This window comes from Janthinobacterium sp. HH106 (assembly GCF_001758725.1).
Classification (GTDB): Bacteria; Pseudomonadota; Gammaproteobacteria; order Burkholderiales; family Burkholderiaceae_D; genus Janthinobacterium.
On record NZ_LRIC01000030.1, the window covers coordinates 224,781 to 281,766 of the forward strand.

General features: G+C 62.0%; 54 protein-coding genes and 1 other RNA gene (2 of these 55 only partly in view). 37 read left to right on the plus strand and 18 right to left on the minus strand.

Going from position 1 to position 56,986, the window contains the following annotated elements:
• The 3 genes from JAB8_RS14045 to JAB8_RS14055 all read right to left on the minus strand — a co-directional run.
• Positions 1–141: the start of an ATP-binding cassette domain-containing protein gene (locus JAB8_RS14045; RefSeq protein WP_070222516.1), read on the minus strand. It extends 603 nt beyond the left edge of the window; the window shows 141 of its 744 coding nt (coding positions 1–141); its start codon is at positions 139–141; the stop codon falls past the left edge of the window.
• Positions 142–149: 8 nt separating this feature from the next.
• Positions 150–1,205, minus strand: a complete 1,056-nt coding sequence (gene ftsY, locus JAB8_RS14050) for a signal recognition particle-docking protein FtsY (RefSeq protein WP_070290136.1) — start codon at positions 1,203–1,205, stop codon at positions 150–152.
• 164 nt (positions 1,206–1,369) lie between these two features.
• The gene (locus JAB8_RS14055) at positions 1,370–2,311 is read right to left on the minus strand and encodes a MerR family transcriptional regulator (RefSeq protein WP_070290137.1); all 942 of its coding nucleotides are present in this window, start codon (positions 2,309–2,311) and stop codon (positions 1,370–1,372) included.
• A gap of 204 nt (positions 2,312–2,515) precedes the next feature.
• On the opposite strand from JAB8_RS14055, the gene JAB8_RS14060 reads away from it, so the two are divergent.
• From JAB8_RS14060 to JAB8_RS14105, 10 genes are all read left to right on the plus strand, one after another.
• Positions 2,516–3,829 carry an FAD-dependent oxidoreductase gene (locus tag JAB8_RS14060; protein ID WP_070290139.1) on the plus strand — a complete coding sequence of 438 codons (1,314 nt, stop codon included), beginning with the start codon at positions 2,516–2,518 and terminating at the stop codon, positions 3,827–3,829.
• A complete protein-coding gene (locus JAB8_RS14065) occupies positions 3,819–4,616 on the plus strand; it encodes a DUF1365 domain-containing protein (RefSeq protein ID WP_070290141.1) in 798 nt (265 codons plus the stop codon). Before JAB8_RS14060 ends, JAB8_RS14065 begins: the two co-directional genes overlap by 11 nt.
• 80 nt (positions 4,617–4,696) lie before the next feature.
• Positions 4,697–5,860 carry a cyclopropane-fatty-acyl-phospholipid synthase family protein gene (locus JAB8_RS14070; RefSeq protein ID WP_083287727.1) on the plus strand — a complete coding sequence of 388 codons (1,164 nt, stop codon included), beginning with the start codon at positions 4,697–4,699 and terminating at the stop codon, positions 5,858–5,860.
• A gap of 2 nt (positions 5,861–5,862) precedes the next feature.
• Positions 5,863–6,411 carry a chalcone isomerase family protein gene (locus JAB8_RS14075; protein WP_070290145.1) on the plus strand — a complete coding sequence of 183 codons (549 nt, stop codon included), beginning with the start codon at positions 5,863–5,865 and terminating at the stop codon, positions 6,409–6,411.
• Complete coding sequence (locus JAB8_RS14080) at positions 6,408–7,688, plus strand: MFS transporter (RefSeq protein ID WP_070290146.1); 1,281 nt, start codon at positions 6,408–6,410, stop codon at positions 7,686–7,688. The genes JAB8_RS14075 and JAB8_RS14080 overlap by 4 nt, the downstream gene beginning before the upstream one ends.
• Positions 7,679–8,239 carry a DUF3833 domain-containing protein gene (locus tag JAB8_RS14085; protein ID WP_175445198.1) on the plus strand — a complete coding sequence of 187 codons (561 nt, stop codon included), beginning with the start codon at positions 7,679–7,681 and terminating at the stop codon, positions 8,237–8,239. The genes JAB8_RS14080 and JAB8_RS14085 overlap by 10 nt, the downstream gene beginning before the upstream one ends.
• Entirely contained in the window at positions 8,236–9,003 is a 768-nt protein-coding gene (locus JAB8_RS14090; RefSeq protein ID WP_070290148.1) for an SDR family NAD(P)-dependent oxidoreductase, read from the plus strand. Before JAB8_RS14085 ends, JAB8_RS14090 begins: the two co-directional genes overlap by 4 nt.
• Positions 9,000–9,455, plus strand: coding sequence for a nuclear transport factor 2 family protein (locus JAB8_RS14095; protein ID WP_070222503.1), 456 nt, complete (start codon positions 9,000–9,002; stop codon positions 9,453–9,455). Before JAB8_RS14090 ends, JAB8_RS14095 begins: the two co-directional genes overlap by 4 nt.
• Positions 9,456–10,429: 974 nt before the next feature.
• Entirely contained in the window at positions 10,430–11,494 is a 1,065-nt protein-coding gene (locus JAB8_RS14100; RefSeq protein ID WP_070222502.1) for a porin, read from the plus strand.
• Between the two features lie 152 nt (positions 11,495–11,646).
• A complete protein-coding gene (locus JAB8_RS14105; RefSeq protein WP_070290150.1) occupies positions 11,647–12,189 on the plus strand; it encodes a hypothetical protein in 543 nt (180 codons plus the stop codon).
• A gap of 72 nt (positions 12,190–12,261) precedes the next feature.
• On the opposite strand, the gene JAB8_RS14110 is transcribed toward JAB8_RS14105, so the two are convergent.
• Positions 12,262–13,965, minus strand: coding sequence for a thiamine pyrophosphate-binding protein (locus tag JAB8_RS14110; RefSeq protein ID WP_070290261.1), 1,704 nt, complete (start codon positions 13,963–13,965; stop codon positions 12,262–12,264).
• Between the two features lie 240 nt (positions 13,966–14,205).
• On the opposite strand from JAB8_RS14110, the gene rnpB reads away from it, so the two are divergent.
• The 17 genes from rnpB (at position 14,206) to JAB8_RS14195 (ending at position 33,223) form a co-directional block, all read left to right on the plus strand.
• Positions 14,206–14,545, plus strand: an RNA gene (gene rnpB, locus JAB8_RS14115) — RNase P RNA component class A.
• Positions 14,546–15,207: 662 nt separating this feature from the next.
• Complete coding sequence (mraZ, locus tag JAB8_RS14120) at positions 15,208–15,636, plus strand: division/cell wall cluster transcriptional repressor MraZ (protein WP_034748899.1); 429 nt, start codon at positions 15,208–15,210, stop codon at positions 15,634–15,636.
• Positions 15,637–15,645: 9 nt separating this feature from the next.
• Positions 15,646–16,617, plus strand: a complete 972-nt coding sequence (gene rsmH / locus JAB8_RS14125; protein WP_070222499.1) for a 16S rRNA (cytosine(1402)-N(4))-methyltransferase RsmH — start codon at positions 15,646–15,648, stop codon at positions 16,615–16,617.
• Complete coding sequence (ftsL, locus tag JAB8_RS14130) at positions 16,614–16,883, plus strand: cell division protein FtsL (protein WP_034748894.1); 270 nt, start codon at positions 16,614–16,616, stop codon at positions 16,881–16,883. The genes rsmH and ftsL overlap by 4 nt, the downstream gene beginning before the upstream one ends.
• Positions 16,883–18,661 (plus strand): penicillin-binding protein 2, encoded by a 1,779-nt coding sequence (locus JAB8_RS14135; RefSeq protein ID WP_034748891.1) that lies wholly within the window; start codon positions 16,883–16,885, stop codon positions 18,659–18,661. Before ftsL ends, JAB8_RS14135 begins: the two co-directional genes overlap by 1 nt.
• 8 nt (positions 18,662–18,669) lie before the next feature.
• Positions 18,670–20,178 (plus strand): UDP-N-acetylmuramoyl-L-alanyl-D-glutamate--2,6-diaminopimelate ligase, encoded by a 1,509-nt coding sequence (locus tag JAB8_RS14140; protein ID WP_070290152.1) that lies wholly within the window; start codon positions 18,670–18,672, stop codon positions 20,176–20,178.
• Complete coding sequence (gene murF / locus JAB8_RS14145; protein WP_070290154.1) at positions 20,178–21,608, plus strand: UDP-N-acetylmuramoyl-tripeptide--D-alanyl-D-alanine ligase; 1,431 nt, start codon at positions 20,178–20,180, stop codon at positions 21,606–21,608. The genes JAB8_RS14140 and murF overlap by 1 nt, the downstream gene beginning before the upstream one ends.
• Before the next feature lie 2 nt (positions 21,609–21,610).
• Positions 21,611–22,786, plus strand: coding sequence for a phospho-N-acetylmuramoyl-pentapeptide-transferase (gene mraY, locus JAB8_RS14150; RefSeq protein WP_070222491.1), 1,176 nt, complete (start codon positions 21,611–21,613; stop codon positions 22,784–22,786).
• The gene (gene murD / locus JAB8_RS14155; RefSeq protein WP_070290156.1) at positions 22,786–24,342 is read left to right on the plus strand and encodes a UDP-N-acetylmuramoyl-L-alanine--D-glutamate ligase; all 1,557 of its coding nucleotides are present in this window, start codon (positions 22,786–22,788) and stop codon (positions 24,340–24,342) included. Before mraY ends, murD begins: the two co-directional genes overlap by 1 nt.
• Positions 24,342–25,553, plus strand: coding sequence for a putative lipid II flippase FtsW (gene ftsW / locus JAB8_RS14160; RefSeq protein WP_070290157.1), 1,212 nt, complete (start codon positions 24,342–24,344; stop codon positions 25,551–25,553). The genes murD and ftsW overlap by 1 nt, the downstream gene beginning before the upstream one ends.
• Positions 25,550–26,644, plus strand: coding sequence for an undecaprenyldiphospho-muramoylpentapeptide beta-N-acetylglucosaminyltransferase (gene murG / locus JAB8_RS14165; RefSeq protein ID WP_071654415.1), 1,095 nt, complete (start codon positions 25,550–25,552; stop codon positions 26,642–26,644). Before ftsW ends, murG begins: the two co-directional genes overlap by 4 nt.
• Positions 26,645–26,654: 10 nt before the next feature.
• A complete protein-coding gene (gene murC / locus JAB8_RS14170) occupies positions 26,655–28,058 on the plus strand; it encodes a UDP-N-acetylmuramate--L-alanine ligase (RefSeq protein ID WP_070290159.1) in 1,404 nt (467 codons plus the stop codon).
• Position 28,059: 1 nt separating this feature from the next.
• On the plus strand, positions 28,060–29,028 hold the full coding sequence (locus JAB8_RS14175; RefSeq protein ID WP_070290161.1) for a D-alanine--D-alanine ligase: 969 nt from the start codon (positions 28,060–28,062) through the stop codon (positions 29,026–29,028).
• A gap of 1 nt (position 29,029) precedes the next feature.
• Entirely contained in the window at positions 29,030–29,848 is an 819-nt protein-coding gene (locus JAB8_RS14180) for a cell division protein FtsQ/DivIB (protein WP_070290163.1), read from the plus strand.
• Positions 29,849–29,897: 49 nt separating this feature from the next.
• Positions 29,898–31,130 carry a cell division protein FtsA gene (ftsA, locus tag JAB8_RS14185; RefSeq protein WP_010394955.1) on the plus strand — a complete coding sequence of 411 codons (1,233 nt, stop codon included), beginning with the start codon at positions 29,898–29,900 and terminating at the stop codon, positions 31,128–31,130.
• 154 nt (positions 31,131–31,284) lie between these two features.
• Positions 31,285–32,493, plus strand: coding sequence for a cell division protein FtsZ (gene ftsZ, locus JAB8_RS14190; RefSeq protein ID WP_034784974.1), 1,209 nt, complete (start codon positions 31,285–31,287; stop codon positions 32,491–32,493).
• 223 nt (positions 32,494–32,716) lie between these two features.
• Positions 32,717–33,223, plus strand: a complete 507-nt coding sequence (locus JAB8_RS14195) for a peroxiredoxin (protein ID WP_070290164.1) — start codon at positions 32,717–32,719, stop codon at positions 33,221–33,223.
• 421 nt (positions 33,224–33,644) lie between these two features.
• Here JAB8_RS14195 and JAB8_RS14200 read toward each other — a convergent pair whose 3' ends face one another.
• Positions 33,645–34,412 carry a class I SAM-dependent methyltransferase gene (locus JAB8_RS14200; RefSeq protein ID WP_070290166.1) on the minus strand — a complete coding sequence of 256 codons (768 nt, stop codon included), beginning with the start codon at positions 34,410–34,412 and terminating at the stop codon, positions 33,645–33,647.
• 104 nt (positions 34,413–34,516) lie between these two features.
• Here JAB8_RS14200 and JAB8_RS14205 point away from each other — a divergent pair, with 104 nt between their 5' ends.
• The 3 genes from JAB8_RS14205 (at position 34,517) to lpxC (ending at position 37,294) form a co-directional block, all read left to right on the plus strand.
• The gene (locus tag JAB8_RS14205; RefSeq protein WP_070290168.1) at positions 34,517–35,290 is read left to right on the plus strand and encodes a helix-turn-helix transcriptional regulator; all 774 of its coding nucleotides are present in this window, start codon (positions 34,517–34,519) and stop codon (positions 35,288–35,290) included.
• A gap of 150 nt (positions 35,291–35,440) precedes the next feature.
• On the plus strand, positions 35,441–36,283 hold the full coding sequence (locus tag JAB8_RS14210) for a DMT family transporter (RefSeq protein ID WP_070290265.1): 843 nt from the start codon (positions 35,441–35,443) through the stop codon (positions 36,281–36,283).
• A gap of 75 nt (positions 36,284–36,358) precedes the next feature.
• Positions 36,359–37,294: a UDP-3-O-acyl-N-acetylglucosamine deacetylase gene (gene lpxC / locus JAB8_RS14215; RefSeq protein WP_070222474.1), complete on the plus strand. Its 936-nt coding sequence runs from the start codon at positions 36,359–36,361 to the stop codon at positions 37,292–37,294.
• 109 nt (positions 37,295–37,403) lie between these two features.
• Here the strand turns inward: lpxC and JAB8_RS14220 are convergent, their stop codons facing one another.
• Complete coding sequence (locus tag JAB8_RS14220) at positions 37,404–37,913, minus strand: DciA family protein (RefSeq protein WP_070222473.1); 510 nt, start codon at positions 37,911–37,913, stop codon at positions 37,404–37,406.
• A 279-nt stretch (positions 37,914–38,192) separates the two neighbouring features.
• Between JAB8_RS14220 and secA the strand changes: the two genes are divergently transcribed.
• Positions 38,193–40,964 carry a preprotein translocase subunit SecA gene (secA, locus tag JAB8_RS14225; protein WP_070290170.1) on the plus strand — a complete coding sequence of 924 codons (2,772 nt, stop codon included), beginning with the start codon at positions 38,193–38,195 and terminating at the stop codon, positions 40,962–40,964.
• Between the two features lie 84 nt (positions 40,965–41,048).
• On the opposite strand, the gene JAB8_RS29095 is transcribed toward secA, so the two are convergent.
• Positions 41,049–42,305: an alpha/beta hydrolase gene (locus tag JAB8_RS29095; protein WP_139143047.1), complete on the minus strand. Its 1,257-nt coding sequence runs from the start codon at positions 42,303–42,305 to the stop codon at positions 41,049–41,051.
• Between the two features lie 217 nt (positions 42,306–42,522).
• On the opposite strand from JAB8_RS29095, the gene argJ reads away from it, so the two are divergent.
• From argJ to JAB8_RS14255, 5 genes are all read left to right on the plus strand, one after another.
• Positions 42,523–43,761 carry a bifunctional glutamate N-acetyltransferase/amino-acid acetyltransferase ArgJ gene (gene argJ, locus JAB8_RS14235; protein ID WP_070290173.1) on the plus strand — a complete coding sequence of 413 codons (1,239 nt, stop codon included), beginning with the start codon at positions 42,523–42,525 and terminating at the stop codon, positions 43,759–43,761.
• Positions 43,758–44,648, plus strand: coding sequence for an ATP-binding protein (locus JAB8_RS14240; protein ID WP_070290175.1), 891 nt, complete (start codon positions 43,758–43,760; stop codon positions 44,646–44,648). The genes argJ and JAB8_RS14240 overlap by 4 nt, the downstream gene beginning before the upstream one ends.
• Complete coding sequence (locus tag JAB8_RS14245) at positions 44,645–45,058, plus strand: NUDIX domain-containing protein (protein WP_070290178.1); 414 nt, start codon at positions 44,645–44,647, stop codon at positions 45,056–45,058. The genes JAB8_RS14240 and JAB8_RS14245 overlap by 4 nt, the downstream gene beginning before the upstream one ends.
• A 121-nt stretch (positions 45,059–45,179) precedes the next feature.
• A complete protein-coding gene (locus JAB8_RS14250) occupies positions 45,180–45,389 on the plus strand; it encodes a hypothetical protein (RefSeq protein ID WP_070219361.1) in 210 nt (69 codons plus the stop codon).
• 6 nt (positions 45,390–45,395) lie between these two features.
• Positions 45,396–45,818 (plus strand): type II toxin-antitoxin system VapC family toxin, encoded by a 423-nt coding sequence (locus JAB8_RS14255; RefSeq protein WP_139143048.1) that lies wholly within the window; start codon positions 45,396–45,398, stop codon positions 45,816–45,818.
• Between the two features lie 3 nt (positions 45,819–45,821).
• On the opposite strand, the gene yacG is transcribed toward JAB8_RS14255, so the two are convergent.
• The 11 genes from yacG to JAB8_RS14310 form a co-directional block, all read right to left on the minus strand.
• A complete protein-coding gene (gene yacG / locus JAB8_RS14260; protein ID WP_034785391.1) occupies positions 45,822–46,013 on the minus strand; it encodes a DNA gyrase inhibitor YacG in 192 nt (63 codons plus the stop codon).
• Positions 46,014–46,031: 18 nt separating this feature from the next.
• Complete coding sequence (zapD, locus tag JAB8_RS14265; protein WP_070219363.1) at positions 46,032–46,787, minus strand: cell division protein ZapD; 756 nt, start codon at positions 46,785–46,787, stop codon at positions 46,032–46,034.
• Between the two features lie 62 nt (positions 46,788–46,849).
• Complete coding sequence (gene coaE / locus JAB8_RS14270) at positions 46,850–47,497, minus strand: dephospho-CoA kinase (RefSeq protein ID WP_070290181.1); 648 nt, start codon at positions 47,495–47,497, stop codon at positions 46,850–46,852.
• Positions 47,498–47,519: 22 nt separating this feature from the next.
• A complete protein-coding gene (locus JAB8_RS14275) occupies positions 47,520–48,389 on the minus strand; it encodes an A24 family peptidase (protein WP_070290267.1) in 870 nt (289 codons plus the stop codon).
• A gap of 285 nt (positions 48,390–48,674) precedes the next feature.
• Complete coding sequence (locus JAB8_RS14280; protein ID WP_070290185.1) at positions 48,675–49,265, minus strand: DUF2867 domain-containing protein; 591 nt, start codon at positions 49,263–49,265, stop codon at positions 48,675–48,677.
• 216 nt (positions 49,266–49,481) lie between these two features.
• Positions 49,482–50,123 (minus strand): DJ-1/PfpI family protein, encoded by a 642-nt coding sequence (locus JAB8_RS14285; RefSeq protein WP_070290188.1) that lies wholly within the window; start codon positions 50,121–50,123, stop codon positions 49,482–49,484.
• Positions 50,124–50,255: 132 nt separating this feature from the next.
• On the minus strand, positions 50,256–50,645 hold the full coding sequence (locus JAB8_RS14290; RefSeq protein ID WP_070290191.1) for a hypothetical protein: 390 nt from the start codon (positions 50,643–50,645) through the stop codon (positions 50,256–50,258).
• A gap of 148 nt (positions 50,646–50,793) precedes the next feature.
• Entirely contained in the window at positions 50,794–52,137 is a 1,344-nt protein-coding gene (locus JAB8_RS14295; protein ID WP_070290193.1) for an AarF/ABC1/UbiB kinase family protein, read from the minus strand.
• Positions 52,134–52,868 (minus strand): TetR family transcriptional regulator, encoded by a 735-nt coding sequence (locus JAB8_RS14300; protein ID WP_070290196.1) that lies wholly within the window; start codon positions 52,866–52,868, stop codon positions 52,134–52,136. The genes JAB8_RS14295 and JAB8_RS14300 overlap by 4 nt, the downstream gene beginning before the upstream one ends.
• Positions 52,869–53,652: 784 nt before the next feature.
• Entirely contained in the window at positions 53,653–54,849 is a 1,197-nt protein-coding gene (locus JAB8_RS14305) for a type II secretion system F family protein (protein WP_070290199.1), read from the minus strand.
• A gap of 73 nt (positions 54,850–54,922) precedes the next feature.
• The gene (locus JAB8_RS14310) at positions 54,923–56,395 is read right to left on the minus strand and encodes a DHA2 family efflux MFS transporter permease subunit (RefSeq protein WP_240453532.1); all 1,473 of its coding nucleotides are present in this window, start codon (positions 56,393–56,395) and stop codon (positions 54,923–54,925) included.
• A 206-nt stretch (positions 56,396–56,601) separates the two neighbouring features.
• On the opposite strand from JAB8_RS14310, the gene JAB8_RS14315 reads away from it, so the two are divergent.
• Positions 56,602–56,986, plus strand: the start of a protein-coding gene (locus JAB8_RS14315; protein WP_070290205.1) for a hypothetical protein. Its footprint extends 761 nt past the window's final position; the window shows 385 of its 1,146 coding nt (coding positions 1–385); the start codon lies at positions 56,602–56,604; the stop codon falls past the right edge of the window.

Sequence of the window (56,986 nt, forward strand, 5' to 3'; positions counted from 1 at the left end):
CATTTTCAGCAAGGTGGACTTGCCGGCGCCGGACGGGCCGGCCAGGAAGACCAGCTCGCCCTTGGCAATACTGAGCGAAATGTCGCTGAGCGCCACGGCGTCGGGGGAGTATTGCTTGGAGACGTGCTGAAATTCAATCATGTATAGGCTTATCCGAGCAGCGCTTCGACAAATTCGGCAGCCACGAAAGGCTGCAAGTCTTCAATTTTCTCACCGATGCCGATGAAATACACGGGCACGGGGCGCACGCGGGCAATCGCCGCCAGCACGCCGCCCTTGGCGGTACCGTCCAGCTTGGTGATCACCAGGCCGCTCAGCTGCAGGGCATCGTCGAAGGCCTTCACTTGCGTGAGGGCGTTCTGGCCCGTGTTGCCGTCGATGACGAGCAGGGTTTCATGCGGTGCGCCCTCCATGCCCTTGCCGATCACGCGCTTGATTTTCTTCAATTCTTCCATCAAGTGCAACTGCGTCGGCAGGCGGCCGGCCGTGTCGACCATGACCACGTCGATGCCGCGCGCCTTCGCCGATTGCACGGAGTCGTAGGCCACGGCGGCCGGGTCGCCCGATTCCTGCGAAATCACGGTAACGTTGTTGCGCTCGCCCCAGACCATCAGCTGCTCGCGCGCGGCGGCGCGGAAGGTGTCGCCCGCGGCCAGCAGCACGGACTGGTTGTTCGACTGCATGTGCTTGGCCAGCTTGCCGATGGTGGTGGTCTTGCCCGCGCCATTGACGCCGGAAATCATCATCACCAGCGGCTTGTGGCGGCCCAGCTCGAAGCGCTTTTCCAGCGGCGAGAGCAGCTCGATCAGCAGCACTTTCAGCGCGGCCTTGACGGCGGCTGCGTCGAGCAGCTTGTCTTCCTTGACCTTTTTCTTCAATTCCGTGAGCAGGAATTCGGTGGCGTCGATGCCGGCGTCGGACATCAGCAGCGCCGCTTCCAGCTCTTCGTACAGGGCGTCGTCGATCTTCGCGCCGACGAACAGCACGGACAAGGTGTTCGAGGTTTTCGACAGGCCCGCCTTCAGGCGCGTCATCCACGATTTTTTCTCGGGTTCGGCGGCCACGATCACTGGCACGAGCTCGGCCGGCGCGCCGCTCAGGGGCGTAGCGGCAGGCTGCGGTGCGGGCGGCGTGGCGGGAAGGACGAGGGGCTCGGCTGGTGCGGCCTCGGGAGCGATGGTTTTTTTCTTGAAGAAACTAAACATGGATGTGTGGTGGCGGGTGCTGACCTAAGGCCCGGCGGCGCCGGACACTGTGTTACGGGCTATTCTACCAGAGCGCGCCCGGCCCTTCATGCTTTACTGTTCGATTGGCAACATTGCGTGCCTATCCACGGAGATCGCCGCAGTTGTCGCGCTTTTCAACGGGTTCAATGCGTTTGCAGGGCCAGCGCCTGGTGGCGGCGGCGCCAGTCGGCGATGCTTTCGTCGACTTGCCGCAAGTCCAGCACATGCAGGAAAGAAGGGGGCTGCTTGTACAGCACGGGACTGCGTCCCCCTGCCCACAATTCCATGCTTGGCGGCAAGTTCGCATGCAGTTGCTGCAGGCTGTCGCGCGTCTGCCGCTGCTTGCTGGCGCTGGAAAACGACAGCGCCACGATATCGGCCCGCTGCGCGCGGGCGGCCGCGACGATGTCCGTCAGCGGCGTTTCCACTCCCATCGACATGCAATGGGCGCCCGCCGCCGCGCACAGCGCCTCGGCCATCAGCAGCCCCAGGCCATGACGCTCCTGCGGCAAGGTACTGAGCACGATGCGCGGCGTGCGCGTCGATGGGCTGCTTGCCTGCGGCAGGGAAAAGATGGCGTGGCGCATCACCGTTTGCAAGGTTTCGCTATACAAATGCTCTTCATACACGGCCAGGTCGCCGCAAGCCCATGCCTCGCCCACCATGCCCGTCAGGGGGGCGATCACGTCGATGGTGAACGCTTTCAAGCCCAGCACGGCCAGCGCCTGACGCAGGGCCTCACCCAGTTCCGCCATCTGGTGGCCGCGGCACAGCGACAGGTAGTGTTCGAGCTGCGGAGGCGGCGTCGACGGCGCCGCACTGCCGGCGCTGGCCAGCTGCTGCAGTTGCACGGTGCTGTGCTGCATGATTTTTCCCGGACGAAAGCCGAGGTCCAGCAGGCGCTTGACCATGCGCAACTTCTGCACTTGCTCGGCCGGGTAGCTGCGCTCGCCAAAGGCGTCGCGCTGAGGCTGGGGAAAAGCGTAGCGGCGCTCCCAGACACGCAAGGTTTCCTTGGCCAGCCCGGTATCGCGCTCGACATCGCTGATGCTGAAGGCGGAAGTAGGTTGCAGGTCAGTATCCATACCAGGGGCTTGCTCGCATGCCAAAAAGAACGTGGAGTGCATTTTACGCCTTCCGCCGCCCCGGACCAAATAGCTGAATCCGATTGGAAATTGCCGACGTATAAGTTGTGGAACGGCCGAGGGCGCTCATTGACATAAATCAATATTTCATCGATTATCCATGAGGCTCGTTTTGTCCAGGACAAACTTAACACAGGTGTATTCATGAAAATTGCCGTCGTCGGAGCAGGAATTGCAGGATTGTCATGTGCCTATCGCCTGGCGCAAGCGGGCCAGGACGTCACCTTGTACGAGGCGGGCGATTACTTTGGCGGCCACAGCCACACGGTCGATGTCACGCTCGATGGCGTCACGCATGGCGTCGACACGGGTTTTCTCGTGTTTAACCACGCCACCTACCCGAACCTGGTGCAGCTGTTTGAGGAACTCGGTGTCGAGGCGGCCGACAGCGACATGTCGTTTTCCGTGAAGATGCCGCTGGGCACCTCGTCCGATGCCCGCGTGCTGGAATGGGCGGGCGCCAATTTCGATACCGTGTTCACCCAGCGCAGCAATCTGCTGCGCCCCGCCTTCCTGCGCATGCTGCGCGACATCCTGCGCTTCAACCGCCAGGCCAGCGCCCTGGCCATGGCCAGCGTGCCGGCGCCGGCCATGTCGCTCGGCGAGTTCCTTGATCTGCACAATTATGGCGAGGAGTTCCGCCACTGGTATCTGTTGCCCATGGCTGCCTGTATCTGGTCGTGTCCGGCACGCCAGATGCTGGCCTTTCCGCTGGCCACCTTCATTCGTTTTTGCCACAACCATGGCTTGCTGCAAGTGAGCGACCGGCCGCAATGGCGCACGGTGCGGGGCGGCTCGCGCGTGTACGTGGAAAAATTGCTGGCAGGCATTGCGCAGCAGCGCCTCGCGTGCCCCGTGCTGGCCGTGCGCCGCCAGGCTCACGGGGGCGCGCGCATGGTCGAGCTGCATACGGCGGCCGGCGTCGAGCATGCCGATCACGTGGTACTCGCTTGCCACAGCGACCAGTCGCTGGCCCTGCTGGCGGACATCCGCGACGACGAGCGCTCCGTGCTTGAAGCCGTGCGCTACCAGCCGAACCGGGCCGTGCTGCATACGGATGCGTCTTGCCTGCCGCAGCGCCGCCGCGCCTGGTCGGCCTGGAATTACCAGGGCCGGCCGGCCGCGCAGGAGGGCGAATCGCCGCAGGTATGCGTGCACTATTTGCTGAACCAGCTGCAGCCGCTGCCGTTTACGACGCCCGTCATCGTCTCGCTCAATCCGCTCGACGAGCCGGACCCGGCCAAGGTCATCGACGCGTTTTCGTATGCCCACCCCGTGTTCGATGGCGCGGCCATTGCGGCTCAGGCGCGCCTGGCCGGTTTCCAGGGCGCGCAGCACACGTGGTTCGCGGGCGCCTGGACGGGCTATGGTTTCCATGAAGACGGCTTGAAGTCGGGCCTGGCCGTGGCGCAAATACTCAATGGCATGGCGGCGGCGGAGCTCGGCCATGCCGCGTAATTCATCGCCGTCCGTGCCGCCGCAGCCCCAGCTGTGTCTGGGGCGGGTGCGGCATGCGCGGCTGCGTCCGCGCGCGCATGCTTTCAGTTATGGCATGTTTTATCTGCGCCTGCCCTTGCGCAGCCTGGGCGCGCACGATTTTCCTGCCCGCTTGATCTCGCGCAACGGCGCCAATGTGCTGTCCTTCCGCGACAGCGACCATGGCGATGGCACGACGCCGCTGCTGGAGTGGATCGATGGCTTGCTGCGCCAGCAAGGCGTGCTCGACGCGGGCGGCGAAATCTGGCTGCAAACCATGCCGCGCATGTTCGGCTATGTGTTCAATCCCGTCAGCTTCTGGTTTTGCCACCGTACGGATGGCGCCTTGCGCGCCGTGGTCTGCGACGTGCGCAATACCTTCGGCGAGCGCCACCTGTACCTGCTCGAACAGGGCGGGCCCATCGCGTATGGCAGCGAATTGCAGGCCAGAAAAATTTTCCACGTGTCGCCATTTTGCAAGGTGGAAGGGCATTACCGCTTCCGTTTCCTGCGCAACAGTGAAGAGGATGGCGAGCGCCACCTGGCCCGGGTCGATTACGACGACCTTGACGGTCCTGTTTTGCAGACGAGCTTGTCCGGTACGGCGCAGCCGCTGCGCGATGGCGCCATCGCCTGGGCTCTGCTGCGCTACCCGCTGATGACGTTTGGCGTGATGGCGCGCATCCATTGGCAAGCCTTGCGCCTGTGGCTGCGCCGCGTGCCGTTTTTCAGCAAACCCCACCCTCCACAAGAAAAGGTGTCCCGATGAGCTCCGACTCCCTGCCGACCGGCCTGCATGCGCGCAGCAACGCGTGTCCCGCGCACTTGCCCGACCACACGCACCTGGATATGCCCGCTTCCGGGCGCATGATCGTGCGCCTGCTGCAAAAATTACAATATGGCGCCCTGCGTCTGCGCACGCCGGATGGCAGCATCTTGCTGTACGGCGACGGCAGCCACCCCGTCACCCTGGACTTGCACAACTGGCGCCTGTGCGCGGCCGTGCTGCGCTCGGGCGATATCGGCTTTGCGGAAACGTTTATCGCCGGCGACTGGCGCACGGACAATTTGCCGGGCTTGATCGAGCTGATGATACGCAACCGCGCGCAGATCGAGTCCTTGATCTATGGCAACTGGTGGGGCAACCTGGTCTACAAGCTGCGGCATTTGCTCAACCGCAATTCGCGCGCCGGCAGCAAGAAGAATATCCACGCCCATTACGACATCGGCAACGCCTTTTATCAGTTGTGGCTGGATCCGTCGATGACGTATTCGAGTGCGCTGTTTGCCGAAGGCGCCAGCCTGGAGCAGGCGCAAGGGGCGAAATACCGGCGCATTGCCGATCAGCTTCAACTGCGGCCAGGCGCCAAGGTGCTGGAAATCGGCTGCGGCTGGGGCGGTTTTGCGGAAACGGCGGCGCGCAGCTACGGCGCCCACGTGACGGGCCTGACCTTGTCGACCGAGCAGCTGGCGTATGCGCGCCAGCGCCTGCAGGACGCGGGGCTGGCGGCGCAGGCCGACCTGCAGCTGTGTGATTACCGCGACAGCGCCGGCCAGTACGACGCCATCGCCTCGATCGAAATGTTTGAAGCCGTGGGGCAAAGCTACTGGCCCGGCTATTTCGCCTGCGTGGCGCGCAACCTGAAGCCGGGCGGCCGCGCCTGCATCCAGACCATCGTCATCGCCGACGACTTGTTCGAGCGCTACAGCAAGAGCACGGATTTCATTCAACAGTATATTTTTCCGGGCGGCATGCTGCCGTCGCCGGCCGAGTTCCGCCGCGCCGCCGAGGCGCAGGGCTTGCGCGTGGAGGACGCCTTCCGCTTTGGCCTCGATTATGCGGAAACCTTGCGCCAGTGGCGCGCCAGCTTCCTGGCCCAGCGCACGGCGCTGGAAAAGCAGGGTTTCGATGGCCGTTTCCTGCTGACCTGGGAGTTTTACCTCGCGTATTGCGAGGCCGCCTTCCAGGCGCACAACACGGATGTAATGCAATTTACTCTGGTGAAGGACTGACCATGCGCCGCTTGCTTGCCACTGTTGTGCTGTCATTGGCCATGTTGGGCGCCGCGGCCGCGCCGCCTGTCTTTGTCGCTGCCGACGTGCCCGAGGCCCGGCTGGCGGGGGAGGGCGAATACACGTGGTTCGGCATGCGTATTTATCGGGCACAACTGTGGGTAGGACCGCAGGGCTACCAGGGCGCGGCGTCCGAAACGGCGCCGTTTGCGCTGGAATTGCGCTACGCACGTTCGCTCGATGGCAAGAAGATCGCCGAAGCCAGTTATGAACAGATGCAGAAAATCGGCGCCGGCACGCCGGAGCAGCGCCTGGCCTGGCTGTCCACCATGCAGCGCATCTTTCCTGACGTCAAAGAGGAGCAGCGTATCGCGGGCGTCTACCGAGCCGGCATCGCGCCCGGCGTGCGCTTTTATCTCGATGGCAAGGTGCTGGCCGACGTGAGCGATGGCGATTTCGCGCGCGCGTTTTTTGCCATCTGGCTCTCGCCGTCGACCACGGCGCCCAAGCTGCGCGCGGCCTTGCTGCAGAATGCGGCGGCGCTGCCATGAACGCCGGGGCCAGCGCGTTGAGCTTGCCGGCCCTGTTCAGCTACGGCCTGTTCGGCTTGCCGCTTGCCATGCTGGCGCTGCCCATCTATATCTATGTGGCGCCGTTTTATGCGCAGCGCAGCAACCTTGACCTGGCGCAGATCGGCGCCGTGCTGCTGGCGGCGCGCATCGCCGCCGCCTTCATCGATCCCGCCCTGGGCGCCTGGATGGCGCGTGGCGGGCGCAGTTATGCCATGCTTGTCGGCGCCGCGCTGCCCTTGCTGCTGCTGGGCTTTGGCGCGCTGTTCCATCCACCGCCGATGCCGCAAGCGGCTACCCTGGCCTGGTTCCTGGCCGCCTTGCTGCTCGTCTACACGGCCTATGGCCTGGCCGGCATCGCGCACCAGAGCTGGGGCGCGGCACTGAGCCAGCTGCGCGCGCAGCGGGCGCGGATCACGGCCGTGCGCGAAGGCTGCGGCTTGCTGGGCGTGATCCTGGCGGCCGGGCTGACTTCCGTGCTCGGTTATGACGGCTTGTCGCTGGCCTTTGCCTTCTGCCTGCTGGCGGCGGGTGCGCTGCTGCTGGCGCGCGCGCCGCGTCCCGTTGTGCGCAGTGCCGGGGAAGCGGTTTCCGGCAATGGCTGGAAGCTGCCGTTTCGCCAGCGCGCGTTCCGCTGGCTGTTCTCTGTTTTGCTCGTCAATGGCGTGGCGGCCTCCATTCCCGCCACCCTGTTCCTGTTCTTTGCCGGCGACTACTTGCGCCTGGGCCATTACGCGGGGCCGTTCCTGATCGTCTATTTTTGCGCGGCGGCCGCCTCGATGCCCGTGTGGGTGGCCCTGGCGCGCCGCTTTGGCGAGGCGCGCGCCTGGGGCGGCGCCATGCTGCTGGCCGCGACCGTGTTTGTCTGGGCATATGGCCTGGGCGCGGGCGCCGCCTGGGGCTTTGCCGCGATTTGCCTGCTCTCGGGCCTGGCGCTGGGCGCCGACCTGGCCTTGCCGCCGGCCCTGCTGGCAGGGCTGATCGGCGCGGCCGGCCATGCCGGGCGGCACGAAGCGGCATATTTCGGCTGGTGGAACTGGGGCGTGCAAATGAGCCTGGCGCTGGCGGCCGGCATCGCCTTGCCCCTGCTGGCCTGGCTCGGCTATGTGCCTGGCAACAGCAGCGGCGGTTTGCCGGCCCTGGCTGCCGCCTACGCCTTGCTGCCCTGCGCCTTGAAACTGCTGGCGGCGCTGCTGCTGTGGCGCGCGCCGCTACAACATATATATAGTGAACCCGGGGAGTACCGACCATGTACCTGATGAAATGCTGCCGGCGCGGCATGACGGCCGCCGCCTTGCTGCTGGCGCTGGCCGCCTGTTCCACGCCGCCCACGCCCGCCACTTACGCGCATGAAACACCCAAGCTGGACCTGCAACATTACTTCAACGGCACGCTCGACGCCCACGGCATCTTCCAGGACCGCTCCGGCAAGGTCGTGAAACGCTTCACCGTCGTGATGCGGGCCAGCTGGGCGGGCGAGACGGGTACCCTGGACGAGGATTTCACGTATTCGGACGGCAGCCGCCAACGGCGCATATGGACCTTGCGCAAGACGGCGCCCGGGCGCTTCATCGGCACGGCGCCCGACGTGATCGGCGAGGCCGTCGGCGAAGTGGCCGGCAATGCCTTGCGCTGGCAATACGTGCTGGCGCTGCCCGTCGATGGCACGGTCTACCACGTCGACTTCGAGGATTGGATGTTCCTGATGGATGACAAGGTCATGCTGAACCGCGCCGCCATGAGCAAGTTCGGCTTCAGCCTGGGCGCCGTCACTTTATCGTTCAGCAAACGTCCGCAGGCGGCCCCATGAATCGCAAGATCACCAGCTGGGCCGGCAAGCACGTATGGATCATCGGCGCTTCCAGCGGCATCGGCGCCGCCTGCGCCACCCTGCTGCTGGAGCAGGGCGCCAGCGTGGCCTTGTCGGCGCGTCACCGCGCCAGCCTCGAGCAGTTGTGCGAGGGGCAGCCGCTGGCGCAGGCATTGCCGCTCGATATCACCCAGCACGCGCAGCTGCGGGCCGTCTGCGTAGAGTTGCAGCGGCAGTGGACGCATATCGACCTGATACTGGTGGTCGCTGGTGGTTATCAGGCCATGCGCGCCGATAGCTTCGACCTTGAGGCGGCGCAGGGCTTGCTGGCCCTGAATGTGGGCGGCATCTTCAATTGCCTGGAGCAGGCCTTGCCGTGGCTGTTGCGCCAGGGCAGCGGCGGCATCGGCATCGTCGCCTCGGTGGCCGGCTATGGCGGCTTGCCCAAGGCGCTCGCATATGGCGCCAGCAAGGCTGCGCTGATCAATCTGACGGAGTCGCTGTATCTGGACCTGCATCCACGCGGGATTGATGTATATCAAATCAACCCCGGTTTTGTCGCCACGCCTTTGACTGCGGACAACGATTTCACCATGCCGGCCCTGATGACGGCGCAGGACGCGGCCGCCGCCATGCTCGATGGCATCGAGCGGGGGCAGTTTCACATCCACTTTCCCAAACGCTTTACCAATACCCTGCGCCTGGCGCGGCTGTTGCCGTACCGCGCCTATTTCTGGCTGATCCGCAAGGTGACGGGCGTATGAGCACAAGCATGCTGGACACGGAAGGCGTGGAACAGGCGCTGGCGCGTCTGGTGGCATTTTACGAGCACCTGAGCCTGGAAAGCCTGGCCCAGCTGGGGGCCGTGTACGCGCCGGACGCCCATTTCAAGGACCCGTTCAACGAGGTGAAGGGGCATGCCGCCATTCTGGCCATCTTCGAGCACATGTTCGTGCAGGTTGATGCGCCCCGGTTTGTCGTGCTGGAAAGCCTGGGGCAGGGGCAACAAGCCTTTCTGACCTGGGAGTTTCGCTTCCGCATGAAACGACTGGTATCTGGCGAACAATGCATACGCGGCGCCACACATGTGCGCTTCGATGCGCAGGGACGGGTGCTCGTGCACCGCGATTATTGGGATGCGGCGGAAGAGTTGTATGAAAAACTGCCGTTGCTGGGCTCTTTCATGCGCCTGCTCCGGCGCGCAAGCCAGCGTTAAAGCTTGTTTCTCTATGCTTTTAAGAAAAAAATGCAAAAAAGAAAAAGTAAAGATGTGAAATGGGGCCGCTGAAAACTTGATTTCGGTCAAAGTGTCGTTTTTTAGACACAAAAATATCAAAATATTGAGAAGGCAACATTGTAAGAAATTGTTTCAAGTGATGCGCAATTTGCAAGCAAGAGTCGTACTCATCCGTTCCAATCGGATGGTGGAAGCGTAGTCTGAAAAACATGGAAAACATTTCTATGTGAGCAATTTAAATTACCGGAAAGTCAGTAATTGTGTTGATACTCTGCCTATTTTTTTGACGCGTGCGCCGACGTCGAAAATAGCGCCTACGCCCCTGAATAATGCGGCAACGCACCAAAAATGGGCGCATGCATTCCCGTTTTTGGGCATTCGGCAGCAAACATTGCCGATGCCGTGTATGCTTCGTCCCGTTTATCCATTATCGCCTGACAAATTGTGCGCTTTGTCGCGTAAATCTTGGAGGGCAAATGAGGGGTAAAGCATGTTGACGTTTTAATCACTCGCCTGATACTGTTGCACTAATACAACGGGTGTGGACTAGGCATGCGCTATGATGGAATGGTCAATCAGGCCAATGCATTGGTTGGCAAGGGGCACTGGCTCTGTCGCGTAGTACGGTTGGCGATGGTCGGGATGCCTGAAAAAGCCCCCGGCCTGGTACCGGAAGTAACATGTTGGAACTTGATGGAATGTGAAACGGTCGTTATAGTGCCGCTTCCGGTGCCGTTTGAGCACCGAACCGGCGCACGAATAACGGTCGTTATGCAGCCTTCAAGCTTATCGGTGCAATAGCGTGCCGATACCGATATGAATGTTCCTCTGATCGGAACAGCAATGTGGCAGGTGGAGACCTTGCCCTCACTCATAAAAAGCGCTCTGCTAGAGCGCAGCTCGAGATGCATAGGCTGTATTACTTTTTGCTTCAAAAATTAAAGGAAATCGCAATGAAAAAAACTCTGATCACCCTGGCAGTTCTGGCAGCAGCCACTGGCGTAGCCCAAGCTCAATCGAGCGTTGTTATCTACGGTACCGTTGACGCTGGTTTCGTCAGCGAGCGCGGCGGTGTTAACGGCAACGTTAACAAACTGGACAGCGGCATTGCTTCGGCTTCCCGTATCGGCTTCAAAGGCACCGAAGATCTGGGCAGCGGCCTGTCGGCACTGTTCGTTCTGGAATCGGGCTTCGGCGTTGACAACGGTCAACAAGACGTTGCAGGCAGCTTGTTCAACCGTCAAGCTTACGTTGGTCTGAGCAGCAAAACGACCGGTACCCTGACCCTGGGTCGTCAATACACCCCTTGGTACAACACCCTGTCGAAAGTTGCTGATCCATTCGCAGCTGGCTACGCTGGTTCCGCTAAGAACCTGTTCCCATCGAACACCCGCACCAGCAACACCGTGCTGTACACCTCGCCAAACTTCAACGGCTTTGACGCTGACGTGGCTTACACCTTCGGCGAGCAAGCTGAGTCGAACAAAATCGGCCGCAAAATCGGCGCGTCGGCTGGCTACTCGAACGGTCCTTTGAACGCTCGTATCGCTTACAACAACACCAGCAACGACACCGCAACGACCGAAACCGGTAGCGGCCGTAACTGGTTGGCTGCAGCTAACTACGACTTCGCAGTTGCTAAAGCTTACATCGCATACGGCGCAAACAAAGGCCAAAACAGCGCCATCCGCAACAACGGCAATGTTAACGCGTTTAACTACACTTCGGCTGGCTACAGCACCGACAGCAACAACATCCTGGTCGGCGCAACCGTACCTGTTGGCCCAGCTGGCACCGTAATGGCTTCGTTCATCCGCACGAACGACAAAACCGCTGCTAACGCTGATGCTGATCAATGGGCACTAGGCTACTCGTACGCTCTGTCGAAGCGCACCAGCACCTACGCTTCGTACGCTAAAATCAAGAACAAAAACAACGCTGGCTACACCGTTGGTAACAACAGCAATGTTGGTACGGGCGACAAAGCCTTCAACGTTGGCGTTCGTCACTCGTTCTAATATTCGCGCAAGCGAAGCTTAGTACCGCTGCCAGCATCCCTTCGGGGATGCTGATAAGCAAGGAAACGCGCTGTCTGGCTTCGGCCTGGCGGCGCGTTTTTGCATTGGCGGCGCCAGTTATAATGGCGCCGTTACCCAAGTAAAGGAATGCCATGTATTCATACACCTCGCCGCGCCTGGCCGCCATGCTGGCCGCGCTGCTGCTCGCCGGCGCCACGGGCGCCGCTGTTGCCGCCGTCAAGGGCAAGAAGCCGGCCGGACTGGAGCGCTATGGCGTGGCCGTCTACTCCGACCTGTGCCTGCAAAAGGATAGCGGCGAAATCGGCGGCCAGCGCGTCACCCTTCACCGCTTTGCCGAGGCCGATTCCGTCATCTATGAATTCACGGCAGGCGCCCTGAGCTGGCCTATCGTGGCCAACGACGTCAACCTGGACGCCGCCACGGGCGCTTTCGACTTCACCATCGCCGGCGCCGACAGCGAGGAACGCACCATCGTCGGCAAGTTTTCCAAAGACGGGCAGACCCTGACCCTGGAAGGTGATTATTGCGGCGGCAACGTGCGCATGCCGATGAAACTGAGCCGCGTGCGCGATTTCGGCCGTCCCCTGAAAAACTGCACGCCATGCCCGCCGGTGCCGGAAGCGCCGGCCGAGGCGGCGCCGGCCCAGGAAAGCGCGCCAGCGCCTGCCGCCTGAGTTATTGTGACTTGCGCATGAAAAAGGCCCGGTATCGACCGGGCCTTTGTTATTTCTCGCCTTGCAAGGGGCTTATTTGGCCGCCTGCGCCTTTTCCGCATTCGCGCGGATGGTGGCCAGTGTCGCGTTTGGCGTGATCAGGTTGCCGTCGTAGCGCAGCTCGATCAGGGCCGGCAAGTCGTGCGCCCTGGCATGCGCCAGCGCCCGCTGCAGGGCAGGGGCAAACTCTTCCGTCGTATTCACCACTTCGCCATGCGCGCCGTATGCCTGCGCCAGCGCCGCAAAATCGGGGTTGTGCAGGGTCGTGCCCGACACGCGGCCCGGGTAGTCGCGTTCCTGGTGCATGCGGATGGTGCCGAACATCTGGTTGTTGAAGACGATGATGACCACGCCCGCCTGGTATTGGACGGCCGTGGCCAGTTCCTGGCCATTCATCATGTATTCGCCGTCGCCGGCGAACGTGATCACGGTGCGTTCCGGATGCACGATCTTCGCCGCCACGCCGGACGGCACGCCGTAGCCCATGGCGCCGTTCGTCGGCGCCAGTTGCGTGCGCATGCCGCCGTAGCGATAAAAACGGTGCGCCCACGAGGCGTAGTTGCCGGCGCCGTTCGTCACGATGGTGTCGGTCGGCACCTGCGCCATGATTTCCTGCGTCACCTGCCACAGGTCCAGCGGCGCCTGGCCATCGCGGAAGATGGGCGGCTGCTCCTGGTAGGCGGCCAGCTCGGCCTTCGCTTCCGCGGGCGTATGTTTCCACGCGGAAGCATCGACGGGGGCCATGGCGGCCAGCATGGCGCACACTTGCGGCATGCCGCTGTTGATCATCAGCTCGGCCTGGTAAACGCTGCCCAGCTCCTCGGCGTCCGTATGGATGTGCACCAGGCGCTGGCGCGGCACGGGCGAGTCGAACAGGGTGTAGCCGCCCGTCGTCATTTCGCCCAGGCGCGGGCCGATGGCGATGACCAGGTCGGCATTTTTTACGCGCGCGGCCAGTTTCGGGTTGATGCCGATGCCGACGTCGCCGATGTAGTTCGGGTGGGCATTGTCGAGCAAGTCCTGGAAGCGGAAGGCGCAGGCGACGGGCAGGTGGTTGCTTTCCGCGAACTGCTGCAGGTCGGCGCACGCTTGCGGCGTCCAGGTGGTGCCGCCGAGCAAGACCAGCGGCTGCTTCGCCGTCGCCAGCATGGCGCGCAACTGCTGGAGCTGGGCGTCGGACGGCGCCGCCTGCACGCTCCGGTAGGCGCGCGTGTCGGCGACAGTCGCCATGGAAATGAGCATGTCTTCCGGCAGGGCCAGCACGACGGGGCCGGGACGCCCGCTGGTGGCGACCTGGAAGGCGCGCGCCAGGTATTCGGGGATGCGCTCGGCGCGGTCGATCTGCGCCACCCACTTGGCCATCTGGCCGTACATGCGGCGGTAGTCGATTTCCTGGAACGCTTCGCGGTCGACGAAATCGTTGCCCACCTGGCCGATGAACAGGATCATCGGGGTGGAGTCCTGGTAAGCCGTGTGCACGCCGATCGAGGCGTTGGTGGCGCCCGGACCGCGCGTGACGAAACAGATGCCCGGCTTGCCCGTCAGCTTGCCGTAGGCTTCGGCCATGAAGGCGGCGCCGCCTTCCTGGCGGTTGATGATGAAGCGGATGCCCGAGTCGTGCAGGGCGTCGAGCACATCCAGGTAGCTTTCGCCAGGCACGCCAAAAGCGGTGTCGACACCGTGGATCTGCAGGGCATCGACCAGGATCTGGCCGCCGGTACGGGGTTGTTGCGTCATGTTCGGCTCTTTATATTCTAGTTGGGTGGCAAAGAAATGGGGCAAGCGGTGCGCATGCGCCTGCATGCAGGCGGCTTGCCCCATTCATTCTATGTGAGCCGATTTGGCCCGGCTTTTGAAATGGCGACACCGAATTACACAATCCCCCGGGCCGGAGGCCGACGAGGGGCCCGGCGAACGGTGTCGTTCCCGCACAGGCCTTTTTGCAGAAACTTGCTGCGGCGCGGTACAATGGCGGGTGAAGCAGGCCAGACAGTCGCTGGCCGGCGCAGCAATGCGCTGGCGGGAGGAAGGTCCGGACTCCATAGAGCGGGGTGACGGTTAACGGCCGTCCGTCGAAAGCCGCAAGGTATAAGGCGAGGAATAGGGCCACAGAGACGAGCGTATTAAGTTACGGTGAAACGCGGTAACCTCCACCTGGTGCAATTTCAAATAGGCACGCGATGATGCTGCTCGCGGAGCGTGCGGGTAGAAAGCTTGAGCGCCCGAGTAATCTGGCGCCTAGAGGAATGACTGTCATAGCGCCAACCTGCAAGGGAAGGCGCCGTAACAAAATCCGGCCTATCGGCCTGCTTCACTTGAATTCCTGCTCCCTGGCTTGCCGGGGAGTATCTTGGTCACAGCAGTTTGCATGCTGCGCACCAAGCAAAAGCCCCCGCAACGGGGCTTTTTTTGTTTCTAAAAATATAGCAACGAAGATAAAGTTGTATATACAACTAAAGATGAACAATTGGTTAAAGTTTCTTGGTTCCAATTAATTGCTGCAGTGCAAAAATAATTTTCCCGTGTCAGGCCAGGCCCGGAAAACAGGGCAGGTATGCGCCATGGGCGATTGTTTTTTGCTTTAAACCAAGTCTTTCTCTGCCGCTGCTGACCGTTGTGTCTGGATGACGAAAGTATTGTCATGTGTCAACTAACTGTAAAAAATTCAATTTTTTGATTTCGTTTTTTTCGATGTTTACGGTAGGAAAACACATGTGTGCAGATGAGGTAGCACATTCACTATCTTTCATAAGTATCTAATTTATCGATATATTTTTATTTGAGACTCCTTCAACGATCTGCGCTAAGTCCTTAATTTCATTAATAAAATTCCTGTTTTGCCAATCGGAAACCGCTTGACCACTATCTTTGCTTCCTCTAAAGTGGGCAACTGTGTGAAAAAGTGTGTTTTTGTGGGAAATTTTCCCTTTCCATCGCGATGCGCAAGCGTTGCAAGCCAAGCTCAAAAAAAGGTCTTCCGTGTTTCAAGGCGCGTCCGCAATCAATCTCGATGCCAAAGGCAGGATGTCTATCCCTGCCAAGCACCGTGACGCGCTGGCGATTCAATGCGAAGGCCGTTTGACGCTGACCAAACACCCCGATGGCTGCCTGCTGTTTTTCCCCCGTCCCGTGTGGGAAAGCCACCGCCAGCAAATCGCCGCCTGGCCCATGTCGGCGCGCGCCTGGCAGCGCATCTTCCTCGGCAACGCCGTCGACGTAGAGCTGGACTCGGCGGGCCGCGTGCTGATCTCGCCTGAATTGCGCAATGCCGTCGGGCTGGCGCGCGAAGTCATGATGATCGGCATGGGCAGTCACTTTGAAATATGGGATGCCGCCAAATTGGCCGACAAAGAACAGCAGGCGATCGATGCCGGCACCCCCGATGTACTTTCCAATTTTTCTTTCTAAGGCTCCGTAATGACACAACTCACGGTGCCGGAATTTCAGCATCGCACGGTGCTGCTCGATGAAGCGGTCGATGCGCTCGACCTGTCGGGCGACCGCGCGCACGGCATTTACGTCGATGGCACGTTTGGCCGCGGCGGCCATAGCCGCCTGATCCTGTCGCGCCTGGCCGATGACGCGCGCCTGATCGGCTTCGACAAGGATTTGCAAGCCATCGCCACGGCCGAACAGATTGCCGACCCCCGTTTTCAGATCGTCCATGACAGCTTTGCCACCATGACGGCCAGCCTGGCCGAACGCGGCGTGCAGCAGGTGGACGGCATTTTGCTCGACCTGGGCATCTCGTCGCCGCAGGTCGACGACGCGGCGCGCGGTTTCAGCTTCCGCAACGACGGACCGCTGGACATGCGCATGGATACCACGCGCGGCGTCTCCGCGGCCGAGTGGCTGGCGGTGGAAACCGAGCAGAATTTAGAGAAAGTGATACGCGATTATGGGGAAGAACGGTTTGCTTTTCAGATTGCAAAGGCGATTGTTGCTGGCCGGGCAGTCCAGCCAATTTCAAGCACACGACAGCTTGCCGGCATCGTGGCAGGCGCCGTCAAGACCCGCGAGAAGGGTAAGGACCCCGCTACCCGCACCTTTCAGGCAATCCGCATTTTCATTAACAAAGAGCTCGAGGATCTCGAGATCGGTCTGAACCAGGCGTATGCCTGCCTGGCGCCCGGCGCGCGCATGGCCGTGATCAGTTTTCATTCGCTCGAAGACCGCATGGTCAAGCGCTTCTTCGCCTCGAAGGCGAACGTGGAGCAGCCTGACCGCCGTCTGCCGATCCGCGCGGTCGACTTGCCGCAGCCGGAAATGAAGCTGATTTCGAAAATGAAGCCGTCCGACGCCGAGATCGAGGGCAATCCCCGTTCGCGTTCGGCCGTGATGCGCGTGGCGCAGCGTTTGCCCATTCCAGTTAGTGGCGGCGCCCGATGACTGGCAAGCTGTGTGTCGTGCTGTCGGCCCTGCTGGTGTGCTGCGGCCTGTCGCTGGTGAACGCGCAGTACCAGTCGCGCCACCTGCTGATCGACCTGGAACGCGCGCAAGCGCTGTCGCGCCAGCTCGACATCGACTGGGCGCAACTGCAGCTGGACCAGTCCACTTTGGGCAAGCATGAACGCATCGAATCGATCGCACGGCGCGACCTGAGCATGACGCCGCTGACGGCGGCGCGTACGCAATACCTGACGGAGGGCGAATAATGAAGTTGGGCGGTAATAGCAACGGCCGGGTGGCGGCATCGAAAGGCGTGCCATTCTCGAAGAACCCCGTACTGGCGGTGCGTCTGCCCGTCTGGCGTTCGCGCGTCGTGCTGTTCCTGCTGTTCTTCGCTTTCGCCGGCCTGGGCGCGCGCGCCCTGTGGCTGCAGGGCGTGTCGACGCAGTTCCTGCAAAAGCAGGGCAAGGCGCGCTATGAGCGCACGCTGGAACTGCCTGCCACGCGCGGCAAGATTACCGACCGCAACGGCCAGGTGCTGGCGTCGTCCGTCCCCGTGAAAGCCATCTGGGCCATTCCCGACGACGTGCTGCAGGCGTCGCCCGAAAAAATCAATGCGCTGGCCGGTCTGCTGGAAATGAACGTCAACGAATTGCGCAAGAAGCTCGATTCGGACCGCAGCTTCGTATACCTGAAACGCCAGGTCGAGATGGACGTGGCCGACAAGATTTCCAAGCTCGGCATCGACGGCATCGACGAGCGCAAGGAATACAAGCGCTTCTATCCACAGGGCGAAGTGATGACGCACGTGGTGGGCTTTACCAACGTGGAAGACGTGGGCCAGGAAAGCATGGAACTGGCGCAGCAGAAAACCCTCGTCGGCACCACCGGCAGCCGCCGCGTGATCAAGGACCGTCTGGGCCACATCGTCGAAGACATCGGCTTCATCCACGAACCGCATGACGGCAAGGACCTGACCCTGTCCGTCGACAGCAAGATCCAGTACATCGCCTTCACGCAGTTGAAGGAAGCGGTGGAGAAATTCAACGCCAAGGCCGGCGGCGCCGTGGTGCTCGACGTGCACACGGGCGAAGTGCTGGCCCTGGCCAATTACCCGAGCTACGACCCGAACGACCGCCGCAAGCTTACGGGCCAGCAGCTGCGCAACCGCGTCATGACCGATACCTTCGAACCCGGTTCGACCCTGAAACCGATCACGGTCTCGCTGGCGCTCGACACGGGCCGCGTCAAGCCGGGTACGCTGATCGACACGGGCCCGGGCCGCTACACGATCGCCGACCGCACGATCACCGACACCAAGCCGCACGGCGTGATCAATGTCTCCGAAATCATCGAGATGTCGTCGAACATCGGCACCTCGAAGATCGCGCTGGGCATGCCGTCGCAGGAAATGTGGGAAATGTTTACCAAGGTGGGCTTCGGCCAGCAGCCGAAATGGGGCTTCCCCGGCGCCGTGGCCGGCCGCGTGCGTCCATATAAATCGTGGCGCCCGGTGGAGCAGGCGACCATGAGCTACGGTAACGGCATTTCCGTGTCGCTGATCCAGCTGGCGCGCTCTTATATGATGTTCGCGCGCGACGGCGACACGATTCCCCTGTCGTTCCAGAAGGTCAATGAACTGCCCGTGGGCCAGCAGGTGATCAAGCCGAAGACGGCCGCCGAAATGCGCGCCATGCTCGAACTGGTGGTCTCCGGGGCGCACGGCTCGGCCAAGCGTGCCCAGGTCGCCGGCTACCGCGTGGGCGGCAAGACAGGTACCGCCTATAAGGTGGAAAACGGCCGCTATGCGATGCCGCGCAAATACATCGGCTCTTTCGTGGGCATGGTGCCGATGTCGGCGCCGCGCTTCATCATTGCCGTGATGATCGACGAACCGACCGGCCCCGCTCACTATGGCGGCCAGGTCGCTGCTCCCGCTTTCGCGGCGATTGCGACCAACGCGCTGCGCGCGATGAACGTACCGCCCGATTCTTCCGTTACCGAAATCGTGGTCCCGGCCAATGCCGGCCCGGAGGCCATGTGAAGTCACTCATGACCATACAAGACATCAGTTTGTGGATCAAAACGGCTGCCCCGTCCGGGCAGCTGACGTCCGATTCGCGCCGCGTGCAGCGCGGCGACGTGTTTTTCGCCTATGCGGGCGCCACCGATTTCATCGCCGCCGCCATCGCGCAGGGCGCCGCCGCCATCGTGCATGACGCCGTGGAATGGAACGCCGCATGGAGCGTGCCGCACCTGCTGGTCAGCGACCTGAAACGCCTGGCCGGCCCCGTGGCGCATGCTTTCTACGACATGCCCGACAGCGCCATGTTCAGCGCCGGCGTGACGGGCACGAACGGCAAGACCTCGTGCGCCTTGTGGCTGGCGCAAGCCCTGGCGCGCCTGGGCGAAACATCGTCCGTCATCGGGACCTTGGGCGTAGGCCTGTGCAAGCCGCGCGGCGCCATCGAATTTGACGTCACCGGCTACACCACGCCGGACGCCGTGCTGCTGGCGCGCAAGCTGGCCGCCATGCGCGATGCAGGCGCCAAGGCCGTCGCCATCGAAGTGTCGTCGATCGGCCTGGACCAGGATCGCGCGGCCGGCATGCATTTCGACGTCGCCATGTTTACCAATCTGACGCGCGACCACCTCGACTACCATGGCGACATGGCGGCCTACGAGGCGGCCAAGGTCAAGCTGTTCGACTGGCCCGGCCTGAAAACGGCCGTCATCAACCTGGACGACCCCATGGGTTTGCGCCTGGCGGCGCACGTGGATGGCAAGCTGGCCGGCGAATATCCCGTCATCGGTTATTCCCTGCAGGATGCGGCCGCCTTGCCCGACCTGCCGGGCGTGCTGATGCTGCGCGCCAGCCAGTTTCGCAGCCGCAATGCCGGCACTGACTTCCACCTCGAATGCGCGCTGGGCGTGGCGCTGGTCAAGACGCAGCTGGTGGGCCACTTCAATATCAGCAACGCGCTGGCCGTGCTGGGCGCCTTGCTGGCGCACGGCACCGGCCTGCGCGCCGCCATCGACGGCATCGAATCCTTGCAGCCGGCCCCGGGCCGCATGCAGCAGGTGGGCGGCCAGGAAGCGCCGATGGTCGTCATCGATTACGCCCATACGCCGGACGCGCTGGAAAAAACCCTGGCCGCCCTGCGCCAGGTGGCGCAGGAGCGGGGCGGCCAGCTGTGGTGCGTGTTCGGCTGCGGCGGCGACCGCGATCCGGGCAAGCGTCCGCAGATGGGCGCCATCGCGCAGCTGGCCGATCACGTGCTCGTCACCAGCGACAATCCGCGCAGCGAAGACCCGCACGCCATCATCGCGCAGATCGTCGCCGGCATGCGCGCAGACGGCCCGCAGCCGCAGGCCATCGAAGACCGCGCCGCCGCCATCCTGTCGGCCATCAAGCACGCCGCCAAGCCGGACGTGATCCTGTTGGCGGGCAAGGGCCATGAACCGTACCAGGAAATCAAGGGCAAGAAACTGCCGTTCTCCGACGCCGACCATGCGCAGCTGGCCCTGTCCGCGCGCCTGACCATGATGAGGACGAACTGATGCGCGGCACGCTGACAGAACTGATGCCGTCGCTGGACGGCGCGCAGCTGAAGGGCGACGCCGTTTTTGACGGTGTCTCCACCGACAGCCGCAGCGCCCAAGCCGGTTCGCTGTTCGTCGCCCTGCGCGGCGAGAGTTTCGACGCCCACGACTTCCTCGAGCAGGTGGCCGCGCGCGGCGTCGCCGCCGTGGTGGTCGAGCGCCTGCCCGCAGGCTGGGACAGCGGCAAGGTAGCTGCCATCGTGGTGCCCGATACCCTGGCCGCGCTGGGCCGCATCGCCAACCACTGGCGCGGCCGTTTCAATGTGCCCGTCATCGGCGTCACTGGCAGCAATGGCAAGACCACCGTCAAGGAGATGATTGCATCGATCCTGGCGGCGGCCTTTGGCGAAGAAGCGCGCCTGGCCACGCGCGGCAACCTGAATAACGAGATCGGCGTGCCATTGACCCTGTTCCGCCTGAATGAAGAACACAAGGCGGCCGTCATCGAGATGGGCATGAACCATCCGGGAGAAATCGCGCGCCTAGCCGCGATTGCCGCGCCGACTCTGGCGATGGTCAACAATGCGCAGCGCGAGCACCAGGAATTCATGCATACGGTCGAAGCGGTAGCGCGCGAAAACGGCGCCGCGCTGGCGGCATTGGCCGACGACGGCGTGGCCGTCTTCCCGCATGGCGATGAATTCACGCCCCTGTGGCGCGAGCTGGCCGGCGCGCGCGCCGTCATCACCTTCGGCCTGTCGAAAGAGGCGGACGTGAGCTGCACGCACCGCGCGGCCGAGGATTTTGGCAGCGACCTGTTCGTCAGCGTGCGCGCGCAGGACGGCGCCTTGCGCCAGTTCTTCGTTGGCCTGCAGGCGGCGGGCGAACACAATGTGCGCAATGCGCTGGCCGCTGTGGCATGCGCCGTGGGCGCTGGCATCGCCATCGAACATATCAAGCAGGGCCTGGAGGCGTTCGCGCCCGTGAACGGCCGCCTGCAGAAAAAACGTGCCGCCAACGGCGCCACCATCATCGACGACACGTATAACGCCAATCCGGATTCGGCGCGCGCGGCCATCGATGTACTGGCGCAGGCCGCGGCACCACGCATCCTGGTGCTGGGCGAGATGGGCGAAGTCGGCACGCAGGGGCAGCAGTTCCACGAAGAGATCGGCGCCTACGCCGCCGCCAAAGGCATCGAACACGTGCTGGCGACGGGCGGCCTGGCGCGCCATCTGGTGAGTGCGGCGCAGGCAGCCGCCAGCCAGGAATCGGGCACGGTCGTGGAGTATTTCGAACAGTTCGACGGTTTGCTGGCGGCGCTCGATGCGCATTTGTCCGGCCGTTCGGATGCAACAGTATTAATCAAGGGCTCCCGCTTCATGAAGATGGAACGGGCCGTGCAGCATTTGATTGGTTCAAACAACAATAACAAGGAAGCTCACTAATCATGCTGCTCTGGCTCGCTCATTATTTCCAGGACGACATTGGCCCATTGCGGGTCTTTAACTTCATCACTTTCCGCGCCGTCTTCGCCACCTTGACGGCGATTTTGATCGGCCTGTGCGCCGGCCCCGCCGTGATCCGCATGCTCACGCGCATGAAGGTCGGCCAGGCCGTACGTACGGACGGCCCGCAAACGCATCTGAAAAAACACGGCACGCCTACCATGGGCGGTGTGCTGATCCTCATCGCCATCGGCATTTCCACCTTGCTGTGGGCCGACCTGTCGAACCGCTTCATCTGGCCGGTCCTGATCGTCACGCTTGGCTTTGGCGCCGTCGGCTGGGCCGACGATTACCGCAAGGTGGTGCACCAGGACCCGGAAGGCATGCGCTCGCGCGAAAAATACTTCTGGCAGTCGCTGATCGGCATCGTCGCCGCGTTTTACCTGGCGTTTTCCGTCTCCGTGTCGGAACCTGACGCGGGCCACGTGTGGAACCTGATCTACGCCTGGGTACAGTCGGGCTTCGCCATGGACCTGCCGCCGAAGGCCGATTTGATCGTCCCGTTCTTCAAGACCATCAGCTATCCGCTGGGCGTGTGGGGCTTCATCGCGCTGACCTATTGCGTCATCGTCGGCACCAGCAACGCCGTCAACTTCACGGACGGTCTCGATGGTCTGGCCATCATGCCGACCGTGATGGTGGGCACGGCCCTGGGCCTGTTCGCCTACCTGACGGGCAACGCCACGTATGCACGCTACCTGTTCATCCCGCACATTCCGGGCGCCGGCGAACTGGTGATCTTCTGCGGCGCGCTGGCTGGTTCCGGCCTGGCCTTCCTCTGGTATAACACGCACCCCGCGAAAGTGTTCATGGGTGACGTGGGCGCGCTGGCACTGGGCGGCGCACTGGGCACCGTCGCCGTCATCGTGCGCCAGGAAATCGTCCTGTTCATCATGGGCGGCATCTTCGTCGTCGAAACGCTGTCCGTGATCATCCAGGTCGTCTGGTTCAAGTACACCAAGAAGCGCTTTGGCGCGGGCCGCCGCGTCTTCCTGATGGCGCCATTGCATCACCATTTTGAACAAAAAGGCTGGAAGGAGACGCAGGTTGTCGTGCGTTTCTGGATCATCACCATGATGCTGGTGCTGCTCGGCCTGACCACCTTGAAGCTGCGCTGATGATGTACGACGCTAAAACCGCACTGGTACTGGGCCTCGGCGAATCGGGGCTGGCGATGGCCCTGTGGCTGGCCCGCAGCGGTGCTTGCGTGCGCGTGGCCGATACGCGCGAGGCGCCAGAGCGCCTGGCCGCGTTGCAGGCTGCCGTGCCGCAGGCGCAGTTCATCGCCGGCGCCTTCACGGCCGAGCTGCTCGATGGCGTCGACTTCGTTGCCGTCAGCCCCGGCCTGGCGCCGGGCCGCGAACTGGCTGGAATCGCCCCGGCCGCGCAGGAAAAAAATATCCCCGTGTGGGGCGAGATCGAACTGTTCGCGCAGGCCCTGGCGGCGCTCAAGGCGGAACGCGGCTATGCGCCGAAAGTCATCGCCATCACGGGCACGAATGGCAAGACGACCGTTACCAGTCTGGTAGGCCTGCTGTGCGAGCGCGCCGGATTGGTCACGCGCGTGGCCGGCAATATCAGCCCCGCCGCGCTGGACGTGCTGCGCGAAGTGCTCGATTCCGAGCCCGCGCCGCAGCCGGTGGAGGCGGACGCTGAAGCGGTGGAACCCGTCGCCGGCACCTTGCCGCAAGCGTGGATACTCGAGTTGTCCAGCTTCCAGCTGCACACGACGTTCAGCCTGCAGGCCGATGCGGCCACGGTGCTGAATCTGTCGCAGGATCACCTGGACTGGCATGGCGACATGGCGGCGTATGCCAAGGACAAGGCGCGCATCTTCGGCGAGCAGACCGTGCGCATCCTGAACCGCGACGATGCGGCCGTCATGCACATGGCTGATCCGCTGGCCGAGACGATCACCTTCGGCACGGGCGAACCGGCGGAAGTGGACAGCTTTGGCCTGGTCAATGAACGCGGCATCTTCTGGCTGGCGCAAGCCGTGCCCAGCGAAGAAGTGATCGAGAAAAAACGCAAAAAGAACGATCCGGCGCCGGAACCGGTGCCGACGATGGCCAAGAAACTGATGCCGGCCGACGCGCTGAAAATCCGCGGCCAGCATAACGCCTCGAATGCGCTGGCGGCGCTGGCCCTGTGCCGCGCCATCGGTTTGCCGTTCGCGCCGCTGCTGCATGGCTTGCGTGAATACCAGGGCGAACCGCACCGCGTGGAGCTGATCACGGCCGTGGGCGCGGTCGAATACTACGACGACAGCAAGGGCACCAACGTGGGCGCGACAGTGGCCGCGTTGTCCGGCCTGGGCAAGGCGTTTGGCGGCGCGGAACAGCGCCTGGTGCTGATCGCCGGCGGCGACGGCAAGGGACAGGACTTCTCGCCGCTGGCCGAACCGGTCTCGCGCTATGTGCGCGCCGTGGTGCTGATCGGCCGCGATGCGCCAGCCTTGCGCGCGGCGCTCGAGCCGGCCGGCGTGGACATCATCGACTGCGCCACCTTGCCGGAAGCCGTCAAGCGCGCCAGCAGCCTGGCGCTGGCCGGCGACGCCGTGCTGCTGTCGCCCGCATGCGCCAGCCTGGACATGTTCAAGAACTATGCGCACCGCGCGCAGGTGTTTGTCGACGCCGTGCGCGACATCGCCCTGGAAAACGGACAGGATATCTGATGGCCTTCCAACTGCCCTTCAGCTTTGGTTCCGGCTCGGCTGCCAAGCCGCTGGATAGCCGCGCGCGGCAGTCGAAGATGATGGACTATGACAAGCCGCTGGTGTGGGTTGTCCTGCTGCTCATGTTGCTGGGCATGGTGATGGTGTATTCGGCGTCGATCTCGCTGTCGGACGCGCGCAAGTTCGCCGCCTACACGAACAATTATTTCGTCGTGCGCCAGGCGCTGTTCATCGGCGTGTCGGTGATCGCCGGCGCGCTGGTGTTCCGCATTCCCATCGCGACCTGGCAAAAAATCGCGCCGTGGCTGTTCATCGGCACCCTGGTGCTGCTGGTGATGGTCCTGATACCGGGTCTGGGCGTGTCGGTCAACGGCGGTCGCCGCTGGCTGAATCTGCCGGGCCTGCGGCCGCAGCCGTCCGAGCTGATGAAGGTGGTGATGGTGCTGTACGCGGCCGACTACACGGTGCGCAAGCAGGAATACATGCACAAGCTGACCAAGGGCTTCATGCCGATGGCGCTGGCCGTCAGCTTCGTCGGCTTGCTGCTGCTGATGGAGCCCGATCTGGGCGCCTTCGGCGTTATCGTCTGCATCGCCATGGGCATCCTGTTTTTGGGCGGCGTCAACGCCATCTGGTTCGGCGGCATCGGCGCCATGCTGACGGCGATCTTCGTCACCATCATCGCCCTGTCGAAATTCCGCCGCGAGCGGTTTTTTGCGTATCTCGATCCGTGGCAGGAAGACAATGCGCTGAATAAGGCGTATCAGCTGACGCACTCCTTGATCGCTTTCGGGCGCGGCGAACTGTTTGGCGTGGGGCTGGGCGGCAGCGTGGAAAAACTGCACTACCTGCCCGAAGCGCATACGGACTTTTTGCTGGCCGTGATCGGCGAGGAACTGGGCCTGGTGGGCGTGCTGGTCGTGATCGGCATGTTCTACTGGATTATCAAGCGCGCCTTCGACATCGGCCGCCAGGCGATTGCCATCGACCAGACCTTTGCCGGCCTGACGGCGAAAGGCATCGCCATCTGGATCGGCGTGCAGACCTTCATCAACATGGGCGTGAACCTGGGCCTGCTGCCGACCAAGGGCCTGACCTTGCCCTTGATGAGTTATGGCGGCACGGGCGTACTGATTAACTGTATCGGCCTGGCGATTTTGCTGCGCATCGATTACGAAAACCGGATCCTGATGCGCGGAGGCCGGCTATGAACAACGTGACGAATTTGAAAACGACGAAAAGACTGATGATCATGGCGGCCGGCACCGGCGGCCATATCTTCCCGGGCCTGGCGATTGCGCAGACGATGCGCGCGCGCGGCTGGGAAGTGAGCTGGCTGGGCACGACCCATGGCATGGAGCAGGAACTGGTGCCGAAAAGCGGCATTCCCATGGACGCCATCGCGTTCTCGGGCATGCGCGGCAAGGGCCTGGCGCACACCATCCAGGGCGGCTTCAGGATGCTGGCCAGCTTCTTTGCCATCCGCCGTTTCATCGCCAGCCGCAAGCCGGACGTAGTGATGGGCATGGGCGGCTACGTCACCGTGCCGGGCGGCCTGATGGCGCGCCTGAAGGGGGTGCCGCTGGTGCTGGTCAATGCCGATGCGGCGCTGCTGCTGTCGAACAAGACCCTGGTGCCGCTGGCGCAGCAGGTGTGCTTCGGTTTCCCCGCTGATTTCGGCAGCGCCGCCGGCAAGGCCGTCGTCACGGGCAATCCCGTGCGCGCCGAGATCCTCGCCATGGCGCCGCCTGCCTCGCGTTTCGCGGGACGCAGCGGACCGCTGCGCATCCTGGTGGTGGGCGGCAGCCTGGGCGCGAAAGCGCTGAACGACAGCCTGCCTGCCGCGCTGGCGCTGATGCCGGAGGGCGAACGCCCGCTGGTGACGCACCAGTCGGGCAAGAAGAATATCGACGCCCTGCACGCTGCATATGCGCAGGCGGGCGTGCAAGCGAACGTGGTCGACTTCATCGACGACATGGCCAGGGCGTATACCGAGGCCGACCTGGTGATCTGCCGCGCGGGCGCGATCACTTTGTCGGAATTGACGGCGGCCGGCGTGGCCAGCGTGCTCGTGCCGCTGGTGGCGTCGACCACCAGCCACCAGCGCGACAACGCGCAATGGATGGCGAAGCAAGGCGCGGCGATTCATCTGCCGCAGACGGAAATGAGTGCAGTGTCGCTGAGCACTCTGCTGGCGTCCTTGACGCGCGAGACCTGCCAGCAGATGGCGCAGGCGGCACTGGCAGCAGGCAAGCGCGACGCCAATGAGGCGATCGCACACGTATTGGAAAAATTGGCATGAGGTTAGCTCTGTGAAGCATAAAGTAAACAATATCCACTTTGTCGGCATTGGCGGCAGCGGCATGAGCGGCATCGCCGAAGTGCTGGTCAACCTGGGCTACAAGGTGTCGGGCTCCGACCTGGGCAGCAATGCGGCGACGCAGCGCCTGGCGAGCCTGGGCGCGACCGTCATGCTCGGCCACGCGGCCGAGAACATCGGCGACGCCGATGCGGTAGTGACGTCGGGCGCCGTCCCGCAAGACAATCCGGAAGTGGCGGCCGCGCGCGCGCGCAAGATTCCGCTGGTGCCGCGCGCCGTGATGCTCGGCGAATTGATGCGCCTGAAACGCGGCATCGCCATCGCCGGCACGCACGGCAAAACCACCACCACCAGCCTGGTCGCTTCCGTGCTGGCGCAGGGCGGTCTCGACCCGACTTTCGTCATCGGCGGCCGTCTGACCAGCGCCGGCGCGAACGCCAAGCTGGGCTCGGGCGACTACCTGGTGGCCGAAGCCGATGAATCGGACGCCTCGTTCCTGAACCTGACGCCGATGATCGAAGTGATCACGAATATCGACGCTGATCACATGGACACCTACGAGCACGATTTCGAGAAGCTCAAGCAGGCCTTCGTGCAGTTCACGCACCGCTTGCCGTTCTATGGCCGCGCCATGCTGTGCATCGACGATCCGCACGTGCGCGCCATCATCCCGTCCGTCACCAAGCCCGTCACCACCTACGGTTTCGCGGAAGACGCGCAAGTGCGCGCCATCAACGCGCGCGCCGTGGGCCTGGAAATGCATTTCACCGTGCTGCAGGAAGGTTATCCGGACCTCCACGTGGTGCTGAACCAGCCCGGCATGCACAATGTGCAGAATGCCTGCTCGGCGATCGCCATCGCGCGCGAAATCGGCATCGCCGACAGCGCCACGCAGCAGGGCCTGGCCGAGTTTTCCGGCGTGGGCCGCCGCTTCACGCGCTATGGCGACGTGGCGCTGCCGAACGGCGGCAGCTTCGCGCTGGTCGACGATTTCGGCCACCATCCGGTGGAAACGGAAGTGACCCTGGCCGCCGCGCGCGCCGCCTATCCGGGCCGCCGCCTGGTGCTGGCGTTCCAGCCGCACCGCTACAGCCGCACGCGCGACCTGTTCGAGGATTTCGTCAAGGTGCTCGGTGCGCCCGACGTGCTGCTCTTGTCCGAAGTGTATGCGGCGGGCGAGGCGCCTATCGTCGCCGCCGACGGCCGCGCCCTGGCGCATGCGCTGCGCGCGCGCGGAAAGATCGAGCCGATTTTCGTCGAGTCCATGACGGACATGGCCGACACCATCATGAGCGTGGCGCGCGACGGCGACGTCGTGCTGACCATGGGCGCCGGTTCCATCAGCGGCATCCCGAATCAACTGACAACGTATCAATCTCACACTGTAAAGGCCTGATGTGAACCAAGCTTCAGCTATCGACGTTAAACAATTGGGCAAGGTCGGCGTCCTGTTCGGCGGCCGCTCGGCCGAGCGCGAAGTGTCGCTGATGTCCGGCGCGGGCGTGCTGGCCGCTTTGAAAAGCCATGGCGTGGATGCGCATGGCTTCGACACGGGCGAACGCAGCCTGGCCGAACTGGCCGCTGAGAAGTTTGACCGCGTCTTCATCGCGCTGCACGGCCGCTTCGGCGAAGACGGCAGCCTGCAGGGCGCGCTGGAACAGCTGGGCATCCCGTACACGGGCAGCGGCGTGATGGCCTGTTCGGTCGGCATGGACAAGGTCTATACCAAGATGATCTGGCTGATGCACGAGGTGCCGACGCCGAAGTACGCGGTGCTGGACGACAGCTCCGACCTGGCCAAGGTCGCCGCGGAACTGGGCTTGCCGCTGATCGTCAAGCCGCCGCATGAAGGCTCGAGCATCGGCATCACGACGGTCAACGAAGCGTCCGCCTTCCAGGCGGCCTATGACATCGCCGCCGGCCTCGATGATTCGGTGCTGGCCGAGGAATTCATCAAGGGCCGCGAGTTCACCGTCGCGATCCTGGGCAAGGGCGCCGCGGCGCGCGCGCTGCCGCCGATCGAAATCGTCGCGCCGCAAGGCAATTACGATTACCAGAACAAGTACTTCACGGACGATACGCAGTATTTCTGCCCGCCGCAGCTGGACCCGGCGATCATCGCCGAGATGGAACGCATCGCCCTGGCGGCCTACCGCGCCCTCGGCTGCGAAGGCTGGGGACGGGTCGATGTGCTGATGCGCGCGGCCGACAGCAAGCTGTTTTTGCTGGAAGTGAATACCTCGCCAGGCATGACGGGCCACTCGCTCGTGCCGATGGCGGCGCGCGCGGAAGGCACCAGCTATGAAGACCTGTGCCTGGAAATCGTTTCCGGCGCAAGCCTGAAAATGCACAAGGGACAGCGCTGATATGTGGCATGACGCTAAAAGCCTCAATACGACTGCCAACGGCTTGCTGGCCGCGGTTCTGGTCGTGTGCGTGGCCGCCGGCGTCTGGTGGGTGTCGCAGCGTCCCATGTTCGACCTGCGCACGATCAAGGTGGAAAGCGCGGACGACAAGGGCCTGCGCCACGTGAATTACCTGACCCTGCGCAGCGGCACTTTGGGCCGCATCAAGGGCAATTTTTTCACGACCAATCTGGAAAGCGTGCGCGGCGTGTTTGAATCGGTGCCCTGGGTGCGCCGCGCCAGCGTGCGGCGCGAGTGGCCGAACCAGCTGATCGTGGCGCTGGAAGAACACGAGGCGCTGGGCACTTGGGGCGAAGATGGACGCCTGCTGTCGGTCAAGGGCGATGTGTTTACAGCCAATGTGGCCGAAGCCGAAGACGACCATGAGTTGCCTGCGTTTGCCGGCCCCGATGGAAGCGAGAAGGAAGTGCTGGCCACCTACGTGCAGCTGGCAAAGTGGTTTTCACCGTTGAAGATGGTGCCTGAATCGCTGTCGCTGTCGAGCCGCTATGCGTGGACGGTGAAACTGAATAACGGCATGAGCGTGGCGCTGGGGCGCGAGCAGAATCATACAACCCTGAAAGCGCGGGTCGACCGGCTGGTGGGCATCTACCCGCAGCTGGCAAGCCGGCTGGAAAATATCGACACGATCGATATGCGTTACCAGAATGGCCTGGCGCTCAGTTCAGCCGGCCTGGTGATACCGGCCGAAGGCAAGGATGGCAGGCCGGCGCCGGCGATCAAGAAGAAAAATGGCAGTCCGATTAAAAAACCGGCTTAACCGAATACTCAATTAATCAATTAATAGCCCAAAAAACTAGGCGAAAGAAATGACAAAAGACGCGAAAAACCTGATCGTCGGCCTCGACATCGGCACCTCGAAAGTGGTGGCGGTGGTAGCCGAAGTGATGTCCGATGGGCGCCACGAAGTGATCGGGCTGGGCCAGCACGAATCGAAGGGCCTGAAAAAAGGCGTAGTGGTCAATATCGAGGCCACGGTGGAGTCCATCCAGCGCGCGCTGGAAGAGGCCGAGCTGATGGCCGACTGCAAGATCCGCAATGTGTACGCGGGCATCGCGGGCAGCCATATCCGCAGCTTCAATTCCAGCGGCATGGTGGCCATCAAGGACAAGGAAGTGACGGCGACCGACGTGGCGCGCGTCATCGAGACGGCAAAAGCGGTTAACATTCCGACCGATCAGCAATTGCTGCACACGGTGCCGCAAGAGTTCATCGTCGACAGCCAGGAAGATGTGCGCGAGCCTATCGGCATGAGCGGCATCCGCCTGGAGGTGAAGGTGCATATCGTCACCGGCGCCGTGTCGGCGGTGCAGAACATCGTCAAGTGCGTGCGCCGCTGCGGGCTGGAAGTGTCGGACCTGATCCTGCAGCCGATGGCGTCCGCCGATGCGGTGCTCACGCCCGACGAGAAGGAACTGGGCGTGGTGCTGATCGACATCGGCGGCGGCACGACCGATGTGGCGGTATTTTCCGATGGCGCGATCCGCCATACGGCAGTCATTCCCATCGCCGGCGACCAGATCACCAACGACATCGCCATGGCCTTGCGTACCCCGACCGCGGAAGCGGAAGAAATCAAGATCCGCTATGGCGTGGCCAAGCAGGTCCTGGCCGACCCCGGCGAATCGCTGGAAGTGCCTGGCCTGGGCGACCGCGGCCCGCGCAACCTGTCGCGCCAGGCGCTGGCGGCAGTGATCGAGCCGAGGGTCGAGGAGCTGTTCGCGATGGTGCATCAGGTGGTGCGCGAATCCGGCTACGAAGGCGTGCTGTCGTCGGGCATCGTGCTCACGGGCGGCACGTCCATCATGCCCGGCATGGTGGAAATGGCCGAAGATATTTTCCTGAAACCGGCGCGCCTGGGCACGCCCGAGTATCGGGGCCAGCTGGCTGACGTGGTGCGCAGTCCGCGCTATGCCACGGTATTGGGCCTGCTGCTGGAAGCGAAGAAGCAATACCTGCGCGGCCACATCGTGACGCGTCAGGACGGCTCGGTGAAGGCAGTCTGGCAACGCATGAAGGAATGGTTTTTAGGGAATTTTTAAGGGCATGATTTACGCCCGGCAGTACAGGTTTTTTGGCAGCATCGCAGGTACACACACATAACTTTATTTTATATTTAACCGCAGTTTTCAATCTCCAGTTCTCCTACCAATATGAGGCCTGGCGCTTGGAAACCGCATCTGATAGGAGCACATCATGGAGTTCGATATGGTCGATAACACAGCTTTAGGTACCGTCATCAAGGTCGTCGGCGTCGGCGGTGCGGGTGGCAATGCAGTCCAACACATGATCAACAAAGGCATGTCGGGCGTGGAGTTCATTGCCGCCAACACCGACGCACAGGCCCTGTCGACATCGAAGGCCCACAACATCATCCAGATCGGCGATACCGGTCTGGGCGCCGGCATGAAGCCTGCCGTCGGCCGCCAGCTGGCCGAAGAATCGCGCGCACGCATCGCCGATTCGCTGCGCGGCGCGCACATGGTCTTCATCGCCGCCGGCATGGGCGGCGGCACGGGCACGGGCGCCGCTCCTATCGTGGCCGAAGTGGCCAAGGAACTGGGCGCGCTGACGGTGGCCGTGGTCTCCAAGCCATTCTCGTACGAAGGCCAGAAGTGCATGGACATCGCCGACGAAGGCCTGGAGCAGCTGTCCCTGCACGTCGATTCGCTGATCATCATCCTCAATGAAAAACTGGAAGAGATATACGAAGACGAAAGCATGCTGGAATGGATGCAGCACGCCGATGATGTGCTCAACAACGCGGTGGCCGGCATCGCCGAAATCATCAACGTGCCTGGCCATATCAACGTCGACTTCAACGACGTGAAAACCATCATGGGCGAGCAGGGCAAGGCCATGATGGGCACGGCGACGGCGTCCGGCGTCGACCGCGCGCGCATCGCCGCCGAACAGGCTGTCGCTTCGCCGCTGCTGGACGGCATTGATCTGTCTGGCGCGCGCGGCGTGCTGGTCAACGTCACGGCCAGCCGTGGCTTGAAAGGCAAGGAGATCAAGGAAGTCATGGCTGCCGTGCGCGCGTTTGCCGCGCCGGACGCGTCGATCGCGCAAGGTATCGCCTACGACGACGCCATGGGCGACGATATCCGCGTTACCGTGGTGGCCACGGGCCTGGGCCGCGCGAAGAAAAACATCCAGCTGGTACCGCAGCAAGTGCTGCGCACCGGTACCCACAACAGCCCGCTGACCCCGTCGGCTGCCATGGGTAGCGCGCAAGCGGCGACGACGACGGTTGGCGTAGCCACGCCGGCAGCCGGTTTCGACGGCATGAAGGCACCGGCCGTATGGCGCCGCGAATCGGCTTCCGAGCAAGTGCGCGCGATGGAAAAGAATGGCATGGAAACGTACGACATTCCAGCGTTCCTGCGCAAGCAAGCAGATTAAGGTGATCTGATGTCAGTAACGATGACGGCGGCCTGAGGGCCGCCGTTTTTTTTGCCGTTTTTTGATTTTTGGCTTTGCCTTTCCGGCCGCTTTCTGCACAAATGCGGCAAGTCAGGCATACTATCGCGCAGTGCCGGCATCATGCCGGCAGAACCAGATCACGGGCGCCGTCCGCTCCATGGAGCGGGCGGCGTCCTCAACCGACAGTACACAAGGAGTCAACATGACCATCAAGATCGGCGACACCCTGCCAGAAGGCACCCTGGCCGAATTCATCGAAAGCGAAACCGAAGGTTGCGCACTGGGCCCGAACACGTTCAACGTGCAAGACCTGGTCAAGGGCAAGAAGATCGCCATCTTCGGCCTGCCAGGCGCCTACACCCCGACCTGCTCCGCACAGCACGTGCCAGGCTACGTCAAGCACGCTGCCGACCTGAAAGCCAAGGGCGTCGATGAAATCTGGTGCATCTCCGTCAACGACGCGTTCGTGATGGGCGCGTGGGGCCGCGACCAGAAAGCCACCGGCGTCGTACGCATGATGGCTGACGGCAATGCCGCCTACAGCAAGGCCCTGGGCCTGGACGCCGATTTTTCCAAGCACGGCATGGGCACGCGCTCGCAGCGCTACTCGATGCTGGTCGACAATGGCGTCGTGACGCAATTGAACATCGAGCAGGGCGGCAAGTTTGAAGTGTCGAATGCCGAGACCTTGCTGGGCCAGCTGGCCTAAGCAGATCGTAGGTCGGCGTAGGTCGGCTTAGCGCAGCGTAAGCCGACGAGCGGAATTGGCATCACGTTTGCTCTGGCATTGTTGGATTACGCGCTGCGCGCTAATCCAACCTACGCAATAAAAAACGGCGCCATCGGCGCCGTTTTTACGTTTACTGTACCGATGGCTTGGTCGCTTCGAACATGGCCGCATCGATGCTGAACGAATAGTCGTCCTGCAGCTGAGCCAGCTGGCCTAAGCAGATCGCAGGTTGACGTAGGCCAAGCGTAGGCCAGGCGCAGGTCGGCGTAGGTCGGCTTAGCGCAGCGTAAGCCGACGAGCGGAATTGGCATCACGTTTGCTCTGGCATTGTTGGATTACGCGCTGCGCGCTAATCCAACCTACGCAATAAAAAACGGCGCCATCGGCGCCGTTTTTACGTTTACTGTACCGATGGCTTGGTCGCTTCGAACATGGCCGCGTCGATGCTGAACGAATAGTCGTCCTGCAGCGCGAAATACCGGCGCGCTTCCTCGGGCGCGCCATCGAACAGGTTGCGGATGGCCGCCACGCGCTCGTCCGGCGTGCGCATGCGCGCCACCCACTCGTCGAACTGCATCGTCAGTTTCCATACGCTGCGCAAGCTGTGCGTAAAGCCCGCGTTGTCGAACTTGGCGCCCCATTCGCACGTGCGGTAGTCGCGCACGTGCGAGGCGTCGCGCAGCATTTCCACCGCCTGCAAGGTGCTGTCGTACAGGGCAGTCTTGGGCGCCACGATATCGACCACCAATAACGTGCCGTTCGGGCGCAGCACGCGCCACGCTTCGGCCAGGGCTCCCGCCACGTCGTTCCAGTGGTGCGCGGAAAAGCGCGTGACCACCATGTCGAAGCTGGCATCGGCAAACGGCAGGCGCGCGACGTCGCCCTGTTGCGTGCGGATGTTGTGCAAGCCCCGCTGCGCTCTGGCGTGCTCCACCACGTCGAGCATGGGTTGCGCCAGGTCGTAGGCGACGACGGATGCCGCCACGGGGGCGACGGCAAAGCTGGCGTGGCCGGCGCCGCAGCCCAGGTCCAGCACGGCCGGCCGGCCGTGGCGGCGCGCGCATTCCTGCATCAGCACCAGGTCGGCGCCTTGCGCATGGATCGCGCTGCTCAGGTAGGCATGGGCTGTCTTGCCAAACTGTTCGGTAACGACATCGTGCTGCTGCATGGTTTTCTCCTGTTGATGGGTGAGTTCCTGCAGAATAAGGATAAAATTATCCTGTAACAAGACCATAACTTATACTGGTATATCCACTACCATGCACCGCCATCATGTCGAACAAGCTCGCTGAATTCATCCGCGCCCGGCGCGAAGCCGTCACCCCCGCCATGGCTGGCTTGCCCGGTGGAGGACGCCGGCGCACGCCCGGCTTGCGGCGCGAGGAACTGGCGCAGCTGTGCGACGTCAGTCCCACCTGGCTGACGTGGCTGGAGCAGGGGCGGCCCGTGTCGGCGTCGGCCAAGATGCTTTCTCGCCTGGCGCAGGTACTGCAGCTGAGCGCGGCCGAGCGCGCCTATCTGTTCGAGGTGGCCGACAAGCATGACCCCAGCCATGGCACAGGCGAGGGCGGCGGGCCTGCCAGCGCCGAGCTGGCCGCCATCGTCGCCGCCATCGACGCGCCCGCCTACATCCTCGACCGCGAATGGAGCGCCGTGGCGTGGAACGGAGCGGCGTCCGCCTTGTTCACGGGCTGGCTGCATGGCGACGGGGACGCGCCGAACCAGCTGCGCTTCATGTTCCTGGAGCCTGGCGCGCGCGACCTGATCGTCGGCTGGCCCGAGCGGGCGCGGCGGCTGGTGGCGGAGTTTCGTGCCGATATCGGCCGCCAGGCGGACCAGGCGCCGCTGGCCGGCCTGATCGCGGAGCTGGCCGACGCCAGCCCTGAATTTCGCCAGTGGTGGGGTGCGCAGCAGGTGCAGGGCCGCGATGGGGGCTTGCGCCGCTTCCAGCATGCGCAACAGGGCGCGCTCAGCTTCAACCAGGTCACCTTGCACCTGGCGCGCCAGCATGAGCTGAAGCTGGTGATGCTGTTGCCTGTGTCATAAGGTAAAACGGCCGCGCTTGCTATAATCGGCTTGATGGTTTGGCCTTGCCATGCTGTCCTGGCTCCGGCCGTCGCCATGATGACGGTCCCGCTCTTTCGCCAGGAGTCTGTCCTGATACCCCGCAATCCTAACCTGCGCAGCATCTATGTGATGCTGGTCGCCGTCGCCATGTTTTCCCTGATGGACACGGCCATGAAGCTGTTGTCCGCCCACTATCCTCCCATGCAGGTGACGGCCTTGCGCGCCCTGTCGTCCTTGCCGCTCGTTTGCCTGTACCTGCTGTACCGGGGCGCGTTCAAGAATGTGCTGCAGGTGCGCTGGCCGCTGCACTTGCTGCGCGGCGCGCTGGGCGTGTTGATGATTACCCTGTTCGCGTATGGCTTGAAGCGCATGTCGCTGGCCGAGACGTATGCGCTGTTTTTTGTTGCGCCCTTGCTGATCACGGTGCTGTCGGTTTTTATCTTGAAGGAAAAAGTCGACGTCGCGCGCTGGTGCGCCATCGCCGTGGGTCTGCTGGGCGTGCTGGTGGCGCTGCGTCCCGACGGTTCGGGCTTCTTTTCGCTGGCCGGGCTGGCCGTGCTGGGCTCGGCCGCCTGTTACGCCATTTCCGCCGTCACTGGCCGCATCCTGAGCCGCACGGATGCCAGCGAAAGCATGGTCTTCTGGCTGATGGTGATGATGGCCGCCGGCGGCGTGGCCTTGTCGGCGCATGAATGGGTGAGCATCCGCCGCGAAGACTGGTGGCTGCTGGCCGGCTTGTCGCTGAGCGGCTTCCTGGGCCAGCTGGCCATCACGGAAGCTTTTCGTTTTGGCAAGGCATCGAGCGTGGCGCCATTCGAATACTCGGCCCTGGCCTGGGGCATGGCCCTGGACTGGATGCTGTGGCGCGCCTTGCCCGACGAATACACCTTGATCGGCGCGGCCATCATCATCGGCAGCGGCATTTACCTGGTGCGGCGCGAAGCCGTGCATGCGGAAAGCGAACATCCGTGAGGAACGGTTGTGGTATTTCTGGCGTGAGCCATGCCGCACCGCAACGAAAATCCGGCAAATAGATATAATCGACAGATGTTAAAACAACGCACCATCAAACAACAGGTCCGCACCATCGGTGTCGGTTTGCACTCCGGCACCAAGGTCGAGCTGATTCTGCGTCCCGCCGCGATCGACACGGGCATCGTGTTTCGCCGCATCGACCTCGATCCCATCGTCGAGTTTCCCGCCAGCGCCATGGCCGTGGGCGATACGCGCATGGCGTCCGTACTGATCAAGGACGGCGCCAGAGTTTCCACGGTGGAACACCTGATGTCGGCCGCAGCCGGCCTGGGCATCGACAATATGGTGATCGACGTGAATGCGGAAGAAATTCCCATCATGGACGGTTCCGCTTCGTCCTTCGTCTACCTGCTGCAGCAGGCCGGCGTGGAAGAGCAGCAGGCGCCGAAGAAATTCATCAAGGTCATCAAGCCCGTGGAAGTGCGTCAAGGCAAGGGCGACGCGGAAAAATGGGCGCGCCTGTCGCCGTACGACGGCTTCAAGCTCGATTTCTTCATCGAATTCAACCATCCTGCCGTCGATGGCACGATGCAGCGCGCTTCCGTCGATTTCGGCGACGTGTCCTACGTGCACGACGTGGCGCGCGCGCGTACCTTCGGTTTCATGCAGGACGTGGAAAGCTTGCGCGGCATGGGCCTGGCCCGTGGCGGTTCGCTGGAAAACGCCATCGTGATGGACGAGTACCGTATCCTCAACGCCGATGGCCTGCGCTACGAAGACGAGTTCGTCCGCCACAAGATCCTCGACGCCATCGGCGACCTGTACCTGGTGGGCCATCCCTTACTGGCATATTACACGGCGCACAAGTCGGGCCACGCGCTGAACAACCAGCTGCTGCTGGCGCTGCTGGAACAGCCGGAATCGTATGAAATCGTCTCGTTCGATACCAACGAGGCGGCGCCGCAGTCGTATTTGCGGCAGATGGAGCGCGAGTGGTCGTTGACGTAGGTCGGATTAGCCCGCAGGCCGTAATCCGACAATCCCGCAGGCGCCAACAATGTTGTCGGATTACGGCCCGAAGGGCCTAACCCGACCTACGTGCTGCCGCCTGGCGTTGCTAATCTTTAGGTTCGCGGTGGTGGCGCACCATATTGCGCAGCGCCGCGATCAACTGCTCGTTCTGCTTCGATGGCGGCAATGCCGTGCTCAGCTCTTCCAGGGCCGACATGGCCTTTTCCGGCAAGACCAGTGCCCGCGTATGCACGATGGGCGCGATGCTCTTGATGACTTGCACTTTCAGCTTGATGCCTGAAATTTGCCAGCCCTTTCTTTCCAGTTCCCCTTGCAGTTTCGGCAATTGCTGCTTGAGCTTGGCCGCCAGTGCCGCGTTCGGCGTGGCCAGCACCAGCTGCCCGCCTTCGAATTGCAGGATGTCGCAATGCTCGAACATCGCCGGCAAAGCCTTGGCGCAATCTTTCTGCAGGGCGGCCAGGCGCGTGACGGTGGGCATCAGGGAAGCCATCGTCGCGTTGCCGCGCAGAAAATCGGTTGCCCCCGTCGCGGCCGGGCCGGAACGGGCAAAGCCGTAGCCGCGGCGCGGCGCCGGAGAATAAGTGGGAGTTCGCATGGCCGAAACATAGCACACTCGCCCGCGCATGACGAGTGCGGCGGCGGGTGCGGCGCAGGCGGGCAGGCCGTATTGCCTTACAGTATGGGAAATGTCCGCAATTTCTGCCATTTGTTTGTCATTAAGCTATTGTTATATGGTGCATTACCCCAACCTTGGCGGGAACGCATGATAAAATCATCGTCTTTTGCCATAGTCGAACTCCGTGCGGTGACGCGATTACTACCTCGTTGTTCCCTACCGAGCTTTTTTTAACGGCGTTTTTTCAAGAATTCAAGCATGTCATTACTGACCCAGATTTTCGGTAGCCGCAACCAGCGGCTGCTCAAGCAATACCAAAAAACGGTACGCGAGATCAATGCGCTCGAGCCGGCCATCGAAAAGCTGTCGGATGCCGAGCTGCAAGCGAAAACGCCTGCCTTCAAGGAACGCATCGCCGCTGGCGAATCGCTCGATGCCTTGTTGCCGGAATCCTTTGCCGTTTGCCGCGAGGCCAGCAAGCGCGTCCTGCGCATGCGCCATTTCGATGTGCAGATGATCGGCGGCATGGTCTTGCATTTCGGCAAGATCGCGGAGATGGGCACGGGCGAGGGCAAGACCCTGATGGCAACCTTGCCAGCCTACCTGAATGCCTTGTCGGGCAAGGGCGTGCATATCGTCACCGTCAACGACTACCTGGCGCAGCGCGATGCCGAGACCATGGGCCGCCTGTATGCATGGCTGGGCCTGTCGACGGGCGTGAACATGTCGCAGATGGAGCACAGCGCCAAGCAGCAGGCGTACAACTCCGACATCACGTACGGCACGAACAATGAATTCGGTTTCGACTTCTTGCGCGACAATATGGTCTACGAAGCGCGCGAGCGCGTGCAGCGCAGCCTGAACTTCGGCATCGTCGATGAAGTCGACTCGATCCTGATCGATGAAGCGCGTACGCCGCTGATCATTTCGGGCCAGGCCGAGAACCACACGGACCTGTATCACAAGATCAATGAACTGCCTGCGCGCCTGACCCTGCAGATCGGCGAAGAAACGCCGGACGGCAAGGGCAAGGTTGAAGTGCCGGGCGACTACACCAAGGATGAAAAAGCGCACCAGGTGCTGCTGACGGAAGCGGGCCACGAAAAGGCCGAAGGCATCCTGATGGAGATGGGCCTGCTGCCGGAAGGCGCGTCGCTGTACGATTCGGCCAACATCACCCTCGTGCACCACCTGTATGCGGCCCTGCGCGCGCATGCGCTGTACTTCAAGGATCAGCACTATGTGGTGCAGAACAATGAAGTGGTGATCGTCGATGAATTCACGGGCCGTCTGATGACGGGCCGCCGCTGGTCCGACGGCTTGCACCAGGCCGTCGAAGCGAAGGAAGGCGTCAAGATCCAGAACGAGAACCAGACCCTGGCCTCGATCACCTTCCAGAACTACTTCCGCATGTACGCCAAGCTGGCCGGCATGACCGGTACGGCCGATACGGAAGCGTACGAATTCCAGGAAATCTACGGCCTGGAAACGGTCGTGATTCCGCAAAACCGTCCGCTGCAGCGCAAGGACCGCCAGGATCAGGTCTACAAATCGTCGGCGGAAAAATACAACGCGATGTTGAACGACATCCGCGACTGCTACGAGCGCGGCCAGCCCGTGCTGGTGGGTACGACCTCGATCGAGAACTCGGAACTGCTGTCGGGCATCCTGACCAAGGCCGGTTTGCCGCACAACGTGCTGAACGCGAAACAGCATGCGCGCGAAGCGGAAATCATCGCCCAGGCAGGCCGTCCGAAAGCCATCACCATCGCCACCAACATGGCAGGCCGCGGTACGGACATCGTGTTAGGCGGTAACGTCGAAAACCAGATCAAGTTCATCGAAGCCAATGCTGAGCTGAGCGACGCCGACAAGGCAGCCCAGTCGCAGACCTTGCGCGATGAGTGGCAGTCGCTGCACGACCACGTGGTCAATGCGGGCGGCTTGCACATCATCGGCACCGAACGCCACGAATCGCGCCGCGTCGACAATCAGTTGCGTGGCCGTGCCGGCCGCCAGGGCGATCCGGGTTCCTCGCGCTTCTACCTGTCGCTCGACGACGCGCTGCTGCGCATCTTCGCCGGCGACCGCGTGCGCGCCGTGATGGACCGTTTGAAAATGCCGGAAGGCGAACCGATCGAGGCAGGCATCGTCTCGCGTTCGATCGAGTCGGCCCAGCGCAAGGTCGAAGCGCGCAACTTCGACATCCGCAAGCAATTGCTGGAATACGATGACGTCGCCAACGACCAGCGCAAGGTCATCTACCAGCAGCGTAACGAGCTGCTGGAAACGACCGATATTTCCGAGATGATCGGCTCGCTGCGCCATGGCGTGTTCACCGACCTGGTGCACGAATACGTGCCGCGCGAATCGGTGGAAGAGCAGTGGGATATCAAGGGCCTGGAAAACACCCTGGCCAGCGAATGGCAGCTCGACTTGCCGCTGCAGCAAATGCTGGAAGCCGATTCGACCCTGACGGACGAAGAGATCCTGGAAAAAGTGCTGGCCGCGGCCGATGCCGTGTACCAGTCGAAGATCGATATCGTCGGCAAGGAATCGTTTGGCGGCTTCGAGCGCAATGTCATGCTGCAAAGCGTGGACAGCCACTGGCGCGAACACCTGGCGGCACTCGATCACCTGCGCCAGGGTATTCACCTGCGCGGTTATGCGCAGAAGAACCCGAAACAGGAATACAAGCGCGAAGCGTTTGAACTGTTTGGCCAGATGCTCGACATGATCAAGAACGACGTCACGAAACACGTGATGACGGTGCGTATCCAGTCGCGCGAAGAAGTCGATGCGGCCGAACAGGCGATGCAGCAGTCGCACGTGGAAAACGTGCACTACCAGCACGCCGAATTCGACCCGAACGCGGCGCCGGAAGAACTGCTGGCGCCGACGGCTGGCGACAGCAACGACCAGTATGTCGACGACATGAGCGTGAGCATGGGCGTCAAGGTCGGCCGCAACGATCCATGCCCTTGCGGCAGCGGCAAGAAGTACAAGGCTTGCCACGGCAAGCTGGCTTAAGCGCGGTTTGTCAGCGTGAACAAAAAACGGAGACCGCGGTCTCCGTTTTTTTATGCTTGCTTTTCTGTCGCAGTCAATGCCAGCTCAAGGAAATTCCCAATACCGCGGCACGGGTAATGGCCTGCCCCGCAACCCGCCACGATCTTTTGCCCGCAGACCCGCCTTGATCATGGTGGCAACATCGGTCAGTACGACACGATTGCTGACAAGATAGTCGTGGCCGATAAAGTTCATTGTCACGTTCGAGGCATCAATAAAATCAAGGCCGGGAATGTTGACGATGGGGCCGCGGATGTCGCCAATTTTGTCCCAACCGGAATACCTGTAGGACAAACGCATAGCCATGTCATTCTTCGATGCATACAGCGTGACTGGCAAGCCCAGACTGGCAAGGCGAGGTGCGATCTGCTCGCGGAATACATCGGCGTTGATGTCCGGCGCCGCCAGCACCACTTGCTTGAAACGCGGCAGCAGTTCCGGGCGTTTTTCCAGCAAGTTGGCCAGGGCCATCGTCGTCGGGCGGTTACCCATGCTGTGCGCAATGATGTAAATATCGGTGGCATCGGAGCGGTCGGCGAAATCAGCGAGGAAGTTTTGCAGATGTGCCTGCGTCCATTGAGCAGAGTTGTCATCAAAACGATAGCCGGTAAATTCTCCCTTCGATGGCCAGCTGTAAAACACGGGCATGGCGTTGACATTAAGATCGACAGCCATCTGCGCAGTGCGCAAGGCGGCATCGTCAAACGCATTGTAGTATCCATGGATATAAATGAAGGCGGCCCGCCTCTCCGGGGGGAGAGAGGCTGCCAGCCGCGTTTTGACTGTGGCAAAAAACCTGGCGGCCGACCAGCGCTCCAGGTCCATGATGAGCATGTATTTTCGGGCGTCGCCGCCTTGACCTAAAATCCACCACGGCGTTTTTGTTACGGTGCCGATTTTCCTATCCTCGGGAACACTGACCAATACGCTGCCGTAACTTAAATGAGGCGCTTTGCGGTTTGGTTGCCAGCTATAGTTTTTCTTGTCAGCTTGAAATTGCCGGTCGGTGGCGTAATAAACCCTGACCAGCGTGCTGCCCGCTTGCGCCGCTACCTCTGCCGGCAGTCCGCCCGATACCGGCGGCGGGGCCGGAGCAGACCGTGGCGGCGGGGGAGGCGGAGGCGGAGGCGGCAGCGAAGCCGTTGCAGGCGCTTCCGGGGCGGGCTCGATCGTGCTGATCGATGCTGGTGGCGTCAGGGATGCGCATGCGCTCAGCACACTGCACAATAGGGCCAGGGACAAAGGCCCGGCTGTCACACGATATGATTTGATCAGGCAAACGCATTTCTGTTGATTCAGCATGGCATTCTCTCTTCTGTTGGTGCCGCATTGGAAGGTCGCACGCGAAGTACCGTGCACTCTCACCTTAGGCACGCATGTCTCTGCCATCATGACAAATCGCAAGCTTGCGAGCCGGGGCAGGAGCGAATGTTCGTCGAGTATAAGGGCGCCCGCATGGTCAATGCCGCCGCGAAGGCGCTACAATAGCGCTTCCCTTTTCCCTCGCAGAAGAACTCATATGGCCGTCAATTCTCCCAAGCCCGTCGCCGCCGACTTGAAAGCCGTCGCCGGCATTGAAATCGGTGTTGCCGAAGCCGGCATCAAGAAACCCAACCGCAAGGATTTGCTGGTATTGAAACTGGCGCCGACGGCCACCGTGGCCGGCGTGTTTACCCTGAACCGCTTCTGCGCCGCGCCCGTGCAAATCTCGAAGGCCAACCTGGCGGCAGTGACGGCCGGCGCCGCGCCGATCCGCGCGCTGCTGGTCAACACGGGCAACGCGAATGCGGGCACGGGCGAATCGGGACTGGCCGACGCGCAGGCCAGCTGCGCCGCGCTGGCCGAACTGCTGGGCTGCACGCCGCAGCAAATCCTGCCGTTTTCCACCGGCGTGATCCTCGAGCCGCTGCCCGTGCAGCGTCTGGTCGCCGGCTTGCCGCAAGCCGTGGCCGCGCTGACTTCGGATAACTGGTTCTCGGCCGCCGAAGCCATCATGACCACCGACACGCAGCCGAAAGCCGGTTCGCGCACGGTCACCATCGGTGGCCACACGGTGACCCTGACGGGCATCAGCAAGGGCGCCGGCATGATCAAGCCGAACATGGCCACCATGCTGGGCTTCCTCGCGTTCGACGCCACCGTGGCCCAGCCCGTGCTGGACCAGCTGGTGAAACAGGCGGCCGACAAGTCGTTCAACTGCATCACCATCGACGGCGATACGTCCACGAATGACTCGTTCATGCTGGTCGCCACGGGCGCCGGCAGCCTGGTCATCGATTCCATCGATTCGCCGCACTATGCGGAACTGGCGGCCGCCGTCACCGAACTGTCGACTTTCCTGGCGCAAGCCATCGTGCGCGACGGCGAAGGCGCCACCAAATTCATGACGGTGACCGTGGAAGACGGCCGCAACGTGGAAGAATGCCGCAAGATCGCCTATTCCATCGCCCATTCGCCGCTGGTGAAAACCGCGTTCTTTGCCTCCGACCCGAACCTGGGCCGCATCCTGGCCGCCATCGGCTACGCGGGCGTGGACGACCTGGACGTGGGCCAGTTGAACCTGTACCTGGACGACGTGTGGGTGGCCAAGAACGGCGGCCGCAACCCCGATTACCAGGAGCAGGATGGCCAGCGCGTGATGCAGCAAAGCGAAATCACCATCCGCGTCAAGCTGGCGCGCGGCGATGCCACGGCTACCCTGTGGACGTGCGACTTGTCGCATGACTACGTGTCGATCAACGCCGACTACCGCTCATGACCGCCCTCGATCAATTCCTGATCCGCGCCGAGCGGGTACTGGCGCGCCTGGAGTCGATCTTGCCGCCGGCCTTGCCGGCGACCGACTGGAACAGCTTTGCCTTCCGCTGGCGCCGGCGGCAGGGTGCCGCCAGCCATCTGCAGGCGGTGGCGCACGTGTCGTCCATCGCCCTGGATGACTTGCACAACATCGGCACGCAAAAAGCGCAGATCGAGCAGAATACGCGCCAGTTCGTTGCCAGTCGCCCCGCCAACAACGTGCTGCTGACGGGCGCGCGCGGCACGGGCAAGTCGTCGCTGATCAAGGCATGCCTGAACCAGTTCGCCGGCCAGGGCCTGCGTCTGATCGAAGTGGACAAGGCGGACCTGGCCGACTTGCCCGACATCGTCGACCTGGTGGCGGCGCGTCCCGAGCGCTTCATCATCTTTTGCGACGACCTGTCGTTCGAAGAGGGCGAAAGCGGCTACAAGGCGCTGAAAGTGGCGCTCGACGGCAGCATCGCCGCGCAATCGGACAATGTGCTGATCTACGCCACCTCGAACCGCCGTCACCTGATGCCCGAACGCATGTCGGACAACAGCAGCTACAAGACGGACGACGATGGCGATTTGCATCCGGGCGAGACGGTGGAAGAGAAAATCTCGCTGTCCGAGCGCTTCGGCCTGTGGCTGTCGTTCTACCCTTTCAAGCAGGACGATTATCTCGATATCGCGGCGCACTGGCTCGCCTCGTTCGGCTGCACGCCGGAACAGATCGCGCAAGCGCGCGGCGACGCCCTGCGCTGGGCCTTGCAGCGCGGTTCGCGTTCGGGCCGGGTGGCGTGGCAATTCGCGCGCGATTATGCTGGGAAACTACCTGCGGGAAAGCTGCCGCAACGAGCGAGATGAAAGTGAAACCGGTTGATGTGGCCGTTGGCATCCTGATGAAACCGAATGGCGACGTGCTGCTGGGCCAGCGTCCGGCCGGCAAGCCGTATGATGGTTATTGGGAATTTCCTGGCGGTAAAGTCGAACCGGGCGAAGCCATTTTGGACGCCTTGAAGCGCGAGTTTGTCGAGGAGCTGGGTTTATACATCGACAGCGCCGAAGCCTGGTGCGGCGTCGAATATGTGTATCCGCACGCCCATGTGCGCCTGCATTTCTATATCAGCCGCAACTGGCGCGGCGAGCCGCAAAGCCTGGAAGGGCAGGCGTTCGCCTGGCAGGGCACGGTCGGCGTGGAACCCTTGCTGCCGGCCACCATTCCCCTGCTGGAATGGCTCGACGAGGTACGCCGGGAATCCCTGATACCTGCCTGATCTCCACTTGTGCCGGCGGGCAGCACCATGCTGCGTGCTGGCGCAAGCTTTGCTGTGACTTTCCTTGTATCGCGCGCGCTTTGCGCTACAGTGCTTTCATCAAGCACCGGGGGAGTCTCGCATGCCGCTGACACTGACCTTTACCGATACCGATGAATTGCTGATTGCCGCCTTGCACAAGCGTGCCCGCGCGCATGGGCGCAGCATCGAAGACGAGCACCGCGACATTCTGCGCAGCGCCTTGCGGCCCTTGCCGAAGCGCCCGCTCGACGATATTTTGCGCGGCATGCCCGACGTGGGCCTGGACGCGGATTTCGAGCGCCGCCCCTGATGCGCCATGCCTATGCCCGCTTATCTGGTCGATACGGATGTGATCGTTGCTGCGCGCAAGGGCAGTGCTGCGCCGGCGGGCGTGGCCGATTTTTTCGAGCGGGTAGCGCCGGAGTTGCGTTATGTGCCGGTGCAGGTGATCGCGCAATTGCGCGCAGGCATACAGTGCAGCTGGCGGCGCGAAGCGGCGCTGGAAGCACTGGCGCTGGAGGGCTGGCTGGAAGCCGTGCTGGCGGAATATGCGCCGCGGCTGCTGGAATTCGATCTCGATTGCGCGCTCGTGTGCGCGCGTCTGCATGGCCGTAGTCACGCGCATGGCGTCGATGGACAGATCGCGGCGATGGGTATTGCCTATGGCTTGACGGTGGTCAGCGGCAGGCTCGACAGTTTCGCGGCGCAGGGGCTGCGCCTGGAAAATCCATTCAAATGAAGCTTACTGGGGCTTGTTGTCTTCGTCTGCCAAGGGATCTTCGAACGGGTCGGCGGCGGGGATCGTGTATTTCTCTTCGGCCCAGGCACCCAGGTCGATCTGCTTGCAGCGTTCCGAGCAGAAGGGGCGGTATTTATTGGCTTCAGTCCATTCGACTTTGGCGGCACAGGTAGGGCAGTTAACGACGGTCATGATGGGGCAAATAAGTAACAGTTAAAAATTACAGAGCGTGAGCTCGAATGGTACATCTTCTTCCAGCGGCTTGGGTTTCAAGTCGCCGCCCTGGGTAGTGAAGCGTACCCACAGCATGTATTTGTTGGCGGAAATTTCCGGGATGGCGCCGCTGTTTTCATCGAGGCTCAGGCGCAGCATCTGATACACCTTGCCTTGCAGCATTTGCTGGTAGCTGCCGCCATTGGCGATCAGTTTCACTGGGCCGCCGGAATCGCGCAGCAGGCGCAAGACCAGGGCCAGCGCGTCGAACAGGGGCGCCAGCGGGGCGAACCACGCGTGGATATCGGTCAGGCGCTGCTCGCAGCTGCGTTTTTGCCAGGCAAAGTACGACGGCAAGTCAAATTCGCAGGCGCCGCCCGGGATGATGGTGCGGCCGCGGATGCTCATCAGCCATTCATTGTCGCGGATATTCTGGCCCGTCTTGCCTTGCGCCGCCACGAGGGCGCCGCTGACACTGTCGAGTTCGCCGAGGATGGCATCCAGGGTTTCCGGTTCCACATTCGGATTGCTGCGGTAGCCCAGCAGGCTCTGGCGCTGGCGCTCGAGTTCCTGCAGCAGGTCCGATTTCAGGTCGGCGCGGCCGGCCACTTCAAGCATATCGAAAATAGTTGCCAAAGCAACATGATGCTGCATTGCATGCTCTTGCTGGATGAAGAACTTGAATTTGTCGTACAGGTCTTCCAGCCGCAACAAGGTACGTATGCGTTCGTTGAAAGGGTATTCGTAGACAATCAAAATAATTCCCTTAAGTAAGGACCTGCAAACAATCCCGTGATTTTGAACCAAGCGTCGACAAATTACAAACGTTGCGGCCCGATTCCAGCCATTCTTTTTGAAAATGCCAGATATAAATCGTGCAACTGGGCAATCTGCGGCGCCAGGGCCGCCAAATCGCCATTATTGTCGATCACATCGTCCGCCGCCGCCAGGCGCATGGCGCGCGTGGCCTGCGTGGCCATGATGGCTTGGACTTGTTCTTCCGACAAGCCATTGCGCGCCATCACGCGCGACACTTGCAGGCTTTCCAGGCAATCGATGACCAGTACGCGGTTGACCCGCTCCACCCAGCCGCCGGACTCGACCAGCAGGGGCACGGCAAAGATCACATAGCTGCCCGTTGCTGCGGCGGCCGCCTCCAGGGTCGCCTGGCGGATGCGCGGGTGCAGGATGGCTTCCAGTCTGGCCTTGGCGGCGGCGTCGGAAAACACGAGGTTGCGCATTTTTGTACGGTCGAGGGCGCCGCGCGCATCGGCGTAGCCGGGGCCAAATTCCGCCACCAGGGCTGGCATGGCCGCGCCATTCGGCGCCGTCAGGCTGTGTGCGATCTGATCGGTGTCGACGATGGAGGCGCCGCGCGCGGCGAACAGGTCGGCCACCGTGCTCTTGCCGCAACCGATGCCGCCGGTGAGGCCGACGCTGAAATAGGGGGCGTTTTGTAATTGCATGTGTGTATCCATAAGGGGCTGGTCAGCTGGTCAGGCCCAGCGTGAGGCGCGACAGGGGCGTGCCGTACAGCAGCGCAATCAGACCCGCCGCCGCCAGATAGGGGCCGAAGGGAATCGGCTTGTCGCGCCCCCGCTTGGCAAACACGATCAGGCCGATGCCGACCACGGCGCCCACCACCGACGACAACAATATGATCGTCGGCAACATGGTCCAGCCCAGCCACGCACCGAGCGCCGCCAGCAATTTGAAGTCACCATAGCCCATTCCCTCCTTGCCTGTCGCCAGCTTGAAGGCCCAGTACACGGCCCACAGGGCCAGATAACCGGCGGCCGCGCCGATGACGGCGTCCTGCAGCGGCACGAAAGTTCCGTTGATGTTGACCAGCAAGCCGGCCCACAGCAGGGGGAAGGTCAGGTCGTCGGGCAGCATTTGCGTGTCGGCGTCGATGAAGGTCATGGCGATCAGCAGCCAGGCAAACACGAGCGTGGCCAGGCCCGTCCAGCCGCTGCCGAAATGCCAGATCAACAGGGCCGACAGCGCGCCCGTCAGCAGCTCCACCAGCGGATAGCGCACGGAGATGGGCGCCTTGCAGGCGCTGCATTTGCCGCGCAGCAGCAGGTAGCTGATGACGGGGATGTTTTCCTTGGCCGTGATGCGGTGGCCGCAAGCGGTGCAGTTTGAGTGCGGCAGCATCAGGTTGTAGCGGTCCGTGTGCGGCAAGGGCAAGCCGCTTTCTTCCGCCACATAATTAGCGGAGTCGCGCTCCATCATTTTCGGCACGCGGTGGATCACCACGTTGAGGAAGCTGCCGACGATCAGGCCGAACAGGGCGGCGACGAGGGTGACGGGCAAATTGCCGGGCGCGGCGAACAGCAGGGTATCTTGCAGCATGGTGGAGTTGTCTGAGGTGGTGATATTGCCGCGCAAACATTGCTTGGCACTGCCGCAGTGTAAAACATCTGCCGGCGCATGGGGATGTTTTGCGCAGGGTTCTGGTCGAGGGATGACGTCGGGCCAGCATGGCGGCGGTAGTTTTCGCGTGGATCGAATTCTTCCAGTCGCTCACCGATGTGTGGGTTTGTCACCCGGCTTGCGGAGGCTGTCCCGCAAACCGGACGCTGGAAACTCCTGCGCTGCCTTTAGATGGTCAATATTCGGTTGGCGGCAACAATGAGGTCACCTTTCTGGCTTACGGTGCACCTTGTCGCGCCGGTTGACCGCGCGCGCCAACAGCGAGCGAGTCAGGAGCTTATGAAACGGCATGATGATAAACAAATAAACTCTTCCCAAGAGATTGTTTATTTTAACCAAGGTTGAAATCGTCACTTCCGATCCTTTCAGACTCGGTTGAATGCTTATCCAGATCCGAAAATCCAGATGCTTGTCGTCACCACCGACGACGACTTCAGTGCCCGTACTTGAAATAATCGGAAACATGCCAATCTTGCCCAGCCCGCGATCGCTAAAGCTAATACTTTTCTTTAGTCCCAACGGTGCGACGATTCCGTTGCGCAGAATAATGAGCCAGGTGAGCATGCGATGCGGTTCAGCGAACACGGCGCGCCCCGCTTGTTCGGCGTCCACGTAGGTTCGATCCCCCTGACCGGAATAGCCGTCGGAGAAATCAATGCGCGTCAATCCTGACGCCGACATGGCTGCTGCCGGTGCGGCAATGAGGAAGACTTTGTTTGCTTCGTTTGTCATGAATAAAACGCTCTCTGTAAAGTGAGTGACGGTCGGACTGCGGTTGTTTTGATTGGCGCGCATTCCAAGTTTGCAAACGTGCACTGGCGAACGGAGTGCTTGCATAGTGGTCACATGGGCCGGAATGCTCCATCTAAGTAATCATCAGGAAATTATTGTGAATTTATGACGAACAGAACCGAATGCTATGCAAGGCGCCCGCTGCGACGCAGTGCGAGCACTGCTAGCAGCGGGCAACACAGCAGAGCGCCGGTTATGGAAGTCAGAAATCACTATAATTTATTGGGGGTTACTTAATATTGCGCCAACGCCTGCTTTCGCGGCAATGGCGTCTCGGATACTCGTATCAATTAGTCGTTCATAGATTGCGCTTTGGCCGGCCGGAATAAGTTCTCTGAGTGTTTCTTTACGTTTGTCCCGGCCGAACCAGGCCTCAACGGCCCAACCGATCAGATACACGGCAGACAAACAGCCGCCTGCGGTCGCCACATTTCCTTTGCATACCAGGGGCAAATCGAGAACCTCAATTCCCAGGGCTTGCAGTTCCTCTTTGGCATCGGGATGCGTCGTGGCTGGCCCCTTTGCCAGCAGACCCAACTTGGCAAGAATGAAGGAGCCGGCACAGATCGATCCGATGAGCTGCGTATCTGGATTCAGGGAAAATGCACGCATGAAATCCTGGTTGGCGATAGCGCCTTTCACGCCAACTTTACCGCTGGAAAACAAGACAAGGTCTGCGTCATTCGCTTCGCTGATGCACCCGTGGGTCTTGATAATCAGACCGTTTGCGGATTGATGCGCTTCCTTTGTTCCCAATATCTTCACTTGCCAATCCGTCTTATTCCTCCCGAGGATGTCCCACATCAGGAATAAATCCAAATCGGTGAAATGATCAAAAATCACGATGACTATTTTCTTCATGTTGCGCTCCGCCGTTTGCGTTGATTCAAAATGAGACCACGGACGAGCACCACTTTTTTTTGCGTCCGCAGTTGCGACTAAGTCCGTCAAATATCTGTTTGGGAGGAACTTCTTTTCCTGATTGGAGGGGGCTCAGTGCTGGCCCGCCAGGACAGTTCTTGCCGACTGCGCGTCGGCTTTCAGTGCGAAGTAGGTCCACATTCCTCCAATCAGATCTGCGACACCGAAAAAAACGATCATTGGGCTGGCAAGGCCTATGGCAGCGAAGGTCGTGAAGGCCGCGAACACGAAGAGGCGCGTGTATACCGACGCTACCAGAAACGGCTTGTTTTCGTGCTTGGCTGCGACCCACGCATAGACGCCAATCATGGATACGACAACGCCAAGCAAATGAATCCAGACCTCGGAGGTTGGCGGCATTTGTAAGATCGACAGCAAGAAGTTCGGCGCGACGACTAACACGGGCCCAACGACGAACAAGTAGATGGCAAATACTTTGGCGCTATACGCAGACTTGGACATGTTTTTCCTTTTCGAGAGCGTTGCCGATAGGCTTGGTGGTTTCACGGCGGGTGATTGAACTGTGGTGACGATACTGCGCAAGCGCGGCGTGGCTGCTGCCAGGCATGATGAAGACTGCGCATCGCGGATGCAGAAACGTGGTATGCATTCAACGAATCCAGGGGTTGGCGGTACGTACACGTGCACCGAGGGTTTTGAGAAGCTGGATCAGACCTAAATAGGCCCGGTCGACGTAGGGCAGTTCCTCCGGCAAGGACTGCAGGAGCCGAAGTGCCTGACGCTGATGCTCGGCTGATGGACGTGGGTATGGCGGGTGTTGCGCAAAGTCATACACCGCCACGGTAAACGGCAACTTCTGCCAGGCATGCCGCTCGGCCATTGCCGGCAGCAGTTGCTGGTAAAAGTCCTGCTCATTCAGATTCGGCCCAATCAGGCCCAAGTCCCGATAGGCCTGCTGCATGGCACTGTGGTCCGCCGGGTTGCGCAACTGTGCTGACCAAAGCGCGCTGAGCGCTTGGCAAAAGTCAGCGTCCAGCGTGCGGGTGCAGCCAAAGTCCAGCAAGCCCAGTCGGCCGTCCGGCATGAACAGATAGTTGCCCGGATGCGGGTCGGCTTGCAAGCGGTGCAGCACAAAGGTGCAATGAAAGAAGGCGTCAAACAGCAACTGACCAGCCTGATCACGTGCGGCTTGATCGGGTTCGGTCAGCAACCATTCGTTGAGATGCAGTCCCGGCAGGCGTTGCATGGTCAGCACGCGGCGTGTGGTGCGGTCCATTACCGGCTGGGGGATCACCAGGCCCGGCAGCGTGAGATGCTGTGCAAACCATTGCATGGTCTGCGCCTCGTGCAAATAGTCCAGCTCCTCGGCCAGTTTCTGTTCGATGTCATCCATCATGCGCGCGATGATATCGGCTTTGGGCATCATCTCCGAGCGTTCCCCCCAGGCTTGCAGCAGGCTGCGCAGCATACGCATGTCGCTGCCAATGGAGTCCGCCATTCCGGGGTATTGTAGTTTGACGGCCACTGCCAGACCGTCGCTCATGATGGCAGCGTGGACCTGACCCAGACTGGCGGCAGCAAAGGCGATCGGATCGAATTGCTGGAACAGGGCTTGCGGATCCTGGCCAAACTCCTGGCGCATCACTTTGATCACCAACGCGCGGTTCAGCGGCGTAACCTGGTAGTGGGCGCGGGCCAGTTCCTGGCGCATGCCCTCGGGTAGAAAGCCTAGTTCCATGCTGAGCAGCTGCGAGGCTTTGAGTGCCGTGCCCTTGAGCTGGTTCAACGCGGCAAACAGGATGCGCCCGAGTTCCGCCTCATGTGCCACGCGGGCCTGCTCCGTTTTCGCATCGTCGCGCGTCATCGACTTGGCCTTATGGCCCAGGTGGGTCAGCCCGGCCCGCGCCACTGCCATGCCGACAATCGCGCCACGCGAAAGACGTCCGGTACGCGGCAACTGCGAAACCTTGTTCGTCCTGGTCGTGGGCTTCATGAGCGTGCCCCGCCCAGGCCGCGGCGGGCCAATTGCAGCAGGTCCAGCAAGCCATTGCCGTCTTGCATCAGGCGCGCCAGCTGGCTGCGCACCATGAAACCGCCCAGCTCCAGCAGCTTGTCCACCAGGCCGCTGCGCAAGGCTAACATCAGCACGCCCAAACTTAAATCGACCATTTGCGTGGTGTTGGAAAATTGCTCGGAGGTGTCGCGCAGCCAGTACGCAATGACGCCGTACACATAGTCGGCCAACAGTCCGGCCAGGCTGGGCTTGAAGCCGCAAGGCACGATTTCACCGGTCGTCTCGGCCTGCTCCAGCATCTGGAGGAAGGTTTGCTGGAGCAAAGGCTTGCCGGGTAGTTGCTCGCCCAACAGCAGCGTGGGCGCGCGCTGCACCATGCCGCGCGCCAGACCCACAAATTCGCGGTCGGCCAGCAAACCTTCCAGCAGACTCTCGATCACCAGTTGCAGGCGCTCCTGCAGCGAAAATTCGTTCTGTCCCTGCGTCTTGTCGGCCTGCGCCACTGCGTCTGCAATTGCTTGCTGAAAGTAGGCGGTTACCAGTTTCTCCTTGGTCGGGAAGTATTTGTAGATGGTGGCATCACCCACGTCGGCGGCACGTGCGATCTGCTTCATCGTGGTGCCCTCAAACCCATGCTGGGTCATCAGGTCCACTGCGGTCTGAATGATCAGCCGATGGTTTTTGGCTTGTTGGGCTTTGGAAGTACGCATGATCGAAATTTAAAGAAGAGTGGAATGTCGGGGCGGGGCAAAACAATCAAGTCTGGCCCAACCATGTAAGAAGTGCGACGGCGAGCAGGCCGATCGTTGCCCCCGCAGCTACAAAATATCCATTCATAGAATGTCTTGCGAGAAAGGTGCAGCCACGTGCCTCTTGAACTTGACGACGCCACAGAAGACGCGTGCAAGCCCCGACAAGTACGTGAACCAGACCACTGTATTTGCCATATCCATCCTCGAGGATTACCTCATGCCCCACATCTTGATATGAATATACGATACTTACTATCTATTCATTTAATATATTGCACATCTATTGCATAGTCAATGGCTATTATTTGATAAAGAGGTCGATGTATTCCAAGCATGGCTTCATGCCGGGTGTCGGTGGCAATCCACCGAACTTGGCAGCGCCGCGCCTCGGCACGGCTTCTGACTCAGGGATTTGTGCGATTCCGGACGTGGAACCCGAGGCTTCGATTTGATGATGCCAGGGCGGTGCCAGTAGGCGAGCGGCAACGCGCCATGTGAGTCTAAGTAATACCGGGCGACGGCATGGCTCTGCTCAGTAGCTCGTAAGAACCACATTCTTGCGGCTACGTAGTCGATTCGGACACCGTCCCTGGAGATGGATGAGGACTGGCGACATTGATTTGGGCATCGGCACATCTAAGCCCGGCTTCGAATGCTCATCGTGATACGGCATGTTGCACCGAGTCCTGACTTATCGAACGCTTCCATCATGTCTCATCACTGAGAACCTACAGGCGCGCAGTCAAATCACGGCCCCCAGCTTGAAAATCGGCAAATACAGGGCAATCACGAGGGAGCCGACGAGCACACCCAGCACCACCATCAGCGCCGGTTCCAGCAGGGCCGACAGGGTGGCGACGGTGGCGTCGATGTCCGCCTCGATGATCTCGGCCGCCCGCGACAGCATGGCGTCGAGCGCGCCCGATTCCTCGCCGATCAGGGCCAGTTGCGTCAGCAGCGGGGGAAACACGCCGCTGTGCTCCATGGCCAGGGCCAGGCTGCCGCCGGCGCGGATTTCACGCTCGATGCGCGCTGTCGCTTCCTGGTACAGCGCGTGGCCGGAGGCGGCGCCCACGAGGCCCAGCGAGTCGAGCAGCGGCACGCCGGCGGCGAACATGGCGGCCAGGGTGCGCGTCCAGCGGGCGATTGCCGCCTTGCGCAGGAGCGGGCCGAACACGGGCAGGCGCAGTGCCCGCAGTTGCGTGTTGCGTCTTAAGGCGGGCCAGCGGCGCCAGGCCAGGTGCAGCAGCACGCAAGCGAGCACGAGCGCTGCCAGCAAGACCAGCCAGTAGCGGACCAGAAAGGCGGACACGCCCATGACGGCCAGGGTGGGCAACGGCAAGGGCGCGCCGAAGCTGTCGAAGACCTGGCGGAAGGCGGGCACGACCACGCTCATGATGATGGCCGTGACAACGATGGCGACGAGTACGATGACCAGCGGATACATCAGTGCGCCGCGCACCTGCCGCCGCAAGGCGATGGCTTTTTCCTGATGCGTGGCCAGGCGCGCCAGCAAGTCCTGCACGATGCCGGCCTGTTCGCCCGCCGCCAGCAGGTTGCAATACAGCTCGTCAAACAGCAGGGGAAACTGGCGGAACGCTTGCTGCAGGCTGCTGCCCGCTTCGATGTCGTGGCGCAGGTCGCGCATCAGCTCGGTGATCGCGGGTTTGGCGTGCCCCTTGCCGGCGATGTCGAAGGCGTGCAGCAGCGGCACGCCGGCCGCCATCATGGTCGACAGCTGGCGCGTGAACAGGGCAATATCCTTGCGCGTGATGGCCTTGCCCGGCGCGCTGCGCGCAGCCTGCACCCGGGTGGCCAGGATGCCCTGGCGTCTTAGCGCGACCGTGGCTGCGCCGGCGTCGGCGGCGCGCAAGACGCCTTCGGCCGCCTTGCCATGGCGGTCCGTGCCCTTCCATGCAAAGCGCCGCTCGGCCGCCATGTGCACCTCCTGCCGTCACGGTAGCAGCGCCGGACAAAAGCACCAGCGGCGCTGGCGGCAGGCTTGATGTGGCTCAGCCTTTTGTGGTTTGCACTTCCGTCTGCACAACGGCCTGGGCCTTCACGTCGGCCGCATCGTCCTCGTCGCTGTCCGTGCCCTTGCTGATGCTTTCGCCATCGTCGCGGCGCAGGGTCCAGAAGGTCAGCGAGGACAGCACCGTCAGCGCGGCCAGGGTCAGGAAGGCGTGGTGCAGGGCCGTACTGAGCATGGCGCGGTCCGACTGCGGCATGTCGCCCAGGTACCAGCCCGTGATCAGCGAGCCGAAGGCGAGGCCAAAGCTCATCGACAGTTGCTGCATCGAGCTGGCGATGGTGCTGGCCATGCTGGAATCGGCCTTGTCGACGTCGGCATACGCGATGGTGTTCATGCTGGAAAACTGCAGCGAATTGAAAAAGCCCATGCACAGACTGATGGCGACAATCACGTACAGGGGCGTGCCCGCGCCCACCTGCGAAAACATGGCGATGGTGATGCCGATCAGCACGGTGTTGACGATCAGCACCTGGCGGTAGCCGAAGCGGGCCAGCACGCGCGCGGAAATGAATTTCATGCCCATGGCGGCGGCCGCGGACGGCATCATCAGCAAGCCCGATTGCCAGGCGGGCAAGCCCAGGCCCAGCTGGTACAGCAGCGGCAACAGGAAGGGCAGGCCGCCCACGCCCAGGCGCGTGACGAAGCCGCCCACCACCGAGACGCGGAAGGTGCGGATCTTGAACAGGGTCAGGCGCAGCAGCGGGTGCAGCACTTCGCTCGAATGCCAGGCATACGCGGCCAGCAGGCTGATGGAGATGAACAGCAGCACGGCAAACGAAGTGCCGTCGATGCGATGTTCGCCGAAGATTTCCAACAGCCACGACAGCAGCGCGATACCCGTGCCGAACAGCACCAGGCCGATCAGATCCAGCGGACGGGGCTTATCGCCGTAATAGTCGGGCATGTAGCGGTGCGCCAGGTACAGCGCCGCCAGGCCGACAGGCACGTTGACGAAGAAAATCTCGCGCCACGACAGCCAGTGCACGATCAATCCTCCCACCGTGGGGCCCAGCAGGGGGCCGATCAGGGCAGGGATGATGACGAAATTCATGGCCGCCAGCAATTGCGACTTGGGAAAGGTGCGGATGATGGTGAGCCTGCCTACCGGCATCATCATGGCCGCGCCCACCCCTTGCAGCAGGCGCGCGGCCACCAGCATGGGCGCATTGACGGACAGGCCGCACAGGATGGAAGCGATGGTAAAGATGGCAACGGCGGCGGAAAACACGCGCCGCGTGCCGAAGCGGTCGGCCATCCAGCCGCTGATGGGAATGCACACGGCCAGGCTCAGGATGTAGCTGGTGACGACGGCCTTCAGGCTCAGCGGCGTCACATGCAGGCTGGCGGCCATGGCGGGAATGGCGGTGTTGACGATGGTGGAGTCGAGTTGCTCCATGAACAGGGCGGTGGCGACCACCCAGGGAAGGTAGCTTTTAATCGGGGAACTGGTCATGGATGCGAGCCTGAGGAGGTAAGACGGAGCCGACAGTACGATGAATTGTCACATAAATGGCGCCCGCGTGCCGCCCGCGCCATTCATTCTGGCAGTGCGCCGGGGGCATCGTCCATGGAACATTTGTTCCATGGCAATAGATTACTGGCAAGGCTAGCATGTGTTTTCCGGCAGTTCCCGCCCCTCCTTCCCGAAAGTCCTATCACATGAAAAATGCACTTACCTTCCTTGCCCTGAGCGCCGCCCTGTCCGCCTGCGGCGGCGGCAGCGATGGCGGTACGCCGGAAGCGCCAGTCACGCCGCCCGTCGTGGTCACGCCCGTCGCCGATCCCGTGACGGTCGCCTCGCAAGCGGTCGCGGCCCAGGCTGGCCTGGCCGTGATCGCCGGCGCCAATGCGGACGAGACGGTGTATGACGTGGCGGCCGATATCGGCGACACGTGGCGCATCACGTTCGACAGCGCGAAGAAAACCTACGCGATCCGCGTGCTGTCGACGCAGTTCGGCTTGAGCGACCGCAGCGGCACGTTCAGCGCCGTCACCGTCGGCAATCTCACCACTTACACGGCAACGGATTTCAGCGTCACCGTCG

Excerpts from the sequence above, each read along its gene's own strand:
- JAB8_RS14140 (WP_070290152.1), top strand. The coding sequence starts at position 18,670 with ATGACCATACAAGACATCAGTTTGTGGATCAAAACGGCTGCCCCGTCC.
- JAB8_RS14205 (WP_070290168.1), top strand. The coding sequence starts at position 34,517 with ATGTCGAACAAGCTCGCTGAATTCATCCGCGCCCGGCGCGAAGCCGTC.
- secA (WP_070290170.1), top strand. The coding sequence starts at position 38,193 with ATGTCATTACTGACCCAGATTTTCGGTAGCCGCAACCAGCGGCTGCTC.
- lpxC (WP_070222474.1), top strand. The coding sequence starts at position 36,359 with ATGTTAAAACAACGCACCATCAAACAACAGGTCCGCACCATCGGTGTC.
- ftsA (WP_010394955.1), top strand. The coding sequence starts at position 29,898 with ATGACAAAAGACGCGAAAAACCTGATCGTCGGCCTCGACATCGGCACC.
- mraY (WP_070222491.1), top strand. The coding sequence starts at position 21,611 with ATGCTGCTCTGGCTCGCTCATTATTTCCAGGACGACATTGGCCCATTG.
- JAB8_RS14220 (WP_070222473.1), bottom strand. The coding sequence starts at position 37,913 with ATGCGAACTCCCACTTATTCTCCGGCGCCGCGCCGCGGCTACGGCTTT.
- JAB8_RS14105 (WP_070290150.1), top strand. The coding sequence starts at position 11,647 with ATGTATTCATACACCTCGCCGCGCCTGGCCGCCATGCTGGCCGCGCTG.
- JAB8_RS14075 (WP_070290145.1), top strand. The coding sequence starts at position 5,863 with ATGCGCCGCTTGCTTGCCACTGTTGTGCTGTCATTGGCCATGTTGGGC.
- JAB8_RS14100 (WP_070222502.1), top strand. The coding sequence starts at position 10,430 with ATGAAAAAAACTCTGATCACCCTGGCAGTTCTGGCAGCAGCCACTGGC.
- JAB8_RS29095 (WP_139143047.1), bottom strand. The coding sequence starts at position 42,305 with ATGCTGAATCAACAGAAATGCGTTTGCCTGATCAAATCATATCGTGTG.
- JAB8_RS14200 (WP_070290166.1), bottom strand. The coding sequence starts at position 34,412 with ATGCAGCAGCACGATGTCGTTACCGAACAGTTTGGCAAGACAGCCCAT.
- JAB8_RS14070 (WP_083287727.1), top strand. The coding sequence starts at position 4,697 with ATGCCCGCTTCCGGGCGCATGATCGTGCGCCTGCTGCAAAAATTACAA.
- argJ (WP_070290173.1), top strand. The coding sequence starts at position 42,523 with ATGGCCGTCAATTCTCCCAAGCCCGTCGCCGCCGACTTGAAAGCCGTC.
- JAB8_RS14305 (WP_070290199.1), bottom strand. The coding sequence starts at position 54,849 with ATGGCGGCCGAGCGGCGCTTTGCATGGAAGGGCACGGACCGCCATGGC.
- coaE (WP_070290181.1), bottom strand. The coding sequence starts at position 47,497 with ATGCAATTACAAAACGCCCCCTATTTCAGCGTCGGCCTCACCGGCGGC.
- JAB8_RS14080 (WP_070290146.1), top strand. The coding sequence starts at position 6,408 with ATGAACGCCGGGGCCAGCGCGTTGAGCTTGCCGGCCCTGTTCAGCTAC.
- JAB8_RS14135 (WP_034748891.1), top strand. The coding sequence starts at position 16,883 with ATGAAGTTGGGCGGTAATAGCAACGGCCGGGTGGCGGCATCGAAAGGC.
- JAB8_RS14085 (WP_175445198.1), top strand. The coding sequence starts at position 7,679 with ATGTACCTGATGAAATGCTGCCGGCGCGGCATGACGGCCGCCGCCTTG.
- JAB8_RS14110 (WP_070290261.1), bottom strand. The coding sequence starts at position 13,965 with ATGACGCAACAACCCCGTACCGGCGGCCAGATCCTGGTCGATGCCCTG.
- JAB8_RS14255 (WP_139143048.1), top strand. The coding sequence starts at position 45,396 with ATGCCTATGCCCGCTTATCTGGTCGATACGGATGTGATCGTTGCTGCG.
- JAB8_RS14295 (WP_070290193.1), bottom strand. The coding sequence starts at position 52,137 with ATGAAGCCCACGACCAGGACGAACAAGGTTTCGCAGTTGCCGCGTACC.
- JAB8_RS14055 (WP_070290137.1), bottom strand. The coding sequence starts at position 2,311 with ATGGATACTGACCTGCAACCTACTTCCGCCTTCAGCATCAGCGATGTC.
- JAB8_RS14290 (WP_070290191.1), bottom strand. The coding sequence starts at position 50,645 with ATGTCCAAGTCTGCGTATAGCGCCAAAGTATTTGCCATCTACTTGTTC.
- ftsW (WP_070290157.1), top strand. The coding sequence starts at position 24,342 with ATGGCCTTCCAACTGCCCTTCAGCTTTGGTTCCGGCTCGGCTGCCAAG.
- JAB8_RS14285 (WP_070290188.1), bottom strand. The coding sequence starts at position 50,123 with ATGAAGAAAATAGTCATCGTGATTTTTGATCATTTCACCGATTTGGAT.
- JAB8_RS14095 (WP_070222503.1), top strand. The coding sequence starts at position 9,000 with ATGAGCACAAGCATGCTGGACACGGAAGGCGTGGAACAGGCGCTGGCG.
- rsmH (WP_070222499.1), top strand. The coding sequence starts at position 15,646 with ATGACACAACTCACGGTGCCGGAATTTCAGCATCGCACGGTGCTGCTC.
- JAB8_RS14275 (WP_070290267.1), bottom strand. The coding sequence starts at position 48,389 with ATGCTGCAAGATACCCTGCTGTTCGCCGCGCCCGGCAATTTGCCCGTC.
- JAB8_RS14240 (WP_070290175.1), top strand. The coding sequence starts at position 43,758 with ATGACCGCCCTCGATCAATTCCTGATCCGCGCCGAGCGGGTACTGGCG.
- JAB8_RS14310 (WP_240453532.1), bottom strand. The coding sequence starts at position 56,395 with ATGACCAGTTCCCCGATTAAAAGCTACCTTCCCTGGGTGGTCGCCACC.
- ftsL (WP_034748894.1), top strand. The coding sequence starts at position 16,614 with ATGACTGGCAAGCTGTGTGTCGTGCTGTCGGCCCTGCTGGTGTGCTGC.
- JAB8_RS14300 (WP_070290196.1), bottom strand. The coding sequence starts at position 52,868 with ATGCGTACTTCCAAAGCCCAACAAGCCAAAAACCATCGGCTGATCATT.
- JAB8_RS14060 (WP_070290139.1), top strand. The coding sequence starts at position 2,516 with ATGAAAATTGCCGTCGTCGGAGCAGGAATTGCAGGATTGTCATGTGCC.
- JAB8_RS14245 (WP_070290178.1), top strand. The coding sequence starts at position 44,645 with ATGAAAGTGAAACCGGTTGATGTGGCCGTTGGCATCCTGATGAAACCG.
- JAB8_RS14065 (WP_070290141.1), top strand. The coding sequence starts at position 3,819 with ATGCCGCGTAATTCATCGCCGTCCGTGCCGCCGCAGCCCCAGCTGTGT.
- ftsY (WP_070290136.1), bottom strand. The coding sequence starts at position 1,205 with ATGTTTAGTTTCTTCAAGAAAAAAACCATCGCTCCCGAGGCCGCACCA.
- murG (WP_071654415.1), top strand. The coding sequence starts at position 25,550 with ATGAACAACGTGACGAATTTGAAAACGACGAAAAGACTGATGATCATG.
- ftsZ (WP_034784974.1), top strand. The coding sequence starts at position 31,285 with ATGGAGTTCGATATGGTCGATAACACAGCTTTAGGTACCGTCATCAAG.
- murD (WP_070290156.1), top strand. The coding sequence starts at position 22,786 with ATGATGTACGACGCTAAAACCGCACTGGTACTGGGCCTCGGCGAATCG.
- JAB8_RS14090 (WP_070290148.1), top strand. The coding sequence starts at position 8,236 with ATGAATCGCAAGATCACCAGCTGGGCCGGCAAGCACGTATGGATCATC.
- murF (WP_070290154.1), top strand. The coding sequence starts at position 20,178 with ATGCGCGGCACGCTGACAGAACTGATGCCGTCGCTGGACGGCGCGCAG.
- JAB8_RS14250 (WP_070219361.1), top strand. The coding sequence starts at position 45,180 with ATGCCGCTGACACTGACCTTTACCGATACCGATGAATTGCTGATTGCC.
- JAB8_RS14210 (WP_070290265.1), top strand. The coding sequence starts at position 35,441 with ATGCTGGTCGCCGTCGCCATGTTTTCCCTGATGGACACGGCCATGAAG.
- JAB8_RS14280 (WP_070290185.1), bottom strand. The coding sequence starts at position 49,265 with ATGCGCGCCAATCAAAACAACCGCAGTCCGACCGTCACTCACTTTACA.
- JAB8_RS14180 (WP_070290163.1), top strand. The coding sequence starts at position 29,030 with ATGTGGCATGACGCTAAAAGCCTCAATACGACTGCCAACGGCTTGCTG.
- JAB8_RS14195 (WP_070290164.1), top strand. The coding sequence starts at position 32,717 with ATGACCATCAAGATCGGCGACACCCTGCCAGAAGGCACCCTGGCCGAA.